Annotated in this window: 53 protein-coding genes and 1 riboswitch (2 of these 54 cut by a window edge); of the genes, 17 read left to right on the plus strand and 36 right to left on the minus strand. The window is 65.4% G+C overall.

The window, feature by feature from the left end:
* The 5 genes from mctP to ACE10W_RS26545 form a co-directional block, all read right to left on the minus strand.
* Positions 1-881 carry the 5' portion of a monocarboxylate uptake permease MctP gene (gene mctP, locus ACE10W_RS26525; protein WP_182872150.1) on the minus strand. It extends 610 nt beyond the left edge of the window, so 881 of the gene's 1,491 nt are visible here — the first part of the coding sequence; it begins with the start codon at positions 879-881; its stop codon lies beyond the left edge, outside the window.
* Complete coding sequence (locus ACE10W_RS26530) at positions 871-1,047, minus strand: DUF3311 domain-containing protein (protein ID WP_011088632.1); 177 nt, start codon at positions 1,045-1,047, stop codon at positions 871-873. Before ACE10W_RS26530 ends, mctP begins: the two co-directional genes overlap by 11 nt.
* A gap of 224 nt (positions 1,048-1,271) precedes the next feature.
* Positions 1,272-2,150 carry an MlaD family protein gene (locus ACE10W_RS26535; RefSeq protein ID WP_011088633.1) on the minus strand — a complete coding sequence of 293 codons (879 nt, stop codon included), beginning with the start codon at positions 2,148-2,150 and terminating at the stop codon, positions 1,272-1,274.
* A 19-nt stretch (positions 2,151-2,169) separates the two neighbouring features.
* Positions 2,170-2,952 (minus strand): ABC transporter ATP-binding protein, encoded by a 783-nt coding sequence (locus ACE10W_RS26540; protein ID WP_028173242.1) that lies wholly within the window; start codon positions 2,950-2,952, stop codon positions 2,170-2,172.
* A 2-nt stretch (positions 2,953-2,954) separates the two neighbouring features.
* A complete protein-coding gene (locus ACE10W_RS26545) occupies positions 2,955-4,088 on the minus strand; it encodes an ABC transporter permease (RefSeq protein WP_028173241.1) in 1,134 nt (377 codons plus the stop codon).
* 134 nt (positions 4,089-4,222) lie between these two features.
* Here ACE10W_RS26545 and dgcA point away from each other — a divergent pair, with 134 nt between their 5' ends.
* Complete coding sequence (gene dgcA / locus ACE10W_RS26550) at positions 4,223-5,218, plus strand: N-acetyl-D-Glu racemase DgcA (protein ID WP_182872151.1); 996 nt, start codon at positions 4,223-4,225, stop codon at positions 5,216-5,218.
* On the opposite strand, the gene ACE10W_RS26555 is transcribed toward dgcA, so the two are convergent.
* The gene (locus tag ACE10W_RS26555) at positions 5,188-6,384 is read right to left on the minus strand and encodes a major facilitator superfamily domain-containing protein 6 (protein ID WP_182872152.1); all 1,197 of its coding nucleotides are present in this window, start codon (positions 6,382-6,384) and stop codon (positions 5,188-5,190) included. The two genes, dgcA and ACE10W_RS26555, sit on opposite strands and share 31 nt — an antisense overlap.
* A 75-nt stretch (positions 6,385-6,459) precedes the next feature.
* Here ACE10W_RS26555 and ACE10W_RS26560 point away from each other — a divergent pair, with 75 nt between their 5' ends.
* The 3 genes from ACE10W_RS26560 (at position 6,460) to ACE10W_RS26570 (ending at position 9,752) form a co-directional block, all read left to right on the plus strand.
* Entirely contained in the window at positions 6,460-7,866 is a 1,407-nt protein-coding gene (locus ACE10W_RS26560) for a hypothetical protein (protein ID WP_375762060.1), read from the plus strand.
* Between the two features lie 372 nt (positions 7,867-8,238).
* Complete coding sequence (locus tag ACE10W_RS26565) at positions 8,239-9,369, plus strand: hypothetical protein (RefSeq protein ID WP_182868916.1); 1,131 nt, start codon at positions 8,239-8,241, stop codon at positions 9,367-9,369.
* A gap of 26 nt (positions 9,370-9,395) precedes the next feature.
* Positions 9,396-9,752, plus strand: a complete 357-nt coding sequence (locus tag ACE10W_RS26570; protein WP_182869875.1) for an ADP-ribosylation/crystallin J1 — start codon at positions 9,396-9,398, stop codon at positions 9,750-9,752.
* Positions 9,753-9,767: 15 nt separating this feature from the next.
* On the opposite strand, the gene ACE10W_RS26575 is transcribed toward ACE10W_RS26570, so the two are convergent.
* Together ACE10W_RS26575 and ACE10W_RS26580 are read right to left on the minus strand one after the other, a co-directional pair.
* On the minus strand, positions 9,768-10,127 hold the full coding sequence (locus ACE10W_RS26575; protein WP_039185965.1) for a hypothetical protein: 360 nt from the start codon (positions 10,125-10,127) through the stop codon (positions 9,768-9,770).
* Between the two features lie 148 nt (positions 10,128-10,275).
* A complete protein-coding gene (locus tag ACE10W_RS26580; RefSeq protein WP_182868918.1) occupies positions 10,276-10,719 on the minus strand; it encodes an RbsD/FucU family protein in 444 nt (147 codons plus the stop codon).
* Between the two features lie 187 nt (positions 10,720-10,906).
* On the opposite strand from ACE10W_RS26580, the gene ACE10W_RS26585 reads away from it, so the two are divergent.
* Positions 10,907-12,715 carry a caspase family protein gene (locus ACE10W_RS26585; protein ID WP_182868921.1) on the plus strand — a complete coding sequence of 603 codons (1,809 nt, stop codon included), beginning with the start codon at positions 10,907-10,909 and terminating at the stop codon, positions 12,713-12,715.
* A 494-nt stretch (positions 12,716-13,209) separates the two neighbouring features.
* Complete coding sequence (locus ACE10W_RS26590) at positions 13,210-13,341, plus strand: hypothetical protein (protein WP_375762061.1); 132 nt, start codon at positions 13,210-13,212, stop codon at positions 13,339-13,341.
* Between the two features lie 15 nt (positions 13,342-13,356).
* On the opposite strand, the gene ACE10W_RS26595 is transcribed toward ACE10W_RS26590, so the two are convergent.
* The 4 genes from ACE10W_RS26595 to thiD all read right to left on the minus strand — a co-directional run bounded on the left by ACE10W_RS26595 (position 13,357) and on the right by thiD (position 17,306).
* A complete protein-coding gene (locus ACE10W_RS26595; protein WP_060908229.1) occupies positions 13,357-14,340 on the minus strand; it encodes a threonine/serine dehydratase in 984 nt (327 codons plus the stop codon).
* Positions 14,341-14,403: 63 nt separating this feature from the next.
* Positions 14,404-15,477: a glycosyltransferase family 1 protein gene (locus tag ACE10W_RS26600; RefSeq protein ID WP_060908230.1), complete on the minus strand. Its 1,074-nt coding sequence runs from the start codon at positions 15,475-15,477 to the stop codon at positions 14,404-14,406.
* Positions 15,477-16,289 carry a UDP-2,3-diacylglucosamine diphosphatase gene (locus tag ACE10W_RS26605; RefSeq protein ID WP_011088645.1) on the minus strand — a complete coding sequence of 271 codons (813 nt, stop codon included), beginning with the start codon at positions 16,287-16,289 and terminating at the stop codon, positions 15,477-15,479. Before ACE10W_RS26605 ends, ACE10W_RS26600 begins: the two co-directional genes overlap by 1 nt.
* A gap of 216 nt (positions 16,290-16,505) precedes the next feature.
* Positions 16,506-17,306, minus strand: coding sequence for a bifunctional hydroxymethylpyrimidine kinase/phosphomethylpyrimidine kinase (thiD, locus tag ACE10W_RS26610; protein WP_182868923.1), 801 nt, complete (start codon positions 17,304-17,306; stop codon positions 16,506-16,508).
* Between the two features lie 311 nt (positions 17,307-17,617).
* On the opposite strand from thiD, the gene ACE10W_RS26615 reads away from it, so the two are divergent.
* Complete coding sequence (locus tag ACE10W_RS26615; RefSeq protein WP_244651813.1) at positions 17,618-19,597, plus strand: PAS domain-containing sensor histidine kinase; 1,980 nt, start codon at positions 17,618-17,620, stop codon at positions 19,595-19,597.
* Between the two features lie 124 nt (positions 19,598-19,721).
* Positions 19,722-19,967 (plus strand): Lrp/AsnC family transcriptional regulator, encoded by a 246-nt coding sequence (locus tag ACE10W_RS26620; RefSeq protein ID WP_014493934.1) that lies wholly within the window; start codon positions 19,722-19,724, stop codon positions 19,965-19,967.
* A gap of 3 nt (positions 19,968-19,970) precedes the next feature.
* On the opposite strand, the gene ACE10W_RS26625 is transcribed toward ACE10W_RS26620, so the two are convergent.
* Positions 19,971-20,894 (minus strand): cytochrome c, encoded by a 924-nt coding sequence (locus ACE10W_RS26625; RefSeq protein ID WP_182868927.1) that lies wholly within the window; start codon positions 20,892-20,894, stop codon positions 19,971-19,973.
* 154 nt (positions 20,895-21,048) lie between these two features.
* Between ACE10W_RS26625 and ACE10W_RS26630 the strand changes: the two genes are divergently transcribed.
* Positions 21,049-21,468, plus strand: coding sequence for a CHRD domain-containing protein (locus tag ACE10W_RS26630; protein ID WP_011088650.1), 420 nt, complete (start codon positions 21,049-21,051; stop codon positions 21,466-21,468).
* A gap of 76 nt (positions 21,469-21,544) precedes the next feature.
* Here the strand turns inward: ACE10W_RS26630 and ACE10W_RS26635 are convergent, their stop codons facing one another.
* Positions 21,545-21,796: a hypothetical protein gene (locus ACE10W_RS26635; protein WP_375762062.1), complete on the minus strand. Its 252-nt coding sequence runs from the start codon at positions 21,794-21,796 to the stop codon at positions 21,545-21,547.
* Between ACE10W_RS26635 and ACE10W_RS26640 the strand changes: the two genes are divergently transcribed.
* Positions 21,779-22,009 carry a VF_A0006 family four-cysteine protein gene (locus ACE10W_RS26640; protein ID WP_231166541.1) on the plus strand — a complete coding sequence of 77 codons (231 nt, stop codon included), beginning with the start codon at positions 21,779-21,781 and terminating at the stop codon, positions 22,007-22,009. The genes ACE10W_RS26635 and ACE10W_RS26640 overlap by 18 nt on opposite strands.
* 9 nt (positions 22,010-22,018) lie before the next feature.
* Here the strand turns inward: ACE10W_RS26640 and ACE10W_RS26645 are convergent, their stop codons facing one another.
* From ACE10W_RS26645 to ACE10W_RS26695, 11 genes are all read right to left on the minus strand, one after another.
* Positions 22,019-23,302: a cystathionine gamma-synthase family protein gene (locus ACE10W_RS26645; protein ID WP_011088652.1), complete on the minus strand. Its 1,284-nt coding sequence runs from the start codon at positions 23,300-23,302 to the stop codon at positions 22,019-22,021.
* Positions 23,303-23,450: 148 nt separating this feature from the next.
* Positions 23,451-24,740: a serine hydroxymethyltransferase gene (gene glyA / locus ACE10W_RS26650; protein ID WP_182868929.1), complete on the minus strand. Its 1,290-nt coding sequence runs from the start codon at positions 24,738-24,740 to the stop codon at positions 23,451-23,453.
* Between the two features lie 34 nt (positions 24,741-24,774).
* Positions 24,775-24,861: riboswitch (ZMP/ZTP riboswitch) on the minus strand.
* A 195-nt stretch (positions 24,862-25,056) separates the two neighbouring features.
* Positions 25,057-25,506: a cytochrome c gene (locus ACE10W_RS26655; protein WP_028173227.1), complete on the minus strand. Its 450-nt coding sequence runs from the start codon at positions 25,504-25,506 to the stop codon at positions 25,057-25,059.
* A 125-nt stretch (positions 25,507-25,631) separates the two neighbouring features.
* Positions 25,632-27,941 (minus strand): xanthine dehydrogenase family protein molybdopterin-binding subunit, encoded by a 2,310-nt coding sequence (locus ACE10W_RS26660; protein WP_110116663.1) that lies wholly within the window; start codon positions 27,939-27,941, stop codon positions 25,632-25,634.
* Between the two features lie 229 nt (positions 27,942-28,170).
* Entirely contained in the window at positions 28,171-28,695 is a 525-nt protein-coding gene (locus tag ACE10W_RS26665) for a GNAT family N-acetyltransferase (protein WP_097532238.1), read from the minus strand.
* Between the two features lie 58 nt (positions 28,696-28,753).
* Positions 28,754-29,029, minus strand: a complete 276-nt coding sequence (locus ACE10W_RS26670) for a DUF1127 domain-containing protein (RefSeq protein WP_028173225.1) — start codon at positions 29,027-29,029, stop codon at positions 28,754-28,756.
* Positions 29,030-29,292: 263 nt separating this feature from the next.
* Complete coding sequence (gene murJ / locus ACE10W_RS26675; RefSeq protein WP_375762063.1) at positions 29,293-30,822, minus strand: murein biosynthesis integral membrane protein MurJ; 1,530 nt, start codon at positions 30,820-30,822, stop codon at positions 29,293-29,295.
* Between the two features lie 187 nt (positions 30,823-31,009).
* Positions 31,010-32,161: a DegT/DnrJ/EryC1/StrS family aminotransferase gene (locus ACE10W_RS26680; RefSeq protein WP_375762064.1), complete on the minus strand. Its 1,152-nt coding sequence runs from the start codon at positions 32,159-32,161 to the stop codon at positions 31,010-31,012.
* A gap of 51 nt (positions 32,162-32,212) precedes the next feature.
* The gene (locus ACE10W_RS26685; protein WP_028173222.1) at positions 32,213-33,217 is read right to left on the minus strand and encodes a Gfo/Idh/MocA family protein; all 1,005 of its coding nucleotides are present in this window, start codon (positions 33,215-33,217) and stop codon (positions 32,213-32,215) included.
* A 185-nt stretch (positions 33,218-33,402) separates the two neighbouring features.
* Positions 33,403-34,815 carry a mannose-1-phosphate guanylyltransferase/mannose-6-phosphate isomerase gene (locus ACE10W_RS26690; protein WP_375762065.1) on the minus strand — a complete coding sequence of 471 codons (1,413 nt, stop codon included), beginning with the start codon at positions 34,813-34,815 and terminating at the stop codon, positions 33,403-33,405.
* 7 nt (positions 34,816-34,822) lie between these two features.
* The gene (locus tag ACE10W_RS26695; protein ID WP_028173220.1) at positions 34,823-35,812 is read right to left on the minus strand and encodes an SDR family NAD(P)-dependent oxidoreductase; all 990 of its coding nucleotides are present in this window, start codon (positions 35,810-35,812) and stop codon (positions 34,823-34,825) included.
* Between the two features lie 221 nt (positions 35,813-36,033).
* Between ACE10W_RS26695 and ACE10W_RS26700 the strand changes: the two genes are divergently transcribed.
* Together ACE10W_RS26700 and ACE10W_RS26705 are read left to right on the plus strand one after the other, a co-directional pair.
* Positions 36,034-36,993, plus strand: coding sequence for a lysylphosphatidylglycerol synthase transmembrane domain-containing protein (locus tag ACE10W_RS26700; RefSeq protein WP_011088662.1), 960 nt, complete (start codon positions 36,034-36,036; stop codon positions 36,991-36,993).
* Complete coding sequence (locus tag ACE10W_RS26705) at positions 36,990-38,009, plus strand: glycosyltransferase family 4 protein (RefSeq protein WP_375762066.1); 1,020 nt, start codon at positions 36,990-36,992, stop codon at positions 38,007-38,009. Before ACE10W_RS26700 ends, ACE10W_RS26705 begins: the two co-directional genes overlap by 4 nt.
* On the opposite strand, the gene ACE10W_RS26710 is transcribed toward ACE10W_RS26705, so the two are convergent.
* From ACE10W_RS26710 to rfaD, 6 genes are all read right to left on the minus strand, one after another.
* Entirely contained in the window at positions 37,997-38,944 is a 948-nt protein-coding gene (locus ACE10W_RS26710) for an NAD-dependent epimerase/dehydratase family protein (RefSeq protein ID WP_011088664.1), read from the minus strand. The genes ACE10W_RS26705 and ACE10W_RS26710 overlap by 13 nt on opposite strands.
* Positions 38,941-40,161 (minus strand): glycosyltransferase family 4 protein, encoded by a 1,221-nt coding sequence (locus tag ACE10W_RS26715; RefSeq protein WP_375762067.1) that lies wholly within the window; start codon positions 40,159-40,161, stop codon positions 38,941-38,943. The genes ACE10W_RS26710 and ACE10W_RS26715 overlap by 4 nt, the downstream gene beginning before the upstream one ends.
* A gap of 2 nt (positions 40,162-40,163) precedes the next feature.
* Entirely contained in the window at positions 40,164-42,074 is a 1,911-nt protein-coding gene (locus ACE10W_RS26720) for an SDR family NAD(P)-dependent oxidoreductase (RefSeq protein WP_375762068.1), read from the minus strand.
* Between the two features lie 106 nt (positions 42,075-42,180).
* A complete protein-coding gene (locus tag ACE10W_RS26725; RefSeq protein ID WP_375762069.1) occupies positions 42,181-43,464 on the minus strand; it encodes an O-antigen ligase family protein in 1,284 nt (427 codons plus the stop codon).
* Positions 43,461-44,945, minus strand: a complete 1,485-nt coding sequence (gene rfaE1, locus ACE10W_RS26730; protein ID WP_375762070.1) for a D-glycero-beta-D-manno-heptose-7-phosphate kinase — start codon at positions 44,943-44,945, stop codon at positions 43,461-43,463. The genes ACE10W_RS26725 and rfaE1 overlap by 4 nt, the downstream gene beginning before the upstream one ends.
* A 12-nt stretch (positions 44,946-44,957) precedes the next feature.
* Positions 44,958-45,938, minus strand: a complete 981-nt coding sequence (rfaD, locus tag ACE10W_RS26735) for an ADP-glyceromanno-heptose 6-epimerase (RefSeq protein ID WP_375762071.1) — start codon at positions 45,936-45,938, stop codon at positions 44,958-44,960.
* A gap of 159 nt (positions 45,939-46,097) precedes the next feature.
* Between rfaD and waaF the strand changes: the two genes are divergently transcribed.
* Positions 46,098-47,168 carry a lipopolysaccharide heptosyltransferase II gene (gene waaF, locus ACE10W_RS26740; RefSeq protein ID WP_375762072.1) on the plus strand — a complete coding sequence of 357 codons (1,071 nt, stop codon included), beginning with the start codon at positions 46,098-46,100 and terminating at the stop codon, positions 47,166-47,168.
* A 178-nt stretch (positions 47,169-47,346) separates the two neighbouring features.
* Here waaF and ACE10W_RS26745 read toward each other — a convergent pair whose 3' ends face one another.
* Positions 47,347-48,384: a glycosyltransferase family 4 protein gene (locus ACE10W_RS26745; protein WP_375762073.1), complete on the minus strand. Its 1,038-nt coding sequence runs from the start codon at positions 48,382-48,384 to the stop codon at positions 47,347-47,349.
* A gap of 127 nt (positions 48,385-48,511) precedes the next feature.
* Between ACE10W_RS26745 and galE the strand changes: the two genes are divergently transcribed.
* The 3 genes from galE (at position 48,512) to ACE10W_RS26760 (ending at position 52,182) form a co-directional block, all read left to right on the plus strand.
* Positions 48,512-49,525: a UDP-glucose 4-epimerase GalE gene (gene galE, locus ACE10W_RS26750; RefSeq protein ID WP_028173210.1), complete on the plus strand. Its 1,014-nt coding sequence runs from the start codon at positions 48,512-48,514 to the stop codon at positions 49,523-49,525.
* A gap of 118 nt (positions 49,526-49,643) precedes the next feature.
* On the plus strand, positions 49,644-51,446 hold the full coding sequence (locus ACE10W_RS26755) for an ABC transporter ATP-binding protein (protein ID WP_375762074.1): 1,803 nt from the start codon (positions 49,644-49,646) through the stop codon (positions 51,444-51,446).
* Positions 51,447-51,480: 34 nt separating this feature from the next.
* On the plus strand, positions 51,481-52,182 hold the full coding sequence (locus tag ACE10W_RS26760) for a fumarylacetoacetate hydrolase family protein (RefSeq protein ID WP_375762075.1): 702 nt from the start codon (positions 51,481-51,483) through the stop codon (positions 52,180-52,182).
* 65 nt (positions 52,183-52,247) lie between these two features.
* Here the strand turns inward: ACE10W_RS26760 and ACE10W_RS26765 are convergent, their stop codons facing one another.
* The 4 genes from ACE10W_RS26765 to ACE10W_RS26780 form a co-directional block, all read right to left on the minus strand.
* Positions 52,248-52,706 (minus strand): YybH family protein, encoded by a 459-nt coding sequence (locus ACE10W_RS26765; RefSeq protein ID WP_375762076.1) that lies wholly within the window; start codon positions 52,704-52,706, stop codon positions 52,248-52,250.
* 12 nt (positions 52,707-52,718) lie between these two features.
* The gene (locus tag ACE10W_RS26770; protein WP_304564271.1) at positions 52,719-53,648 is read right to left on the minus strand and encodes an aspartyl/asparaginyl beta-hydroxylase domain-containing protein; all 930 of its coding nucleotides are present in this window, start codon (positions 53,646-53,648) and stop codon (positions 52,719-52,721) included.
* Positions 53,649-53,793: 145 nt separating this feature from the next.
* Positions 53,794-53,949: a hypothetical protein gene (locus ACE10W_RS26775; RefSeq protein WP_165448167.1), complete on the minus strand. Its 156-nt coding sequence runs from the start codon at positions 53,947-53,949 to the stop codon at positions 53,794-53,796.
* Between the two features lie 145 nt (positions 53,950-54,094).
* Positions 54,095-55,018, minus strand: coding sequence for a LysR family transcriptional regulator (locus tag ACE10W_RS26780; RefSeq protein WP_028173205.1), 924 nt, complete (start codon positions 55,016-55,018; stop codon positions 54,095-54,097).
* 213 nt (positions 55,019-55,231) lie between these two features.
* Here ACE10W_RS26780 and ACE10W_RS26785 point away from each other — a divergent pair, with 213 nt between their 5' ends.
* Positions 55,232-55,429, plus strand: the 5' end (the start) of a protein-coding gene (locus ACE10W_RS26785) for an SDR family NAD(P)-dependent oxidoreductase (protein WP_011088678.1). It continues 513 nt past the right edge of the window; only the first 198 of its 711 coding nucleotides appear in the window; the start codon lies at positions 55,232-55,234; its stop codon lies off the right edge, out of view.

Genomic DNA, 55,429 nt, shown 5'->3' on the forward strand with positions numbered 1-55,429 from the left:
CCCAGCAACGCAAGCAGGCCGAGCAGCAGCGTATAGGCCGGCAGCAGCATCGCATTCTTGCGAATGGTGTTGCCGCCGGACGAGGCAAAGATGCCGGTCAGCGTGTGCGGGTACATGAAGGCGGCGAGCGCCGAGCCGAGCGCCAGCGAGGCGTAGGGCACGACCTGTGCCGGTGACAGCAGGATGCCGCCCGAGCCCTTGGCGGCGAATGCCGCATCCGCCGCGGTGAAGATCGCGCCGTAGCCGCCGAGCTTCGACGGCACGATCGCGATCGCGGCGATCACCACGATGTAGATCATGATGTCCTTGACGAAGGCGATCAGCGCCGGCGCGCGCAGGCCCGACGAATAGGTGTAGAGCGCCAGCACCAGGAAGGCGAGGACGAGCGGCACCTCGCCGCTCAGCCCCAGCGCCTTGATCGCCACCTCCATGCCGATGAGCTGGAGTGCGATGTAAGGCATCGTCGCAAGCACGCCCGTCGCCGCAACGGCGAGCTCGAGCCCGCGCGAGCCGTAAGCACCGCGAACCACGTCGCCTGCGGTGACGTAGCCGCGCTCCTTGGCGACCTTCCACAACACCGGCATCACCGCGAATACGAAGGGATAGACGATGATGGTGTAGGGAAGCGCGAAAAAGCCGTAGGCGCCGACCGCATAGACCAGAGCCGGAACGGCGATCACCGTGTAGGCGGTGTAGAAGTCGCCGCCGACCAGGAACCAGGTGATCCAGGTCCCGAACTTGCGGCCGCCGAGGCCCCACTCGTCGAGATGGGCGAGCGTCTCCGGCTTGCGCCAGCGCGCTGCGACGAAGCCCATGCCGGTGACGAGGACGAACAGTGCGAGGAAAACGGCGAACGCCGCGCTATCGACATTAGTCAGCACGACGCACGCTCCTGTAGACGATGTAGGTGAGCAGCGAGGTCAGCGGCACCCAGGCGAGCTGGTACCAGTAGAAGAACGGGAAGCCGAACAGCTGGGGCTCTCGGATATTGTAGAACGGCACGATCATCAGGCCGACGAACGGCAACAACAGCAATAGGCGTACCACGCGCTCTCCTCCCCTGTGAGTGAAACGACGCGCGTCCTTGGCGCGCGACTTGAGCGCGATATAGCTGACATCGCCGCTGGCCCCGCCCCCTACCTTGGCTCGGCCAGACCCCCATACTTTCGTATCTCACCGGACTCTCGCCGTCCTGAGCGGCGCGCACGCCGCGGTCATCGCGCGACGCCGATGCGTGTCGCGCGTGAGACGAATGATGGACGGAGGGACCGCTACTGCCGCTTGCGCTCGCTCGCCGCCGGCTTCGGCGGCTCGGCTGGCGGTGGGGCGGCTGCCGGCGCGCTGTTGCTGGCGCCGAACAGCACGCGGGTCGGGTTGCGGTCGAAATTGTTCACGGCGCGGCTGATGTCGCCGAGAGTGCGGCGGCCGTCCGAGATCAGCAATCCGGAGCGCTTGTCGAAATCATCGGCGAGTTCGCGGATCGACTTCACCGCCTGGAACAGCTCGCCGCCGTCCTTGCCGCCGGCGAGCGTGTTGAGGCCGAGCATGAGGTTGTCGGCCTTGAGCATCACGCCGTCGACCTTGGCCATCACGCCGTCGATCTTCTCGGAGTTGCGCGCCAGCGAGTTGGTGAAGGTCTCGAGGTTCTTCAGCGAGTTCTTCACCGATTCCTGATTGTCGGCGACGATCTTGTTGATGTTCTGGAGCGTGCCGCGGATCGCTTCGGTGACGTCCTGGAGCTTGTTGGGATCGGCGGTCAGCGACGGGATGCCGTCCTCGTCGAGCGGCGGCGGGGGCGCTGCCTCCTCGCCGCCCTTGAGCGAGATTGCGGCGACGCCCGTCAGGCCCTGGAATTCGAGGCCGACCAGGGTGTCCTTGCGGATCGGGGCGTTGTTCTCGACCATGGCGAGTGCGACAACCCGCCGCGGGTTGTCGAGCTTCACCGAGACCACTTCACCCACCCGGATACCGTTGAAATTGACACTGCCGCCGTTGCGCAGGCCCGCCGCCGGGCCTTCGAACACCACGCGCAGGGGACTGCGCTGCTTGGTGGTGTGCAGCGACTGGAACCACAGCACGAAGCCGATCGCCGCGGCAATCACTGCCAGCGTGAACGATCCGATCAGTACGTAATTCGCCCGCGTTTCCATCAGGTACTCCGGCTACCACTCAGCCCATGACCGCGCGGGCGCGCTTGCCATGGAAATATTGCCTCAGCCAGGGATGCTGCGAGGCCTGCATGTCGGCGATCGACCCTGCCGCAATGATCTTACCGTTCCCTAAAACGGCGATGCGGTCGCAAGCGGTGTAAAGGCTGTCGAGGTCGTGCGTTACCATGAAAACGGTCAGGCCCAAAGTGCGCTGGAGCGTCCTGACCAGCTCGTCGAAGTCGCCGGCGCCGATCGGGTCGAGGCCCGAGGTCGGCTCGTCGAGGAAAACGAGGTCCGGATCGAGCGAAAGCGCGCGTGCGAGCGCCACGCGCTTGATCATGCCGCCCGAGAGCTCCGACGGGAAGCGCTCGGCGACCTCGGGCTTCAGGCCCACCATGGTCAGCTTGGCCATGGTGATCTCGTCCATCAGCCGCTGCGAGACACGCAAGTATTCGCGCATCGGGAACTGGATGTTCTGCCGCACGGTGAGCGAGGAGAACAGCGCGCCCTGCTGGAACAGCACGCCCCAGCGCCGCTCGACGTTGCGGCGCTGCGAGGTGTTGGAGGAATCGAGGTCGACGCCGAATACCTCGATGGAGCCTGCCACCTTCGGCACGAGGCCGATGATGGTGCGCGTCAGCACCGACTTGCCCGCGCCCGATGGGCCGACGAAGCCGAGGATCTCACCGCGCTTGACGTCGAGGTTGAGGCCGTCGAGCACGCGCGTCGCGCCGAACTGCACGGTGATGTCGCGGACGCGGATGATGGGATTTTGGATCCCGTTTTGGGTTTCCTGGGCCATCGTCACATCCCGATCGAGGCGAAGAAGATGGCGAACACGCCGTCCATGACGATGACGAAGAAGATGCCCTTCACCACCGACGCGGTGGTGTGCTGTCCCAGCGATTCCGCGCTGCCCTGCACGGCGAGCCCTTCGACGCAGGCGACGATGCCGATCACGGCGGCCATGACCGGCGCCTTGACGATGCCGACGATGAAATGGTCGATCGAGATGGCATCGCGCAGCCGAAGCAGGAAGGCTTCGGGATCGACGCCGCCATAGAGCCAGGCGACGAGCCCGCCACCATAGAGCGCGGCCATGGCGCCGAGGAAGGCGAGGATCGGCAGCGCCAGCACCAGGGCCAGCATGCGCGGCAGCACCAGCACCTCGATCGGGTCGAAGCCCATGGTGCGCAGCGCGTCGATCTCCTCGCGCATCTTCATCGAGCCGAGCTCGGCGGTGTAGGCGCTGCCCGAGCGGCCCGCGACCATGATGGCGACCAGGAGCACGCCGATCTCGCGCAGCACCAGCACGCCGAGCATGTCGACGACGAAGATGTCGGCGCCGAACCTGCGGAAATGGAAGATGCCCTGCTGGGCGATGATGCAGCCGATCAGGAAGGTGATCAGCACGATGATCGGCACCGCGCGCCAGCAGACCTGCTCCATGTGGTGCACGGTCGAGGTCAGGCGGAACGAGCGCGGATGGATCAGCACGCGGCCGCCCGCCGCGAGCACCGCGCCGAGCATGTCGATCAGGCCCGCAACCGTTCCGGCGACACCGGCCACGGCCCGACCGATCTGCTCCAGCATGCCGGTGATGGTGATCGTGCCGGCGTCGACCACCGGCGTCGCCCTGACCCGCCGGACCTCGTCGACGAGGCTCGAATAATTGGCGGAAAGGCCCGCGATCTGCGCCTCGACCGCTCCTTGCGTCAGGCTGCGGCGCAGCCGCTCGATCAGCCACGCACCGAACGTGTCGAGCTTGGCGACCTCGGAGACGTCGATGAAGATGCTCTGGGGGCTGCCGGCCAACTTCTCGGCATCCGCCACCATCCGCTCCAGGACCGGCGCGAAGCTCGCGGTCCAGGTTCCGGTGGCGCAGAGTGCCAGCGCATTGCCCTTCGCAATCCGTTCCAGCTTCGGATCGCTGCTCAAGATGTCCGCTCCCGTGCCGGGGCGGATGAAATCAGATAGTTGCGCACGCGCCCTTACCCGGAGAAGGTATCCCCAACTGGTTAATGTTAGTTGCTAGAGGTAACTAGCAGGTTCAGATTTCGCCAGAGTTCAAAATGACTTCCAGCAAAGTTCCGGCACTTCGGGCGCGAATCGAGCGCTTTCCCATCGCCGGCAGTTTCACCATCAGCCGGGGCGCCAAGACCGAGGCCGTGACCGTTGTGGCCGAAGTGAGCCAGAACGGCCTCACCGGCCGCGGCGAATGCGTGCCCTATCCCCGCTATGGCGAGACCCCCGAGGCAACCCTGGCCGCCGTCCAGGCCATGCAGGCAGCCGTGGCAGGCGGTATCACCCGGCAGGCGCTGCAAGCCGCCATGCCGCCGGGCGCCGCCCGCAACGCGCTGGATTGCGCCCTGATCGACCTCGAGGCCAAGGCGGCGGGCCTGCGGGCCTGGAGCCTGCTGGGCCGCCCGATCCCGGGCGAGCGTACCACCGCCTACACGATCTCGCTGGGCACCCCTGAAGCCATGGCCGCGGCAACCGCGAAAGCGGCGCACCGGCCGCTGCTCAAGATCAAGCTCGGCGGCGACGGCGACGACGCCCGCATCGCAGCGGTGCGCAAGGCCGCCCCCGAATCCGAGCTGATCGTGGATGCCAACGAGTCCTGGACCGAGGCCAATCTGGAGCACAATCTCGCCGCCTGCGACGCCGTCGGCGTCACCCTGGTCGAGCAGCCGCTGCCGGCCGGAAAGGACGACGCGCTGGCGCGGATCAGGCGGCCGCTCGTGGTCTGCGCCGACGAGAGCGTGCACGACCGCAGCTCCCTCGCTCCCCTGCGCGAGCGCTACGACGCCGTGAACATCAAGCTCGACAAGACCGGCGGCCTCACCGAGGCGCTTGCGATGGCGGATGCGGCGCAGTCGCTCGGCTTCGAGATCATGATCGGCTGCATGGTCGCAACCTCGCTGTCGATGGCCCCCGCGATGCTGGTGACGCCGCAGGCGCGCTTCGTCGATCTCGACGGCCCGCTGCTGCTGGCGCGCGACCGCGATCACGGCCTGCGCTATGACGACAGCCTGGTCTATCCGCCCTCCCCCTCGCTGTGGGGATGAGCCTTGAGCCGGTGTCGCGCCGACCAGATGACAAGCGCGCCGGCCGCGGCCATCGCGGCCATCACGTAATACAGGCCCTCGCCGATGCGGGCGTAGATCGCGCCTGACGCGATCGAGGTGGTTGCGCCCAGCAACCCGTTGCAGGCGGCGTAGTAGCCCTGCCCCCGCGCGATCTGATGCGAGGGCACGCGCTGCACCAGCAGATTCATGGTGCCGACCATGGTCATGCCGAAGGAGAGGCCGTGGCCGAGTTGCACGATCGCGAGCAGCGCCAGCGACGGCTCGCTGGCAGTAACGATCCAGCGCACCACGGCGCTCAGTCCCCCGATCGCCATCAGCGAGGACGGATGCAGCGAGAAGCGCGGCGACAGCGCGAACACGACGATCTCGGCGATCACACCCAGCGTCCACAGCCCCGCGATCGTCAGCCCGCCGTGACCATGGAGCTGCCAGGTGATGGCCGAGAACGTGTAAAAGGCGATATGGCTGCTCTGGATCAGCGCCGCCGAGGCGATCACGGCCCAGAAGCCGCCATCGTGCAGCAGCGCCTTGCCGGCATGCGTCTCCGTCGTCCTCCGCCTGAGATCGTCGAGCGGCTGAAGCCGCAGGCTGGCGAGAACCGCAACGACGGCCCACGCGACGATCACCCAGATCAGGTCGCGCGCCGCGATGCTGTCGACGAGATAGCCGCAGGCGAGCGAGCCGGCGGCGAACGCCGCCGAGCCCCACAACCGCAAGGGTCCGTAATCGAGTCCGTAACGGGCGACACCGCGCAGCGCATAGGCATCGGTCAGCGGCATCGTCGGCGTCCACATCATGCAGGTCAGCGCGTAGATCAGGAACAGCGCCAGCGGCTGCTGCTGCAGGCCGACGGCCGCAAATCCGATCGCGGTCGCCAGCACCGACACCATGATGCCGGCGCGAATGGCATGTCGCTTTTCGGCGAAGGCCGCGACCTGCGGCAGCGTGGTGAAGCGCGTGATCGCCGGCAGCGCGTTGATGAGGCCGATCCAGGCCGCGTCGATACCGATCGCCTTCAGCCACACCGGGAAGAAGGGCATATGCGTGCCCAGGACCGCGAAGAAGGCCGAGTAGAACAGGGCAAGGCTCACGGCGAATCGCCGCTTCACGGCGGCTTGCGTGGGGATTTGTGATTCGCCTGCCATCAAACCAATTGCGATTCGGTCGATATCGTGGTGATCGTTACAGTAACGCGCGGTGATTTGCGCGACGAGATTGTCATGGCCAACGAAGCATTCGCCCTCTCGCCCATGTCTGCCCGCGCGGCCGAGCCGAACGAGCAGGATTACGACGCGATCCGCGAAGCCTTCATGGAGACCGCGCGCGGCCGCTGGTTCCTCGGCGAATATGCCAAGCGCAACCGCAATGCCGACACGAGCATGGTGCTCGATGCGGTCGCCAAAATCGAAGAAACCCTTGCGGCACAGCGACAACCCGTCGTCGAGGACCGCCTGCCCGAGGCGCTGGTCGAGATCCGCCGCGCCATCCGCGAGGCCGAGACGATCGCGATCGCGGCGTTCGACCCCGCGGCGATCGAGGCGAGCCTTGCCCCGATCCCGCGCGGCGTGCGCATCATCAAGGAGATCTCCTGGCGCTGGCGCGAGATCGGCGCCGACGGGCGAATCTGCGACCTCATTGATTCGCAGCTCGCCTCGATCGAGGCCGCCTGCGGACAGGTTTCGACCCTCGATCCCCGCACCGAGCTCAAGGCCGCATTCGATCTGCTGAGGGATCGGGTCGAGCAGCTCGATGCCGACGGCGACGCAACGCCGCAGGCGACGGCAGCGCGTTCCTCGGCAGCTCCGGTGCAGGAAGCACAGCCGTCCGTCGCAGAAGCTTCGCCTCTCGAGGCCGCGCCCGCCGCGATGGCGAGCGAAACCGCCGTGGCTTTTGCGGAGCCGTCGCAGGACATCACGGTGGCTGCCGAGCCCGAAGCCGCCGCTGAGACGGCCGGCGACGCTGAAGCGTTCGCAATTGCCGAGCAGGCAATGGATGCCGCCGTCGAGCCGGAGATTGCAGCCGAAAGCCCGATCGCGCTCGAAGATGCCGCCCCGGAAGACGCCGCTTTCGAAGAGCCCGCGTTCGCGGAAGTCGCCGACGAGTTTTCACTCGACGCCGCCGCGGAAGCCGAGGACGAAGCCGTGCTCGCAGCCATCGCGCTGGAGATGGCCGCGCCCGATCCGGATTTCGACGAGATCATCGAGCCGGTCGAGATGGCAGCGGCCATTCCCGAGCCGATGACCGCGGAGGTCGCCGCGCCAATTGCTGCCGTGCTTCCGGAGCCGGCCGCGCCGGAACCCGCCGCCGCGCCGATCGTGGAGGCGCACGCGGAAGAAGCGCCGATCGCGATGGAATCACTGGCGCGCCTCACCAATGCCATCGCGGAAGCCGCCGCCGAGGTGATGGAGCAGCCGGCCCCGGCCATGGCGGCCACGGCTTCATTCGCGGCCGCGCCGACCGCGCCGCTGCCGATGCCCTCGCCCATGTCGGCGTCCTTGTCCGAGACCTCGCTCGGCGCCACCATCCTCGCCAGCGGCATCCTGCAAAAACCCCGCGCGACCGCCAACGACCCGCTCGCGCCGATCCGCCGCATGACCCAGGCCGAGAAGATCGCGTTCTTCTCGTAAGGGGGCAGGAGCGTCCTCCCGTGTCCCGGACAAGCGAAGCGCCGATCCGGGACCCAGGCTAGAACCTCGGCTGTAACCTGGGCCCCGGCTCAGCAGCGCACCGTCAAAGAGACGCTGCGCTGCGTCCGGGGCACGAGAGGGAATGCTGCGCACACTCTCTCCGCCCAGTCATTGCGAGGGCAGCGAAGCAATCCAGTGTGCCGCCGCGAAAGATTCTGGATTGCTTCGCTGCGCTCGCAATGACGCTACGGCCCCGATGCAGCCGGGCTGTCGTCCGGCGCACCCTTGCCGCAACCACCTCGTCCTATGGTTGAACTTGCTCGCAAGCACAGACTCTGACTTTCTGCCAAGAAAGAAAAGGAGACGCGATCGATGGCAGAGAATTCAGGGGTCTTCCTGTTGCAGGGAGAAGACTCCTTGGTGCCGATGCAGCCCGGCCATTTTGCTGCCGAGGATCATTTCCAGCGCCTTCTGGCGCGCTTCCCCGAGCTCCTTGTCGGAGATCAGATCGATCCGCAGAATCCAAGACGATGGATATTGGTCAAGCGGGAGCAGGCGATATCGACCGGCGAGATGGGGTCTCCGACATGGGCCGTCGACCTTGTCTTTCTCGACCAGGATGGCATTCCCACCCTCGTCGAGATTAAGCGCAAGGAGGACAGCCGCCTCAGACGCGGAGTCGTGGGCCAGATGCTCGACTACGCCGCCAATTGCGGAACCTACTGGACCGCGGAAGCACTTCAGGCCGGCTTCGAGAACTCCTGCCAGGACACAGGCCAGTCACACGAAGAGGTGCTCGCCGGCCTGTTGGAGCCCGGCACCACGCCACCCGAATTCTGGGAGCAGGTCAGAACCAACCTGAAGGCAACGAACATCCGTCTGTTGTTCGTCGCGGACGCGATCCCGATCGAGCTTCGCCGGGTGGTCGCGTTCCTCAACGAGCAAATGGATGCTGTCGAAGTCCTGGCCGTCGAACTCCGGCAGTTCGTCGGCGGCGACCTCAAGACAATCGTACCGACCGTCTATGGCCATCGATCCATTTCCCCAAAGCGCGCGACTGCGCTGCAGAGATGGAACGAAGCGTCTCTCTTCGCGCAATTCGAGCAGACTGTCGATGAAAAGGAATTGGCGGTTGCGCGCGCCATCTACGAGTGGATGTTAAAGGGCGGCAGGAAGGTCATTTTTGGAAACGGCAGGGACTACGGTTCGGTCTATCCTGTCTTCAAGCCGAACGGAGTCTCGATTAACCCGGCCGTTCTGTCGACTTACGACGGGCTCCGGCTGCAATTCGGAGCACTGGACAATAAACCGGTGTTCGGATTGATCCCAGCGCGCCAAGCCTTGATGCAGCAGTTCAATGCCATCGAGGGCGTTGCCCTCAAGGACAGCGATCTGACGAAATATCCATCCATACCGCTTCGCACCATCGCCGCAGACCCGGAGGGAGAAACCAAAGTGCTGAACGCCTTGAGATGGATGGAAAAGCAGATCGAGCAGGCGTGAGAACAAACATCCTCCGTGCATCGATGATGGCAAAGGCAACCGAAAGCACCCTCACCCTCTGGCGTCCCGTGGGCCCGAAGGAGCTCGAGCTGATCGAGCAGTCCGGCATGCGCGCGTTCCCGCCGCGCCTGCCGGACCAGCCGATCTTCTATCCGGTGCTGACCGAGGACTATGCCGTCAAGATCGCGCGGGACTGGAATGTCCCGGCGAGCGGCTCGGGCTTCGTGACGCGCTTTGAAGTCAGGCGCGACTTCATCGCGAAGTACGACGTGCAGGAGGCTGGTGGCCGCTCGCATCTGGAGTACTGGATTCCGGCTGAGGACCTCGACGCGTTCAACGCCGCAATCGTCGGATTGATCGAGGTGGTCAGGCGTCTCCCCTGACCACTGCGCGGTCCATCACCCGCAATTCCACACCGCGCCGATCGGTGTCCGCGTCCAGCACGGGCCAAAGCTGCCGCCATTGTAGCGGCCGCCGCCGAAGCCGGGGCGGCCGAAATAATGCCACTCGCCGTCCCAGCGATAATATTGGGGAACCGGATCGATGTACCAGTGGCGCCGGTCGTTGCGCGCAAGGCGGCGCATCGCGTCCTTCTGCTTGTAGAGCGGAATGCTGTTGCTCAGCGGCTGGCGATAGCCCGGCAGGAAGCCGTAGCCGTGCCAGACCGGCTTGGGGCGCTTTTGAGCGGGCTCGGCGGGCGCGACGGCCGGCAGCAGAGACAGGATGACAGCAACGAATAGACACATAAGGCGCGACATGGATCGACCATAGACAGCCGGTTGCGAGATGACCATTCAAATTCGAGTGCAGAACTGTTTGCAGCCATGCGCAGGATATCGCAGACGGGAATTGCGTCACACCCTGCGTGAGAAGCGGCGATCTTGTTGATCGAACGCAAGGCGTCCGCTAACTGATCACGCCCTTGCGGATCAGGAAGCATCCATAGCCCCTGCTGTCCCCGACCTGCACGACGCCAAAGCCCGCCGCCGCCGCGCGATAGAAATCCGGACGCGCCAGCTTGCCGGGAGCGACAGTGCGGCCGGCGGCGCGCTCGATTTCCGCGAGCACCGCGCGCTGCACGTCGGGCACGCGATCGGGATCGTCCACCGGCATCATCACGCGCACCGGATCGGGATCGAAATCGTCGAGCGGGTAGACCGACATGATGGCGCGGGCGGCAGTCTCCATGCGCATGCCCGGCAGCTGGATCAGGCGCCGCGAGGATGTCGCAGCGGCGATACGCGTTGCCGGATGATTGGCGTCGACGAAAACGAGGTCGTCGCCATGGCCCATCGAGGCCAGGAGCCAGAGCAGATCGGGCGTCAGGATCGGATCGATCGATTTCAGCATGTGACGGCATTTCCCCTAAAGGCTTGTCTTTCGCCGGCGAAACCGGCCATTCACCATAGCAGGTTCCAAGCGTGATTCAGATCACGCTGCCACCCATGGTGACAGGGATCACGGACCCCGGGCTCGAACGCGGCCAGGCTTCCTCGCAACCAATCTCGCATCGAGATCAGTGCCAGAGGAGCACGCCATGTTCCGCCTAAAGCCTTTCCTGATGACTGCAGGCCTCCTGGGAAGCCTGCTCGGCTTTGCCTGCGGCCCGGTGTCCGCGCAAGTCGCCCCGGTCGAGCCGGCCCCCACCGCGCTGCAAGGCCCGGAGCAGCGGGTGGCGCTGGTGATCGGCAATTCGAACTACCAGAACGCGCCGCAGCTCCAAAACCCCGACAACGACGCCGAGTCGATGGCGAAGTTCCTGAATTCGGCCGGCTTCGAGGTGGTCGCCGCGACCGACCTCACGCAGAACGACATGCTCCGCGTGGTGCAGGACTTTTCCGCCAAAGTCTCCGCGCGCGGTCCGAACACGGTGGCGATGGTCTATTACGCCGGTCACGGCGTGCAGCTCGCCGGCGAGAACTATCTCGTTCCCGTCGACGCCAGGGTCTCGAGCCCGACCGAGCTCGTCAACAATTCGGTGCGTCTGGTCGACGTGATGTCGACGCTGGAGACGATCCCGAGCCGCATGCGCATCGTCATCCTCGATGCCTGCCGCAACAACCCCTTCCCCTCCGTGAACGATGCCGGCCGCGGCTTGGCAATCGTCGATGCGCCGAACGGCTCGATCGTGGGTTACTCGACCGCGCCGGGCGCCGAGGCGCTCGACGGCACCGGCGGCCACAGTCCCTACACCCAGGCCTTCCTGAGCGTCGCGCGCGAGCCCAACGTGCCGATCGAGCAGCTCTTCAAGCGCGTGCGCCTCGCAGTGAACCAGACCACCAGCGGCGCGCAGATCCCGTGGGAGAGTTCCTCGCTGACGTCGGACTTCACCTTCTTCGGCGACACCGCTGTCGCCGCCAACCGTGCGCCGGTGAATGCGCCCGTCGTGCAGATGGCCTCCAACCTGCCGAACCGTTCGACGCGCCAGGCCTATGACTACGTCGTCTCGGAGGGACGGCCGGAGTACTATCAGGAGTTCATCCAGATGTACCCGCACGACCCGCTGTGCGATCACATCCGCTGGCTGCTCAACAACCTCCTGCTCACGCAGGCCTGGCACAAGGCGGTGCTCGCGAACTCGCCGCTCGGCTACCAGACCTTCTACGACAGCTATGGCAACAGCCCCTACGCCGTGTCCGCGCTGAAGCTCGCAGCCCAGCCGAAGCTGGTCCCCTTGATGCAGGCGACGAAGTTCCTGGCGCCGCAGAACATTGCGCCGACCTTCAAGATCGGCAATCTCGGCCAGCCCAAATACTTGCCGCTGCAGCAGGGCAATGGCGGTGGTCAGATGAATGGAAATCTGCCGGTCGTGCAGAAGCCCGTGGACGGCAACGTCATCGGCAAGCTCGGCAATGGCGGCCAGATCGTCAACCTGCCGGCCGGCAACAACCAGCCGAGCCAGCCGAACGGCACGCCCTCGCAGACCCCGGGCAAGATCGTCACCCTGCCTGCGCCGACCAACACCACCAACAACAATGGCGGCATCGGCAAGATCGTGACGCTGCCCGCGACCAACAACACGCCGAACGCCGGCAATGGCACCCCCGGCAAGATCGTGAGCATGCCGGTGAATGTCGGCAAGGCCGGTTCAACTGTCGAGACCAAGCCTGTCAATGTTCAGACGCAGAACAACCCGAGCCGCGTCAACAACGGCAACACCGGCATCGTGAAGCTCAACAACAACCCGGTGAACAAGGTGCAGGTCCAGAACACCCAGCAGAACAACCACCCGCAGTTCAATGCGACCAACCGCATGGTCAACAACGGCGGCAACAACTTCCGGCAGTCGATGAACCAGGCGCCCGCCATGGGCGGCGGCAACAATCACCGCGGCTTCATGCACTGATCGCGGCAAGCGAAACGACAAAAGGGCAGAGCGGAAACGCTCTGCCCCTTTGTCATGTTCGCGGCACGAACTCTACGGGCTGGCTAGACGCGCACCGCTGCGATAGTCAAAAAGGTACACCGACTGATTGAAATCGATAACCTCGATGCCACTAGCTAGGCACCTGAACCCTTCGGAGAAAGTGTCTGCGCCTGTCGCACTCCAATCTCTTCGCCCGTCAGGGAAAGACGAGAAATCTGCAGCTCACCGTGGGATATGAGAGCTTCGTGAGCGCAATCCCAATAGACGCCGAAGCACGTCGCCGGATCAACGCGTCGTGACCATTCCCTCGAACCTGTCGCAAGGTCTAAGCAGACGACTTGATCACCCACCGCGAGATATAGATGGCGGTCCACTTCGATGGCAGAGTGTTGATGGACGCCAGAACACCCTCCACTGGCGCCAAAGACCGCGGACCACTTCCCGTCCGCGCGGACTCCGTGAACGGAGTTTAGATGAGCGTTATCAAGACGGATTTCCGTACCGTACTTTCGCAGATTGTCCGCGGAGCCAAACGAATACGTCGGCTCATCGACGATCTCTACCTGGCCCTCGCGGGTTTCAAGGACGATGCTACGTCGCAGTAGCAGACTCTCCAAAAATCAAGCCACCAGCTCGGCAAACAAATCCGCATCGACGTTGCCGCCGGAGAGCACGATGACGACGTTCTTGCCGGCGACGTCGAGACGTCCCGCAAGCAGTGCGGCAAGGCCGACCGCCCCGCCCGGCTCCACCACCAGCTTCAGCTCGCGATAGGCGAACGCGACCGCCGCACCGACTTCCTTGTCGGATGCGGTGACGCCGCGCGCGAGCAGCTTGCTGTTGATCGCAAACGTCATCTCGCCGGGGATCAGCGCCATCAGCGCGTCGCAGATGGTGCGGCCCGCCGGCCCATGCGGCTCGCGATGGCCGGCGGTCAGCGAAAGGCCGTGATCGTCGAACGCCTCCGGCTCGGCAACCACGATCTGCGCCAGCGGATATCGCGCCTTGATCGCGGTCGCGACGCCGGCGATCAGGCCGCCGCCGGAGGCCGGTGCCACCACGATGTCGGGGCTGAGGCCCAGCGCTGCCATGTCGTCCGCGATCTCGCGGCCGGCGGTGCCTTGGCCAGCGATCACGAAGGGATCGTCATACGGCCTGACCAGCGTCGCGCCGCGCTTCTCGGCGATGCCGCGCGAGATCGCCTCGCGGTCGTCGCGGTCGCGGTCGTACAGCACGACCTCGGCGCCGTAGGATTTAGTGCGCTCGCGCTTGGACAGCGGCGCGTCCGCGGGCATCACGATGGTCGCCTGCATGTCGAGGATCTTGGCCGCCGCCGCCACGCCCTGGGCGTGGTTGCCGGAAGAGAATGCCACGACGCCGCCGGCGCGCTTGTCCTGCGGGATCGAGGCGACCTTGTTGAAGGCGCCGCGGAACTTGAAGGAGCCGGTGCGCTGGAGCATCTCCGGCTTCAGGAACACTTTTGCGCCGACGCGCTCGTTGAGCACGGGAAAGGACAACAGCGGGGTGCGGATGGCGAAGGGTGCGATCACCCGCGCTGCGGCATCGATATCGGCAGGGCCGATCGGAAGGGGCTGTTCGGTCATGGCCGACCTTATCGCGGCGGATGACGCCCGGGCAAGACACCTCCGCGCGAGGGTTTTTCTTCTTCAGGCGACGAAGCGTGGCTGCTCCGCCCCGTTCCGGCCCGGCAGCACCGCACCGACCGCCCTTATGCTGTCGATAAAGGCCCTCGCCGAGGCCTCCCAGGTGTAATTGGCGGCGAATTCGACGCAGGCCTGCCGGGAGATGTCGAGCGCGGCAAAGCATGCATTGCGCAGGTCATGATCCAGCGCCCCGACCGGTGCATCGCCGATCACGTCGCGGGGGCCCTTCACCGGGAAGGCCGCGACCGGCAGGCCGCTTGCGAGCGCTTCCAGCAGGACCAGGCCGAACGTGTCGGTCTTGCTGGGGAACACGAAGACGTCGGCGGCCGCGTAGATTTCCGCCAGCGCCTCGCCGTGCTTCTCGCCGAGGAAGATCGCGTCGGGATAGGCCTCTTCGAGCGAAGCCCGCGCCGGGCCGTCGCCGACGACCACCTTGGTGCCGGGCAGCTTGAGGTCGAGGAACGCCTCGAGATTCTTCTCCACCGCGACGCGGCCGACCGAGAGGAACACCGGAGCCGGCAGGCAGAGATCGATCGCGCGGGGATGGAACAAGTGCGTGTCGACACCGCGCGGCCACAGCACGACATTGTCAAAGCCGCGCTCGGTCAGCTCGCGGGCGAGCGCCGGGGTCGCCGCCATCACGGCGCGGCTGGGCGCATGGAAGCGACGCAGCGCCCGCCAGATCAGCGAGCCCGGAACCGGCACACGGGCGCGGACATATTCAGGGAAGCGGGTGTGGAAGCTGGTCGTGAACGGCAGCTTGCGCTGGCGGCAATAGCGGCGGACCATCAGGCCGATCGGCCCTTCGGTCGCGATATGGATGCTGTCGGGACGGGCTTCCGCGATCAGCTTCGCGATTCGCGCCGGGCGCGGCATCGCGAGCCGCACGTCGCGATAGCTCGGCATCGCGAAGGTGCGGAACGACTGCGGCGTCAGGAAATTGAACTCGACGCCAAGACCTTCAATGCTAAGACCTTCAACGCTAAGCCCTTTGGCGGCGTCAGCAAGCTTGGTCAGCGTCCGAACCACACCGTTGACTTGCGGGTGCCAGGCGTCGGTCGCGACCAGGATGCGCATCAGGCGGCCCTTGCTGCGACCTGCGGGACGGCCGCCGGCTTTTGCGCCTGATCCGCCCAGGTGATGATCTCGAAATGGCCGTCGTCGTGCTCGACCAGCGCGGTGCAGCTCTCCACCCAGTCGCCGCAGTTCATGTAGCGGATGCCGGCCTCGTCGCGGATCACGGCATAGTGGATGTGGCCGCAGATCACGCCGTCGGCGTCGTGACGGCGCGCTTCGGCGGCAAGCGCCTGCTCGAACGCGCCGATATAGTTGACGGCGTTCTTGACCTTCTGCTTGGCCCATTGCGACAGCGACCAATAGGGCACCTTGAACATGCGCCGGAAGAAGTTGACGAAGCGATTCATCTGGATCGCGAAGTCGTAGGCCTTGTCGCCGAGATGGGCGAGCCAGCGCGCGTTCTGCACCACGAGGTCGAAGATGTCGCCGTGGATGACGAGATAGCGCTTGCCGTCCACGCCGGTGTGGACGGTGTTCTCGACCACGTCGATGCCGCCGAAATGCGTGCCGTAATAGTTGCGCAGGAACTCGTCGTGATTGCCGGGGATGTAGATCACCTTGGCGCCCTTGCGCGCCTTGCGCAAAAGCTTCTGCACGAGGTCGTTATGCGATTGCGGCCAGTGCCAGCTCGATTTCAGCGCCCAGCCGTCGACGATGTCGCCGACGAGATAGATCGTCTCGGCGTCATGGTAGCGCAGGAAGTCCAACAGAAGGTCGGCTTGTGAACCGCGGGCTCCGAGATGAACGTCGGAGATGAACAAGGTGCGAAAGCGCCTTTCAGGGCTTTCGTCACTCACATCGTAGCTTCCCATGCGACAGCCTGTAACAATATCCCGTGACAGGGGGATGACCGATTGAACCTTTGAGGCACCCTCAGATACGAATCAAACCTCGCCTCGCCCTCCCCGCGAATATCAGTCGCATGCGACAATCAGGCGACACGAAGCGGCCATGGCTGTCCGCAAAAGCCCGGTCCCCGTCGCCTTGTTGGTTAACGGCCGGGGCCGGCGCGCAGCTCGAAGCCGGCGTCAGTAAAATTTGTGAAAATGATGGATCGGCCCGTGGCCGTGGCCGACGCCGAAGCGGTCGGCAGCAGCAATCGCGGCGCTGATCCAGGCCTTGGCGTTGCGCACCGCCTGCTCGAGAGTCTCGCCCTTGGCGAGACCCGCCGCCACGGCGGAGGACAGCGAACAGCCGGTGCCATGGGTGTTCTTGGTCGCGACGCGGGGCGCGGCGAGCGCGATCGTGCTTTCGGACGTGACGAGATAGTCGATGCTCTCGGCGCCCTCGCCGTGTCCGCCCTTGATCAGGACCGCACGGCAGCCGAGCGCCAGCAACCGGCGCCCCTGGCCTTCGATCCCGGCCTCGCTGGCCGCGGCGGGCTCGCCGAGGAGAGCTGCCGCCTCCGGCAGGTTCGGCGTGATCACCGAGGCCAGCGGCGTCAGTCGCATGCGCAGGGCTTCCACGGCTTCGGACGCCAGCAGGCGGTCGCCCGATGTCGCGACCATCACGGGATCGAGCACCACATGGCGCGGCTTCCAGTGCGCCAGCGCGGCTGCGATCGCATCGATGCTGGCGGCCTGGGCCACCATGCCGATCTTCACCGCGCCGACGTCGAGATCGGAGAACACCGCATCGATCTGCGCGGTGACGAAATCAGCCGGCACCGCATGAATGCCGGTGACGCCGCGCGTGTTCTGCGCCGTCAGCGCCGTGATCGCGGAGGCGCCGTAGACGCCGAGCGCCGCGAAGGTCTTCAGATCCGCCTGGATGCCGGCGCCGCCGCTTGAATCGGAACCGGCAATGGTGAGAGCCACGGGCGTCGTCATCGCCGGATACATTGGTTTGAGAGGGACACCGCCATGCCTTGTCCTAGCGTGCCGCGGATGCGCCAGCAAGCCGGGCCGGCCGCGGGCGCCGCGACGAGCTAACCTATGCCGGTCCGGCCCCGGCGAATCAGCCGGATAAGGGCCCGGCCCGCCTTGTCGTCCCGCGAGTGTGCACATCCCGCGAAAATATGCCCTCGGCATAGCCCGGCCTTGGCGCCCATCCCGGTGAGTGAGACGTTTATTGGCGGATTCGTCCAGCGATGCCATGTTGCGGGCCGGCCTCGGCCGCGATCCTCTCGGGAAGCAATCACATGTTGGCCTACCTCGAACGTATCCTCGACTCCTCGATGCTCTCCCCGCACGGCATCTGCCTGCTCTGGGAGCCCGAGCTGATATGGCTGCATGTCGTTTCGGATGCCTGCATTGCGCTTGCGTATTTCTCAATCCCGTTTGCACTCGCGATCCTCGTCACCAAGCGGCGCGACCTCGAATTCGGGTGGGTCTTCTGGGCGTTCGCCGTCTTCATCATGGCCTGCGGCCTGACGCATGTGCTGTCGATCTACACGCTCTGGGTGCCCGTCTACGGCGTCGAGGGCATCGTCAAGGCGCTCACCGCCGTGGCGTCGGTCATCACCGCGGGAGCGCTCTGGCCGCTTCTGCCGAAGATCCTGACCATCCCCTCGCCGTTCGAGCTCCGGCAGGTCCAGGCCGCGCTCGAGGAGGAGGAGAGCAAGAACCGGGATGCGGCCCAGCTCCTCGGCCAGGTTCGTGAAGCCCAGCGCGCGCTGCGCGAGAGCATGACACGCCTCACCGCCGTGGTCGAGACCGCGGTCGACGGCGTCATCCTGTTCGACGCGCAAGCCCGCATTCTCCTGTTCAATCCCGCCTGCGAACGGTTGTTCGGCTATCGCGCCGACGAGGTCATGAATCTCGACATCGGTATGCTGATGTCCAATGAGGAGAGGCCCTCATCCACGGGTCATACGCTGCGCATCGCAACCGGGGAAGCCGCCGGTGTGCGCAAGGACGGATCGACCTTTCCGATGGATCTGTCGGTGGGCCAGGCGTGGCAGGACGGCGAGCTGATCTACGTCGGCATCGTCCACGACCTGACCACGCGCAAATTGACCGAGCAGCAGCTCCAGCAGGCGCAGAAGATGGAGACGGTCGGCCAGCTCTCCGGCGGCATCGCCCACGACTTCAACAATCTGCTCACCGTCATCATCGGCAACGCGGAGTTTCTCAGCGAGCAGCTCAGGGCCCGTCCCGACCTCAGGCGCTTCGCCGACGACATCTGCCAGTCGGGCGAACGCGGCGCGGAGCTGACGCAGCGGCTGCTGGCGTTCAGCCGGCGCCAATTGCTGCAACCCCGCGCGATCGAGTGCCGCGAGCTCTTGACCTCCATGCACAAGCTGCTCAAGCGCACCTTGCGCGAAAACATCGAGATCACGACGGCGTTCGGCGCCGGCTCCATCCTCGCCTTCGCCGACCGCGCCCAGCTCGAATCCGCCGTGCTCAATCTCGCGCTCAACGCGCAGGACGCCATGCCGGCGGGCGGGCATCTCACCCTCAGCACCGAGCTCACCGCGATCGACGAGCACTATCGCGTCCAGCATCCGGAGGTGGAGTCCGGCAGCTACGCCCTGATCTCGATCACCGATGACGGCGAGGGCATGACGCCTGACGTCATCGAGCGCGCCTTCGAGCCGTTCTTCACCACCAAGGAGGTCGGCAAGGGCTCGGGCCTCGGCCTCAGCATGGTCTACGGCTTCGCCAAGCAATCAGGCGGACACGTCTCGATCTACAGCGAGCCGGGCCTCGGCACGACGGTCCGCATCTACCTGCCGCATGCCGGCGGCGAGCAGTCGCTCGCCGACATCGAGGCGCGCGAGGAGGCTGCGCCCCGGGGCCACGAAACGATCCTGGTCGCCGAGGACGATCCGTTCGTCCGCTCCTCCGTCACGCTGCGCGTGGAGGCGCTGGGATATCGCGTGGTCGCGGCCGTCAACGGCAAGGAGGCCTTGCAGCAGCTTCGCACCAACCCGGCCATCGACCTGTTGTTCACCGACATCGTGATGCCCGGCGGAATGAGCGGCTGGGAGCTCGCCGACCAGGCCCGGCGCATCCGGCCCGGACTCCCGGTCGTGTTCTCCTCCGGCTATGCCCTGGAGACCTTGGTCGAGCAGGGCCGCGCGCACGCGCAATCGATCGTCCTGACCAAGCCCTATCGCAATGCCGAGCTGGCCCGGCGGCTGAGGGAGGCGTTTGCTGGCGCGCCCCTGCCCTCCTAGAGGGCCTTGTAGAGGGGCTTGGCCAGGACCAATCCTTCGGGCAGCCGCGAGGCGGCAAGTTCGCTTGCCAAGCCCCCCCGGTTTTGGCCTATTAGCTGCCAGATATGCCTTCGGAGTGACTGCAATGGTTCCCTTTTTCGTCCAGATCAAATGCAAGCTCGGCCAGTCCTACACGGTCGCCAATGCGCTCGCCGAAGCCGAGATCGCCTCCGAGATCTACTCCACGGCCGGCCATTACGACCTGCTGGTGAAGTTCTACGTCGACAAGGACACCGACATCGGCCACTTCATTAACGAAAAGGTCCAGGTGCTGCCCGGCATCCAGGACACGCTCACCATCATCACCTTCAAGGCGTTCGGCGCGAGCTAGCCTCTAACCAGCATCCTTGCGTTTCGGGCGCGGCGGTCCGTCCACCGGCGGCAGCGACTTGAGGTAATCCGCCATCGCCGCAATGTCCTCATCCGACAATTGCGAGGTGTTCTTGATCACGCGCGCCATCGCGCCGCCGGCGCTGTCGCCCTCGGGCAATTCGCCGGTCTTCAGGAAATTGGCGATATCCTTCACGCTCCATTCGCCAATGCCCTTTTGCGTGATGTTCGGCACCCACCCCTCGCCTTCCGGATTGGGCCCGCCGGCGAAACGCTGCGCGGTGATGATGCCGCCGAGCAGATTGCGCGGGCTGTGACACTCCGCGCAATGGCCGAAGCCGTTGACGAGATAGGCGCCGCGATTCCATTGCGGCGGGTGCGACGCGTCCACGACGAACGGCCCGCTCTGCATGAACACCAATTTCCAGATGCCGACATTGCGGCGGATGTTGAAGGGAAACGGCAAGTCGTGGTCGCGCACCCTGCCGGACACCGGCGGCAGCGTCTTCAGATAGGCGAAGAGATCGCGAACGTCCTCCACCTTAGCCAGATGATAGGACGTGTAGGGAAATGCCGGGAAGTAGTGCTGGCCCTCGGGCGACACGCCGCGCATCACGGCGCTGACGAATTCGGTCTCGCTCCAGCGCCCGATGCCGTCGGCGGCATCGGGGGAAATGTTGGGCACGTAGAACGTGCCGAATGGCGAGCCGAGCGCCAGGCCCCCGCCGAGCCGCAAGCGGTCGGGCTGGTTGGGCACGGCATGGCAGGAGGAGCATCCGCCGGCATTGAAGATCTCCTGCCCGTTGGCAAGATCCGGCGCCCGGGATGGCAACGGCACGGCCGATGCGGCCGGCGCCGTCAACCACCAATAGACGCCGAAGCCTGCAACGGCAGCGATCAGCATGACAAGAATTGTTCGTCGCAGCATCGAGGTATCCCATGGAGATCGGCCGAACTTACGGATTCGCCGGTGGCCGCTCCAGCCACGAATAATTTAGATGGTTTGAGCTTGATCCGGGAATAAACTCCTGCGCGCACTGTTTGCAAGTTGACCGCAATCAGACGTCAACAGGGAGAGACCCATGAACAAAGCAATTTTTGCCACGCTGGCACTCGGAGCTGCCGTCGCGTTCGCCGCCCCGGCCAGCGCGGAGAAACTGAAGGCGACGCTGGACGGCAAGTCCGAGGTGCCCGCCACCACCACCAGCGGCACCGGAACGGCCGATCTCGACTATGACGCCGCCAGCAAGAAGCTCTCCTGGAAGGTGACCTATTCCGGCCTCTCCGGCCCCGCCACCGCCGCTCATTTCCACGGGCCCGCCGAGGCCGGCAAGAACGCCGGCGTAGCGATCGCGATCCCGAATGCGACGTCGAGCCCGGTCGAGGGCTCTGCGACGCTGACCGACGCGCAGGCCGCCGATCTGCTGGCCGGCAAGCTCTACGTCAACATCCACACGGCGGCGAATCCGGGCGGCGAGATCCGCGGCCAGGTGACGAAGTAAGCGAAAACGCGGCTTCGTCGCGGAAAGGCCGGACGCAAGGAGGGGGCGTCCGGCCTTTTCGATTCGGGCTAGGACCTTAACGTGCGAGAATGTCCGAACCTCGTGCCTTGCCAGCCTCGCGCGTTCCGCCGTAAACTTCGGCCTCACCAATTTCCAGAGTAGCACCGTGCGGCTCGTTTCCAGCGTTCTCGATCGGCCCGGCGACGCCGGCATCAGAAGATCGGCGCGGGCGCCGTGGCACGTTGTGCCAGGCCTCGTCGCCGCCGGAGCGCTTCTTTGCTTCTTCGGACCGGTGCTCGCGCAGAGCGACATGGAAAAGCAGGCTCAATGCGAGCTGTCCGCAATCCGCGATACACGATCGCCCCTTGCCGTGCAGTACATCCGCTCCGCCTGCAACTGGCTCGTCGTCAACGGCGATTCCCTGTTGAACGCATCCAGCAAGGGCTATTACGTCTGCCTCGTGCGGCAGCTCTCGGGCGCGCAGAGCAACGAGGCTGCCGCGGCGATCATGTCGGCATGCCGCGCGTCCAATCCGCTTTGATCCCCCCGCTCAAGCCGCATTCAGCGCCTGCGCGAGGTCCGCGATCAGATCCGACGGGTTCTCGATGCCGATCGACAACCGGATCGTGGAATCGAGCACGCCGATCTTCTGGCGGATGTCGGCGGGAACGCCGGAATGGGTCATCGTCGCCGGCAGGCTGGCCAGCGACTCCGTGCCGCCGAGGCTCACCGCCAGCTTGAGGATTTGCAGCGCGTTGAGGAATTTGACCGCGGCCTCCTTGCCGCCGGCGATGTCGAACGAGAATGTCGATCCCGCCCCCAGGCACTGCCTCGCAAACACACGCCCCGCCGGCGATGCCTCCTCGTGATGACCGAGATAGTGGACCTTGGCCACCTTGGGATGATCGCGCAAATAAGCCGCCACGAGGCGCGCATTCGCATCGGCTTTTTCCATGCGCAGGCTCAGCGTCTCGAGCGAGCGGTTGATCATCCAGCAGGAATGCGGATCGAGCTGGGTGCCGATGGCTCCGCGCAGCGCCTTGATGCCCTTCATGATCGCCTTCGCGCCGAGCGCGGCGCCCGCGATCAGGTCGGAGTGACCGCCGACATATTTGGTCAGCGAGTACAGCGAAAGGTCCGCGCCGTGCTCGATCGGCCGCTGAAACACCGGCCCGAGCAGCGTATTGTCGCAGGCGATGATCGGCGTATGCCCCTGGGCCTTTCCGATCGCGTCGGCGATGCGGCGGATCATCGCGACGTCGACGAGGCCATTGGTCGGGTTGGCCGGGGTCTCGATCAGGATCATCGAAACCCGGCCCTTGCCCATCGCCTCCTCCGAGGCCTGCTTGACCGCCGCCTCGTCGATGCCGTCGGCAAAGCCGACGGCGCCGATCGACAGGCGGGCAAGCGTGTTGGTCAGCAGGGTTTCCGTCCCGCCATAGAGCGGCTGGGAGTGCAGGATGACGTCGCCGGGGCGCACGAAGGCGAGGATCGTGGTTGCGATGGCCGCCATGCCGGAGGAGAACAGCGCACAGCTCTCGGTGCGCTCATAGACCGCGAGCCTGTCCTCGACGATCTCGCTGTTGGGGTGGTTGAAGCGCGAATAGACCAGGCCCGCGCCCATCCCCTCCGGCGGCTCGCGCCGGCCGGCGACGAAATCGAAGAAGTCCTGCCCGTCCTCGGCGGTCCTGAACACGAAGGTCGAGGTCAGGAACACCGGCGGCTTGATGGCGCCTTCCGACAGCTGCGGATCATAGCCATAGGTCAGCATCAGCGTTTCCGGATGCAGCATATGGTTGCCGATGTGGGTCTTCGACGGAAAGGGTTTTACCATGGCCAGTCTCGCTGTTGACTAGGATCCGCGCCGCGCGTTGGAACTCCAAACATCGTGAGGCAATCGGGAGCGAGATGCGCCGGCATCCAGCAGGTCGAATCAACGCCGCGGCGGCTCGACCGAAGATAACCACTCTCACAACGATCCGTCAGGTCTTGGCAACAGAATTAGCTCTGGACATCACGCCTGGAACAGGAAAAGCCCGGCACATCTCGACGCACTCTGACCTGAGGCGCGCGACGACCGCATCGTTGCCGTTCGCCTGCAGAGCCGCCGCAATGAACTCGCCGATACGACGCATTTCGGGCTCTCCCATGCCACGCGTGGTCGCCGCCGGTGTCCCAAGGCGAATACCGCTCGGCCTGAGCGGCGGGCGCGGATCGTCCGGAATCACTTGCTTGTTTGTGGTGATGGCTATGGCATCAAGCACATCCTCGGCTGCCCGCCCGTCCAGTCCGACGGACGCTGCCGTATCGACGACCATCATGTGATTGTCCGTTCCGTCCGTGACCAGCTTCATCCCGCGCTCCATCAGCGCGCCGGCAAGAACCTTCGCGTTGCGCAAGACCTGCCGCGCGTAGACCTGGAAATCCGAGGTCGCCGCCTTCTTGAGCGTCACGGCAATCCCGGCCACGACGTTCATGTGAGGTCCGCCCTGCAAACCGGGAAATACGGAAGCATCGATCCGACCGGCATTTTCTTTCCGGCATAGGATGATCCCGCCCCGGGGGCCGCGCAGTGTCTTGTGGGATGTCGTCGTCATGACGTCGAAGCCGGCATCAAGCGGATTGCGCATGACATTCGCGGCAACCAATCCGCCATAGTGGCTCACGTCAGCCATCGTGAGCGCGCCAACTTCGTCGGCAATACTCTTGAATGCCGCATAGTCCAGGTCGCGCGGATAGGAGCTGTAACCGCACAACACCATCTTCGGACGCGCTTCACGCGCAATCGCGCGCAATTCGTCGAAATCTATCGCGCCGCCGTTTGACGGGGCCGTCTTGTAGCGAATGAAGTTGAACAAACGCCCCATGTGGGACACCGGCGCGCCGTGGGTGAGATGACCGCCATGGGACAGGTCCATGGCGAGAATGGTGTCGCCGGGCTCCAACAGGCCGAGATAGACGGCCTGATTCATCGGTGATCCGGAAAGAGGCTGAACGTTGGCGTGCTCGGCACGAAAAAGCGAGCAAGCGCGCTCGCGTGCGAGGCGCTCGATTTCGTCCGTATACTGCTGGCCGCCGTAGTATCTGCGTCCCGGATATCCCTCGGAATATTTATTTGTGAAGACCGATCCGAGCAGCTCAAGCACCTCCGGGTAGGTGTAATTCTCGGACGGAATCAGTTCGACGCCGTCCTGTTGGCGGCGCTCTTCCCCCGCAAGGGCGGCGGCGATCTCTTGATCGTTGATGGACAGTTCGTTGCGAAACGACGGCATGCTCGGGCTCCTCAACACGCTGTTTTTCCAGCAGATTGGTTGCCCAGGCGATCGGCGTTTCGAACCCTTCGCGCTTCACCGTGGTCGATTCCACGTTAGCTCGCCAGTCGCGCGATAGGACGAATGAGCACGGAGACTCTTCGTAAAGTAAAGCTTAGCCGACCTGCGGACCTGCAGCAACTACCGGTTCCCGCAGGCCGTGCCGGTTGAGGCAACGCTCGGAGCCGCATGAGCGAAGCGACATGCGGGGTCACCTTCCCGGATATCGCTGCGCTCATCCGGGCTTCGAGGTCGAGCGTGGAAAAAAGTGAGGTGGCTACTTCAACTTCAGCCGATACGTCTCGTGGCAGTCGGTGCAACGATCGTTGATCGCGGTATAGGCGGCCTTGAGGCTCGCGACGTCGGTGATCTTGCCCTTGACCTGCGCGATCGCCTTCTGCACCGGCGGGATCTTGGAGTCGAAATCGGCCTTGTTCTTCCAGACCTTCGGCGAGGCCCCATAGGTCGCGTTCACCACGTCCTGCTTGGGATTGACCTCGAAGGTCTTGGCGATCTTGGCGACGTCGGTCTCGAGATTGGCGATCGCCTCGTCGGCGGCCTTCTGGTCGTAGGGGATATCGCCCTTGGTCATCTTCAGGATGACCGTATAGAGGCTCTTGGCCTGCGAGCGCATCAGATTATCCTGTTGAACCGCGACCTCCTGCTGCGCCATCACGGCGCCCGCGCCCAATAGCAGGGTCGTCACGACAATCATCGTCCGTTTCATTGGTTAGTTTCTCCGACTCGCAGATGCCTTGGGATTGGACCCGCCACCCGCTTCACGGGAGTCGCGATCCATCCATGGATAGAACCCCGCGCGGGGCGTTTATTCCCGCGCGGCAGGATTGTGGCTTACAGGCTGTGACGGCGACGGTGCTCGCTGATGGCGATCCACACCCGTTCCGGGGTCGCCGGCATGTCGATGTGGTCGATCTTGTACTCGCGCCAGAGCCCGTCGACGATGGCGTTGACGACGGCCGGACAGGAGCCGATCGCGCCGGCCTCGCCCGCCCCCTTCACGCCCATGGGATTGGTCTTGCATGGAACGTTGGCGGTCTCGAACACGAAGTCCGGACCATCAGCCGCCCGCGGCAGCGCGTAGTCCATGAAGGTCGCGGTGATCAGCTGGCCGTCACCGGCCCCGTAGACCACCTGCTCCATCAAGGCCTGGCCGATGCCCTGCATGGCGCCGCCATGCACCTGCCCGGCGAGCAGCAGCGGGTTGAGCGTCTTGCCGAAATCGTCGACGATCACGTAGTTGACGATCTTGATGATGCCGGTCGCCGGATCGATCTCGACCTCCGCGACATGGGTGCCGTTGGGATAGGTGCCGTCGGCGCTGGCGAAGGTGGCGCTGCCGTTCAGCTTCGACGGATCGGCGCCCGGCCGCTTGGCGAGATCGGCGAACGAGATCGAACGGTCGGTGCCGGCGATGCGCAACACGCCCTCCGATATCTCGAGGTCGCCGGCGCTGGCTTCCAGCGCCTGTGCCGCGATCTCCTTCAGCTTTTGCCCGAGCTCGCGCGTGGCGCGCTCGACGCTGACGCCGCCTGACGGGATCGAAGCCGAGCCGCCGGTGCCGAGACCGGTCGCGATCTCGTCGGTATCGCCCTGACGGACGTGGACGCGCTCCGGCGCCACGCCGAACTGCTCGGCGACGATCTGCGCATAGGCGGTCTGGTGCCCCTGTCCGCTCGACTGCGTGCCGATCAGGACAGTGACGTCGCCATTGGGATCGAGGCGGACGTTGGCCGTCTCCTCACCCATCACGCCGCAAATCTCGACATAGCTCGCAAGGCCGATGCCGCGAATGAGCCCCTGCTTTTTGGCCGCCTTGGCGCGCTTGGGAAACTCCTTCCACTCGGCGATCTCCATGGCGCGCTTCAGATGCGCGGCGAAGTCGCCGGAATCATAGACCTTGCCCGTGGCCGTCTTGTACGGCAGCGCCTTTGGCTGGATGAAGTTCTTGCGGCGGATGGCGTCCGGCGTCATGTCGAGTTTTCGCGCGCACGCGTCCACGAGGCGCTCGATCACATAGGCCGCCTCGGGCCGGCCCGCGCCGCGATAGGCATCGACCGGCACGCTGTGGGTGAAGATGGTGCGCACCCGGCAGTGGAAGGCCTGGATGTCGTAGAGGCCCGGCAGCATGCCGGCGCCGCCATGCGGGATATAGGGCCCGAAGGTCGACAGATACGCGCCCATGTCGCCCATCAGGTCGCAATCCATCGCGAGGAACTTGCCGTCTTCAGTCAGCGCCATCTTCGCGGTGGTGACGTTGTCGCGGCCCTGCGCGTCGCCCATGAAATGCTCGGAGCGGTCGGCTGCCCATTTCACCGCCTTCTTCAGTTGCCGCGCGGCAACCGCCATCAGGGCGTATTCGCGATACGGAAACAGTTTTGTGCCGAAGCCGCCGCCGACGTCGGGGCAGATCACCCGCATCTTCTCGGTCGGGATGTTCAGCACGTTCTGGCAGAGGATGTCGCGCAGGCGATGGCTGCCCTGGCTGCCGACCGTCAGCGTCAGATGGTCGCGCTTGGCGTCATATTCGCAGACCGCCGCGCGCGTCTCCATGAAGCTTGCGACCACGCGCGGATTGACGATGGCGATCTCGGCGACCGCATGCGCCTTGGCAAAGGCGGCTTCGGTCGCGGCTTTGTCACCAATCGAAACATCGAACAGCACGTTGCCGGCCTTGTCCGGCCAGACCTGCGGCGCGCCCTTCTTCACGGCGTTGACGACGCCGGTCACCGCCGGCAGCGGGCTCCATTTGACCTCGATCGCCTCGATCGCGTCGCGGGCCTGGTCGATGGTCTCGGCGACCACGAAGGCGATGGAATCGCCGACATGGCGCACTTCATCCTTCGCGAGGATCGGGTATGGCGGGCCGGTGAAGGGATCGGTCTCGAGATTGAACAGGCAGGGCAGATTGCCGAGATCCCCAACGTCGGCGGCGGTCAGGATCAGCGCGACGCCGGGCAGCGTACGGGCGCGGCTCGCATCAATGGTGTACTTAGCATGCGCGTGCGGCGAGCGCAGCATCAAGCAGCGGAGCGCAGCCTGCGGCGCGTAATCGTCGGTATAGCGGCCCTTGCCGCGGATGAGCGCGTCATCCTCCTTGCGCAGCACACTTTGGCCAACGCCGAACTTGATGGGAGCAGCCATTTTTTATCCCGTTCTCATGGTTGTTTTGCCGGCATATTGCCGTGGAAAAAGTGGCAAGGCAAATGGCTTTAGGCGTGAACGTTGATCGCAGGCCGGGAAAAGCACCGTTCATCCGTCAACGGAATTTGCTTGGAAAGGCTGAAGTCCGCTCATTTCCCGTGGGTCCGAGGATTCGGCGCTCCGTCGCTACGCCCGGTTTCCAGCCCAACCAGGCCACGCCAAATCGAATTCAGCGGATGAATTTCTTCATCATAAGGTACTGGTCGTACGTGATATCCCCGATGCGGATGGCGCCAGGATCGGTGCCGTAGACTTCGAACCCGTTCCGCTTGTAGGTCTTGATTGCAGCGGTTGCTGTTAACAAGACGGCAAGATGCACCTGTTCGACACGTGCCTCGGCATGGGCAAGAATCTCTTTGATGAGCCGATCTCCGACACCTTTCCCTTGATCGTCTTCTCTTACATAGACCGTGAAGATTTGACCCCGGTGCTGCGATCTCTTGTAGGGTGAGACATGGAGGCCCGCGATGCCGATCAAGCTCCCGGATTCAAACGCGCCAAGAATAGTGCCACTGAGCCAATGGCGATAAGCCATCAGCATCGCTTCACCGCCTTCGTCCTCTTCAGGAGAACCAAACGTTTGAGGGTACTTCTGAAGCGCCTCCGCGCGAATTTCGCGAAAGAGATCCAGATCATCGACAGTCAATCGCCGGACTTCTACGTCCGCCTGAGCAACAGCAACATGTGACGTCATGATCGCCACCTTTCTATTGTAATGGCGCGGGATCGCATAAGCAGAGATTTATGGTCAGTTACATCACACCACGGCCCCACAGGCCCGTCGTGCCATCTCTAAGCCTGTCTATTGCGCGTTCTGGCGTGAGGTAGTCGATCTCGCCACGTGTCAAGCCGATATCCATCAATTCCCTGTCACTCAGGTCCTGCAAGGAGACGCGCGGGCTCTGACGCCGATCCCGAAATGCAAGCCAATATCGCTTGAGCAAGCTCAAGACGGTGGAGAGGTCGAGGCGAAGCCGCGCAGCATCACCCCCCGTCTCGGAGGTGATGTTAGTCTGTTGCGGTGGCATGGGACGCTCCTGCTGTTGTGCCGGCAGGGAGCGTGGCCAAACAAAAGGCCCCGTCCGATGCCGGCGGGGCCTGGTGGAAAGATGTCGTCGTCGAATTCCTAGCGCGCGACTCCTCCCACGGCCCAGCCGAAGCGGGTCACGTGCATCGAGTTGATGTTGCGCACTGATTTGATCATGAGGCGACCGTACCACAGCAATCGTGCAAAATCAAGGGATGTGCGGAGGTCACTTACACCCTGGAGGCGAGTGCTACGCTCCGGCGCCTAGCCGCGCACCAGCGCGATCAGCCAGCGGCGGCCGAACAGAACGAGGATCGCGAGCGCATAGACGATCGTGCCCCCGACGGCCAGCAGGACCAGAGCCAATTCGTCCCGGAAGGCGTGCACGGAGGCAAGAGCGGCCGGGCTGAGGCGCGCAATCAGCAAGAAGGCCGCAGCGAGGATCAATCCTGTCAGCAGGAACTTCGCGAGCGACAGTAGCCAGGCGCGGTCCGGCACAAGAAAGCCGCGCCGTACCGCGAAGAAGAGCACCAGCAAGAGATTGGTCCAGACGCCGACGGCGGTCGCCAGCGCGAGGCCGATCTGGGCGAGCGATCCCATCAAGGCGAGCTTCAGCGCGACGTTGACGGCGATGCCGGTCAGCGACGCCCGCACCGGCGTCGCGGTGTCCTTGCGCGCGTAGAAGGTCGCGACCGCGCTGCGGATCAGCACGAAGGGGATCAGGCCGATGGCGTAGGCGGCAAGCGTGCTGCCTGCGGCAACCGCATCGGCCTTCGAGAACGCGCCGCGGGCGAACAGCGCGCGCATGATCTCGTCGGGCACGGTGAGGAAGGCCGCGACGAACGGGATCGAGAACAGCAGCGTGAAGTCGAACGCGCGGCGTTGCGCCTTCATCGCGCCATCCTGGTCGTTGGCGGTGATGCGCCGCGACATCTCCGGCAGCAGCACCGTGCCGATGGCGATGCCGATGACGCCGATCGGCAGCTGGTTGAGACGGTCGGCATAATACAGCGCCGACAGCGCGCCCGCGGGCAGGAAGGTCGCGATGATGGTGTCGGCAAACAGCGCGACCTGCGTGCCCATCGAGCCCAGCGTCGCAGGCCCCAGCGCCTTGAAGAAGCCGCGCACGTCTTCGTCGAGCCTCAAGGGCGCAAAGCGCGGCAGGCCGCCATGGCGGGCGAGATCACCCGCCAGCAGGAAATATTGCAGGAAGCCCGAGATCAGGACGCCCCAGGCCGCGGCGTGGCCCGCGGTCGGAAACCAGACGGCAACTGCCAGCGTCATCATCATCGCGACGTTGAGGAAGATCGACGCGGCCGCGGCGCTGGCAAAGCGCTGCATCACGTTGAGCATGCCGCCATAGAGCGTCACCAGCGTGATCAGGAGCAGATAGGGAAAGGTGATCCGGGTCAGCTCGATCGCGAGCTTGCGCTGCTCGGCGTCCTCACTGAAGCCGGGCGCCAAAATGCTCATGGCCTGCGGCATGAACAGCCAGGCGGCGATCAGCAGCACCACCTGCGAGGCCAAGAGCAGCGTGAAGATGCGGTCGGCGAACAGTTTGGCCGCCCCCTCCCCGCGCTCGCCATGGACATGCGCATAGGCCGGCACCCAGGCGGCGTTGAACGCGCCCTCGGCGAAGATCGCGCGGAAATGGTTGGGCAACCGCAGCGCCACGAAAAAGGCGTCGGCCACCGGGCCGGCGCCGAGGATCGCCGCGAGCATGATGTCGCGGGCAAACCCCGTCAGCCGCGAAAGCAGCGTGTAACCACCGACCGTGAAGATGCGTCCGAGCATGCGTCTGTTTTAGAGCATGGCGAGATCAGGTCTAGGTGCAAACCGCGAGGACGGTCTGCTCCCTCCCCCGCTCGCGGGGGAGGGTTGGGGAGAGGGTGTCTCAACAAGAAAGACTCCCCCAGAGGAGAGAACCCTCACCCGGCGCTTCGCGCCGACCTCTCCCGCGAGCGGGAGAGGTGAACCAAGATCAACCCGCAATCGCCCCGCGCACGGCGGCGATGATTCGCTCCTGATCGGCTTCGGTCAGGTAGGCGTGCATCGGCAGGCTGATGACGTCCTGCGACAGGCTCTCGCAACCCGGCAACCCGCCCTCGGCGACCGGATACTGCTTGTAGGCGGTCTGCTGATGCATCGACTTGCCGTAATAGATCGCGGTCGGCACGCCCTGGGCCTTCAGCGCCGCGGCAAAGCCGTCACGGTCGGTCCCCTCGGGCAGGCGGATGGTGTACTGCGCCCAGACCGAGGTGTTACCGGGGCTAAGGCGCGGCACGGTGACCACGTTGCTGAGCCCGCGCTCATAGCGCTCGGCAACCCGGTTGCGGGCAGCGATCTCGTCGTCAAAAATCTTCAGCTTCTCGATCAGGACCGCAGCCTGCATGGTGTCGAGCCGGCCGGTGAGGCCAAGACGGACGTTGTCGTATTTGTCGACGCCCTGCCCGTGCACGCGGATGCTGCGCAGCGTCGCCGCGAGTTCGTCGTCATCGGTGAAGATCGCGCCGCCATCGCCAAAGCAGCCGAGCGGTTTTGCCGGGAAGAAGCTGGTGGCGGTAGCAAGCGCCAGGGTGCCGAGCTTGCGGCCCTTGTAGCTCGCGCCAAACCCCTGGGCGGCGTCGTCGAGCACGAACAAGCCTTCGGCCTTTGCGATCTCGGCGATGGCGTCGTGATCGGCGGGCTGGCCGAACAGGTCGACCGGAATGACCGCTGCCGGCTTGAGGCCGGCCTTGCGGGCGGACGCGATGCCGCGCTTGAGCGATTCCGGGCTCATGTTGAAGGTCGCCTCGTCCACGTCGACATAGACCGGCGTCGCGCCGGTCCGCGCCACCGGCGAGGCGGTCGCGATGAAGGTGAAGGACGGACACAGCACGGCATCGCCGGGCCCGACATTCTTCGCCATCATCACCATCAGGATCGCGTCGGTGCCGCTGGCGCAGCCGATGACGTGCTTGGCGCCGCAATAGGCCGCGAGCTGCTTCTCGAGCTCGGCGACCTCAGGGCCGTTGACGAACTGGCAATGGTCGAGCACGCGCTTGACGGCCGCATCGAGCGAGGCGCCGAGCCGGCGGCGCTGCGAGCCGACGTCGACGAAGGGAATGGGTTCGGACCGCAGATGCTGGTTCATGGCGCCTTGCTGATTGTCTTGCGAAGTTTGGGAAGCCGACATGGATGGAGATCAGCCGGCGACGCGGCGCGGACCCTTGCGGGCGGGCGACGTCGCGGCGGGACGCGACGGCGTCTCCAGGCACTGCGTGGCGATCTCGAGGCTGGCAACGCCCTCATCGCCCGTGACCGCCGGCGTCTCGCCGTGGCGTACGGCCTTGAGGAACGCGATCAGCTCGGCGCGCAGCGGCTCGTCATGGCCGACAGGCAGATGCCGCATCGAGTAGCTGCCGTCGGGCTTGAAGCCGAAGCACTCGGTGACCTGGCGCGTCAACAGATCGCCCATCACGTATTTGCCGCGGGTCGCGACCGTGACGCTGCGTGCCTTGAACGGCGTCAGCCAGTTGGTGTTGATGTGGGCGAGCACGCCGTTGGCGGTGCGGAACTGGAGCAGCGCGATGTCCTCGCGCTCGGCGACCGCGCTCGACAATTGCGGCTGCACCTCGACGATGTCGGATTCGGTGAACCAGCGGATCAGGTCGATGTCGTGCACGGCGAGGTCGATGACGACGCCGACATTGGACATGCGCGGCGGGAACGGACCGACGCGGGTGATCGCAATCGAGAGGATGTCCTCGCCCGCGATCGCCTGCTTGACCGCGGCGACCGCCGGATTGAAGCGCTCGACATGGCCGACCATCAGCGTGACGCCAGCCTTTTGCGCGGCGGCGACGATCTCACGGCCTTCGGCGACCGTGGAGGCGATCGGCTTCTCGACCAGCACGTGGATGTTCTTGGCGATGCAGGCGAGCGCGACCTCGTGATGCAGATGGGTGGGCGCTGCGATGGTGACGGCATCGACGCCGGCGGCCAGGAGCTGGTCGAGCGTCTCGAAGCCCTGGCAGTTGGCAAGCTCGGTGGTGCGCGTCAGGTGCGTCGGCGAGGGATCGACCACGCCGACGAGGGTGACGCCGGGAAGACCCGCGAGCACGCGCGCATGGTTGCTGCCCATCACGCCCGCGCCGACGACACCGACGCGCAAGCCTGCTTTGGCAGGCGCTGACCCTTTGGAACTCATCTGAGCAAACCCCGATTCAACCGCAAATCCCCGGGCCGCTTCTAGCACGGGCGCCACATTTGTGGCGAATGCAGAGCTTCCGGCCCGGACACGATTTGATTCAAAAAGTTACACGTTCCTGGGGCCTTAAGCCGCTGAAAGATACTGCTCTTTCGGCCCGGGTCGCGTGATTCGGAGCCTGCTGGTTACGACCTTTGATAGTCGTCTTCAATCCGGATGATGTCGTCTTCCCCGAGATAGCTGCCGGTCTGGACCTCGATGAGTTCCAGCATGATTTTACCGGGATTCTCCATCCGGTGCACTGCGCCCATCGGGATGTAGATCGACTCGTTCTCGTGCACCGTCTTCACGGTCTCGTTGACGGTGACCCGGGCGGCGCCACGCACCACGATCCAGTGCTCGGCACGGTGATGGTGCTTCTGCAGCGACAGCCGCCCGCCGGGCTTGACCACGATGCGCTTGACCTGATGGCGCTCGCCGTTGTCCACCGATTGATAGCTGCCCCAGGGCCGGTGCACCTTGAGATGCTCCTCGGTGACCTTCGGCGCGACCGCCTTGAGCTTGGTCACCAGGCGCTTCAGGCCGTTGGCATCCTTCTGGCGCGAGACCAGGACCGCATCGGCGGTCGCGACCACGACGAGATCGTCGACGCCTTCGAGCGCGACCAGCGCGGAATCGGTGGTGACGTTGCAGTTGCGCGAATCCTCGAACACGGCGGCGCCGTGCGCGGCGTTGCCCTGCGCGTCCTTCTCCGACAACTCCCACACCGCGTGCCAGGAGCCGACGTCGGACCAGCCGCAGGACACCGGCACGACGGCCGCGCGCGAGGTCTTCTCCATCACCGCGTAGTCGATCGAGATCGCCTTCGCCGAACCGAACGCCTCGGGCTCCAGCGTCACGAAGCCGAGATCGCGGCCGGCATTAGTGACCGCATTGGAGACCGCCTCCACGCTGGCCGCATCGACCTTGCGGTATTCGTCGAGCAGGACGGTCGCCGGGAACATGAAGTTGCCGCTGTTCCAGAGATAGCTGGAATTGACGTAGTCGGCCGCCTTCACCGCGTCCGGCTTCTCGACGAAGCGCGCGACTGCGTGCACCTCACCGGAGATCACCTCGCCCAGGCTGATATAGCCGTATTCGGTCGCCGGCCGCTCCGGCTTGACGCCGAAGGTGACGATGCGCCCGGCGCTCGCGGCGGTGAGGCCTTCGCGGCAGGCCGCGACGAAGGCGGCCTTGTCCTGCACCACGTGGTCGGCGGCGAGCGCGAGCACAATCGCTTCATTGGCGCGGTTCTGCGCGAACACCGCGCCGGCGGCGATCGCAGGGCCGGAGTCGCGGCGCATCGGCTCGAGGATCACGTCGGCCTCGATGCCGATCTCGGCGAGCTGCTCCAGCACCATGAAGCGATAGGACGCATTGGTGATGACGATCGGACGATCGAACAGCGAGGCGTCCGAGATGCGCAGCAGCGTGTCCTGGAAGGTCGAGCGCGAACCGAACAGCGGCAGGAACTGCTTGGGGCGCACCTCGCGCGAGGCCGGCCACAGCCGCGTGCCGGCACCGCCGCACATGATCAGGGGGATAATGCGTTTGTCCATCGTCATCTCAAACCTTGAAGTAGTCCCGATACCAGGTGACAAAATTACGAACCCCGTGCTCGATCGGCGTTGACGGTGCAAAGCCGGTGTCGCGCATCAGGTCCTCGACATCCGCGAACGTTTCCAAAACGTCTCCCGGCTGCATCGGCAGCAATTCTTTGATCGCCGTCCGACCCAGCTCCTGCTCCAGAAGTCCGACGACATGCATCAGCTCCTCGGGGCGGTGGTTACCGACATTGTAGACCTTAGACGGCGCATTTGCGGCAGCCGGGTCATCGGCGGGCACCCGATCGATCAGCTTGGACACGACACGGGTTACGTCGTCAATATAGGTGAAGTCGCGTCGCATCCTGCCATGGTTAAAGAGCCGGATCGGCGTCCCCGCCATGATCGCGTTCACGAACAGAAACATGGCCATATCGGGCCGTCCCCACGGGCCGTATATGGTAAAGAATCGCAAGGCCGTGACCGGCAGCCGGTAGAGATGGCTGTAGGACTGCGCCATCACTTCGTTGGCCTTCTTGGTCGCGGCGTAGAAGCTCACCGGATGATCGGTCCGGTCCTGCACGGCAAATGGCAGTTTTGTGTTGGCGCCGTAAACGGAGGATGACGAGGCGTAGACCAGATGACGACAGCCGTTGTTGCGGCAGCCCTCCAGCACGTTGAGAAAGCCCTGGAGATTGGAATCGGCGTAAGCCTGCGGATGCTCGATCGAGTAGCGCACGCCGGCCTGGGCGGCCAGATGCACGACCTTGGCAAACGCGTGTTGTCCAAACAACGCCGCAATGGTCTCGCGGTCGGCCAGATCGGCCTTGACGAACGAGAAGCGGGAATCGCTGCGCAACAGCTCGAGCCGCGCCTGCTTCAGCGCCGGGTCGTAATAGCTGTTGAGATTGTCGAGCCCGATCACGGGCCGACCTTCGGCGAGCAGCTGCCGGGCGACGTGAAAGCCGATGAAGCCGGCGGCACCCGTGACCAAAATCGCCTGATCCATCATCCTGTTCCCAAGGGATCCCTAGCTCGATCACCTGCGGCGCTTCTTTAGCCGCCTCATCGAGGGGGTCGCAATAGCCCCGCCGCCCGCCATGACGGGTCGCGATAACCGCTCATGATAACCGCTATTGCAAGATCGGCGCCAAGACCATACCAAAGCGGCCTAATTCGGCGCCTCGCGTCGGGTTGCCTCAAATCTTCGCAAACCCTGTTCATGCGGGCGAGATGCGCCGAATCCTGCTGTCGACGGCCAAGATCCTGATTTCCGCAGCGCTGCTCTACCTGGCGCTGCGCAAGGTCGATCTGTCCGAACTTTTGTCGCGCTTCACCGTAACCAGCCTGTTCTGGATCGGCATCGCGATCGCCGTAACGTTCCTGCAAATCTTCGTCGGCGTGCTGCGCTGGCGTCAGATCAGCGCCGAATGCGGTGCGCCGCTCGAGCTCGGCCGGGCCATGCGCTACAACGTGATCGGATCCTTCTTCAACCAGACCCTGCCATCCGCGATCGGCGGCGATGCGGTCCGGCTGTGGCTGGTCGCGCGCGCCGGCGCCGGATGGCGAGCGGCCACCTACTCCATCTTCGTCGATCGCGCGATCGGCCTCGTCGCGCTCGCGATCCTCATCGTCGCGAGCCTGCCGTGGAGCTACACCCTCATCACCGATCCGCACGGACGCTCGGCATTGCTGCTCGTCGACCTTGCCGCGCTCGCGGGCGGCCTCGGCTTCCTGGTCTTCGGCGCGCTGAAATGGCAATGGCTGAAGAGGTGGTGGGCCACCCACCACATCCACGCCTGCGCGGTGATCGCGAACCGCGTGATCTTCAGCCGCAGGCGCGGACCGATCGTTGCGATCCTGTCGCTGACCGTGCATGGGCTCGCCGCCGTCGTCGCCTGGTGCGTCGTGCAGTCGATCGCCGCTCCGGTCCGCTTCAGCGACGTCTTCCTGCTCGTGCCGCCGGTGATGCTGATCACGATGATGCCGATCTCGATCGCCGGCTGGGGCCTGCGTGAAGCCACGATGGGCCTGGCGTTCGGCTTCGCGGGACTTGCCGCAAGCGAGGGCGTCAACGTCTCGCTGCTGTTCGGCGCCGTGTATTTCATCGTCGGCGCGATCGGCGGCCTGGTCTGGATCCTCAGCGCGGAGAAAGCCGCGCAAGGGTCGGCTCCGATCGGAGTGCCGGAGTGAACCCGGCCGCCGATACGCTCGCCGCCGTCCCCTCGCTGCTTGCCGTTGCGATCGCCGCGCTGGTATCGGCCGTCATCACCTGGACCAGCCGTCCCCTGCTCCAGCGCTACGCACTGGCGCGGCCGAACGCGCGGTCCTCGCATCGCGTTCCGACTCCGCAGGGCGCGGGCATCGCGGTGATATCAGCGACGCTGCTGGTCGCATCGGCCTGGGCAGCCTGGGCAAATGTCGCGATCCCGCCGGCGCTGATCGCTGCGACGGTCCTGATCGCCGTGGTGGGATTTGCCGACGACATCGTCTCGCTGCCGGTGCTGGTTCGGCTCGTGCTGCAAGCCGCCGCCGTCGGAGCCGTCGTGTTCACCGCGCCCGAAACGGCGCGCATCGTCCCGGCGCTGCCGCTCGCGCTGGAGCGCGGCCTCGTCCTGCTCGCCGGAATCTGGTTCGTGAACCTCGTCAATTTCATGGACGGGCTCGACCTGATGACGGTCGTGGAAGTGGTGCCGATCACCGCGGCGCTGCTGCTGCTGGGATGGCTCGGCGACCTGTCCTGGCCCGCCGCCCTGCTCGCCACCACCCTGTGCGGCGCCACGCTCGGCTTTGCGCCGTTCAATCGTCCCGTCGCCAAGGTGTTTCTCGGCGATGTCGGCAGCCTGCCGATCGGCCTTCTGCTCGGCTGGTGCCTGCTGGAGCTCGCCTGGCACGGGCAGCCGGTCGCGGCGCTGCTGCTGCCGGCCTATTACCTCGCGGATGCCACCATCACGCTGTTTCGCCGCATCGCCCGCCGCGAACAATTCTGGTCGGCGCACCGCTCGCACTTTTACCAGCGCGCGACCGACCATGGCTTCAAGGTCCGGCGGGTGGTCGGCGAGGTGTTCGCGCTCAATCTCGTGCTGGCACTGCTGGCGATCCTCACCGTTCGCGCCGGTTCGATCACGGTCACGATCGCCTGCCTGCTCGCAGGCGCGATCGCCGTCGGCGTCGTCCTGCGGCGCTTCTCCCGCCCTCAGGCGTCCTGAACCGACAGCGCGAGCTGCAAGCCCTCGTCGAGGGAGACCTGCGGCTCCCAGCCGGTTGCGATCGCCTTGGAGATGTCGAGCTCGAGCGAGCCGATCAGGCTGTCGTGCGTATCCTGCCGTCCGATCACGCGGAGGAGCGTGCCGAGCAGGTCCGGCGGCATGCCGAACAGCCGCGGGCTCTTGCCGGACGCTTTCGCCAAGCGCTCGATGAATTCGGGCGTCGAGACCTGCTCCTTGTCCGCCACCAGGAAGATCTCGAAATTGCTGGCGGGGTCGGGATGGGCGAGCCGGCGCAGGATGAACGACGACAGGTTCTGCACGGCCAGGAAGGCGCGGTGATTGTGGATCGCGGCAAAGGGCAGCGGCAGCCCGAGGCTCACCGCGCGCGTCAGCAGCGCGAAATTGCCCTTGGCGCCCGCGCCATAGACCAGCGGCGGCCTGATCACCGAGATGTTGATGGCGCTGTCGCGCGCCAGCGTCCTCAAGCCCGCCTCGGCCGCGGCCTTGGACATGCCGTAGAGGCCGCGCGGCGTCAGGATGTCCTTCTCGCTGAACGGTGCGCGGCCCTCATTGCTGCGGCCGTGCACGAGAACGGTGCTGACGAAGATGAACTGGCGCACGCCGGCCGTCGCCGCCGAGTGCGCCAGATGCAGCGTGCCGGCGATGTTGACGTTGCGGTAGAGCTGGACCGCGTGCTCCTCGTGCTTATGGTGCACGCGCGCGGCGAGATGGACGACCGCGTCGACCCCTTCGAGCGCGGCCTGCCAGTCGGTCTCCGGACCGATCGTTTCGATCACGACCTCGTCGTCGGCACCGGTCGGTCTGCGCACGGCGCGGCGGACCGACCACCCCTGGCGTGCGAGGGCGGGCACGACATGACCGCCGACGAAGCCGCTCGCTCCCGTGACCAGCACGACCGGTTTGCGTTCGCTCATCGCTGCTCCGAAAGGTCCGGGTTGCGCAACAATTCGTCGGCGAGGGCGGCATAGGCGTTCATCGCGGTGGCGCGGTCGAACTTCGATGCCGCCTTCACCGCGCGCTCCGCCATGGCACCGTCGCCGGAACGCGACGCCGCGCGGATCGCCTCGGCGAGCTGGTCGGCGCGGCCCGGCGTCACGACCCAGCCGAGCCCGTTGTCCACCACCGTCAACGCGGCCTCGGCCTCCGGCTCGGACACCAGCACCACGGGACGGCCGACCGCCAGCAGATTGTAGAACCGGCTCGGCACCGACACCCCCGCAACGTCCTTCCGGTACGGAATGATCCAGAGATTGGCAGCCGCCAGGAACGCCTCGAGCTCGGCATCCTCGACCCGCGCCACGAAGGAGACATTGGGCAGGTTCGCGGCCGCCTGCAACTGCTTCAGCCGCGCAAAGCCGATGCCCCAGCCGGAGAGCAGGAAGTGAATATCCGCCTCGCCCTTCAGGAGGCGCGCCGCCTCGAACACGATCTCCGGATCATGGGTGAAGCCGAGATTGCCCGACAGGCCGACGACGAAACGCGCGGGAATCGCCTTGCGGAACGGATTGTCCGGCGACAGCGGCCGCGGCCCGGGCGCGATCGTCGCCCAGTTCGGGATGAAGCGGATCTTGTTCCGCCTCATGCCGGCATAGCTCAGCAGCGGCCGCTCCGCATCGCGGCCGATGGTGATGACGGCATTGAGCGCGCGGAACATCAGGTTGTTGGCGAAGCGCATCGTCCGCGTCACCATCGAACCGGGCTTCAGCAGGCCCGCCATCACCAGCACGTCGGGGAAGAGGTCGTGCATGATCAGCGCCGAGCGGGCGCCCTTGAGCCTTGCCGCTGCCGCCACCGCATAAGGCAGCATGAACGGTGCGGTGACGGTGAGCACGACGTCCCCTCGCCTCAGCTCCCGGACCAGTGCGAGGAACGTGCGCGACGCGAACAGCAGCTCGGAGGCGCCGCGCCGCACCAGCGCCGCCTTTCCCGCCATCCGGTTCCTGATCGCGACGACGCGCGGCCTGCCCGGGCCGGTCTGCGCGGCCGGAAGCGCGTCTGGTGAGCCCGACAGCACCACGACCTCGTGGCCTGCGGCAAGGCGGCAGGCGATCTCGGCCATGATCGCCGCGGTCGTGCTCGTATCCGGCGGATAATGCTGGCTCGCGACGACGATCTTGCCTTGAGACTGCATGGTCAGGCCGCGGTCGACCCGAATTCCGGAACTGCATCCTTCAGGATGGTCCTGATGGTGGCGCGATCGTCACGCGCGATCGCCTGCTCGAGCGCCGCAATCCACTTGCGCAGCGTCTGCATCGGCGGCTCGTTCGGCTGCGCGGCCATGATGCCGGCGACGCCGATCTCGCGGGTCGGCTCCTCGGAGGCGAACAGGATCTCGTGCAGGCGCTCGCCCGGCCGCATGCCCGTGAACACGATCTCGATGTCGTAGCCGGGTTGAAGGCCGGAGAGACGGATCATGCGCTCGGCGAGATCGACGATCTTCACCGGCTGGCCCATGTTAAGCACGTAGACCGAGACATCCGACCGCTGCGTTCCGAGCGCATGCGTCGCCGCCGTGATGACGAGATCGCAGGCCTCGCGGATGGTCATGAAGTAGCGGACCATGTCGGGATGCGTCACCGTCACGGGGCCGCCGGCCTCGATCTGGGCCTTGAACTTCGGCACCACCGAACCGTTCGACGCCAGCACATTGCCGAACCGGACCGAGATCAGCCGCATCGGCCTGGCGCCGCCGCTGCCTGCGGAGAGATCATGGTCGAGCGCCTGGCAGTACATCTCGGCGAAGCGCTTGGTCAGGCCGAGCATCGACACCGGCTCGATCGCCTTGTCGGTCGAAATCATCACCATGGCTTCGGCGCCGGCGCTCTCGGCGGCGTCGGCAACGTTGATCGAACCGAAGATGTTGGTCTTGACGCCCTCGCTCCAGTCGCGCTCCAGGATCGGCACGTGCTTGAGCGCGGCGGCATGGAACACGATGTCCGGCTTGAACTCGGCCATCAGGCGCATGATGCGCTCGCGGTCGCGGATGTCGGCGATGCGCCCTTCGACCGCAGCGGCCGAGCCCTGCGCGGCCAGCGCCTCTGTCACCGCGTAGAGCGCCGGCTCGGAATTTTCCACGATCAGCAGGCGCGCGGCGCCGAAGGCGACGACGCGCTCGCAGATCTCCGAACCGATCGAGCCGCCGCCGCCGGTGACGATCACCGCCTTGCCCCTGATCAGGGCCTCGAGCCGCGCATAGTCGATTGTCTCGCTCGGCCGCAGCAGCAGGTCCTCGACCGCGACGGCGGTGAGACGCGGCGTATCGCCGCTCTCCAGCGAGGGCATGCGGTTGACGATCACGCCCAACTTGCGCGCCCGCATCAGGATCGATTCCGGGTGCGCCTCCGGCTCGAAAGCCGACGGCGTCATGACGAGGCGCGCGATCGGCTTGTTGCGCTTGGCGAAGTCGGCGATGACGTCTTCGACATCGTCAATGTCGCCCAATACCGGCACGGTGCGGATGAGCTGGCCGCGATCCGAGCTCGACGGCGACAGTACGCCGACCGGCCAGATGCGCTTGATCGCCCCGCTCTCGATGCCGCGGAGCAGCACCTCGGCATCCGCGGCGCGGCCGATCAGCAGCGTCGGCGCGGCATCTTCGGTCCGGGCATGACGCCGCACCCGCGTATAGCGGAAGTAGCGGTAGGTCATGCGGAGCGCGCTGAGGAAGGAGATCTCGAGGAACCAGTAGAGGACGATCGTCACCTTGCCGACGAAGAAGGCGCCGCGAACGTTGGGAGCGACGAAGATGTAGTCGAGCACGAGCAGCGCAACCGTCAGCACGCTCGCGACGCGGATGATGTTCAGCGCGTCCGGCAGTGAGATGAAGCGCCATTTCGTCGTGGTCAGGTTGAAGACGAAAAACACGACCACGCTGAACGCGAGGAAGTAGGGCAGGATCTGAAACAGCAGCGGCAGGCGGTCGAAGAAGCCCTCGCCGCCCTCGAAGCGGACGTAGAAGGCGGCAAACAGCGCCACCGTGGTCGCCAGGAGGTCGTGGAGCGCGATCAGGAAATTGCGAAAGGTGAGATGCGAAAGACGCGTCATCCGCCGACCGATGAAAATCCAGTTAAGTGCAACCTGACTGCGCTGATAGCCCATCTCAGCAAGACTTACCAGCATAAGACTTGCCAGCACACGACTTACCAATCGCTCAGGAACCGGCCTCCCCCGGCATCGCCGACGTCCGCTGTGTCCGGATCACCATGCCGCCGGCGACGCCGACGCCGATGACGTACATCCAGCCCTCGTGGAAATCGAACAGATGGGAGTTGAACAGCGAGGTGAAGACGTTCTGGACCACGACCAGCAGGCCGACCCAGTTGGCGAGGCCATCGCCGCGAAACAGCAGCAGATGCACGATCCAGATCGCGTAGAGAACGGCGATGCCGATGACGCCCCATTGCACGGCCACATGCAGCGTCTGGTTATGCGGATTCGGAAACACCCTGACGCCCTGCACCCAAGAGGAGCCTTTGGAGGCCCTCTCGAACAGCCCCAGTGAAGAACCGGTACCGTGACCCGCGAACGGAGCCTGCTCGAAGAACTGTATCGAGTTCCGCCAGTATTCGAGTCGCTCACCCATCGATGTCGGAACGTTCTCCCGCGTATAGAGCCGATAGTCACTCGAAAACGTCTCTGCGGTCTTGCGCAGTTGCGGCGAGGCCTGCCAGGCGAGCGCTGCGCCGACGAGCAGAGCGATGGAGATGATCGCAATGCTGCGCCATCTGAGATGCAGCAGCGCGAATACGCCGACCATGATCGGAACGGTGATGAGCGCGGTGCGCGACACCACCACGAAGGCCATGTTGACGAAGAAGCTCAGCGCCAGCGCCGCGAGCAGCCCGGCGAACCAGTAGCGCTTCTGGCGCAACAGCAGCACGATCGGATAGGCAAGCGCCACCGCGCAAAGCGTGAATTCCTGGCTCTGGTCGATGTAGTTCTTGACGAAGATGCCGCGTTCAACGCGGTCGCTCTTCAGCGCGAGGTCCGGGTAGAAGGCCACGATCCACGACATCACCGACAACAGCGCGCAGGACACCAGGAAGGCGATGAACACCCAGTTTCCGCGCCGCGAGCGCTCGAAATGATAGAGCAGGACCGGAAGCACGAGCAGCTTGACGGTCGGATTGACGGCATAGAAGCGCGCGCCCCAGGTGGCGTCCGACCACAGCGTTCCCACCAGCGCGAGCAGGACCAGCGCGATCGGCGCAACGCAGATCGGGCGCTTGAGCGATTGCACGAACGCGCGGACGTCGAGGAACGGCACCATGCACAGCAGCATCAGGGCGTTGAAGATGCCCGCAAGCGACGTCGACCAGGGCAGCGAGGCCGCCGTGAGGATGGCGAACAGATCGACGGTCTCGCTCCAGGCCGCCGGGCTGCGCAGGCGCCGCCACAGCATCTGGCTCGCCGTCTCGCGGGCAAGTGCCGTCACTTGGCCCCTCCCCGCGCGCGATGCACCAGCGCCGTGGTGCTGAAACCCTGGAGGATGTCGACCAGCACGACCACCCCGCCGGCGGCCTCGACGACCTCATGGCCGACCACCTGCTCGCGGGTGTAGTCGCCGCCCTTCACCAGTGCAGCGGGCTTGATCCGGGTGATGAGGTCGATCGGCGTGTCCTCCTCGAAGATGACGACGAGATCGACCGCTTCGAGCGCGGCCAGCACCTCGGCACGGGCGCGCTCGTCCTGGACCGGACGGTCGGCGCCCTTCAGCCGCCGCACCGAGGCGTCGCTGTTGAGGCCAACGACCAGGCGGTCGCAGGCGCCGCGCGCCGCGGTCAGCACCTTGACGTGGCCGGGATGCAGGATGTCGAAGCAGCCATTGGTGAAACCGACCCGCAAGCCCTGCGTGCGCCATTCCGCGAGCTGCGCGTCGAGCGCCGCCGGCTCGAGCACGATCTTCTCCTCGGCCGCGAGATAGGCGTGCGGCAGGATCTTTCGCCGCAGCTCGGCCGTGCTCACAATGGCGGTGCCCAGCTTGCTGACGGCGACGGAAGCGGCGGCATTGGCCACGCGCAGCGCCGTGTCCCAGTCCGCGCCCGCCGCGAGCGAGACCGCGAGCGCGGCGGCGACGGTGTCACCGGCGCCGGAGACGTCGCGCACCTTCACCGGGACGGCCGGAACGTGAACGGCCGCGCCGTTGCGCGGCACCAGCGTCATGCCGTGCTCGCCTTGCGTGACCAGGATCGCCTCGCAATCGGCGAGCCGCATCACGTCCTCGCTGGCATCGACGATGCTCTGCGGCGTGTCGGCGCGGCTGCGGGTGGCCTCGGCAAACTCCTTGCGATTGGGCGTGAGCAGCATCGCGCCGCGATAGATCGCCCAGTTCAGGCTCTTGGGATCGACGATCACCGGCTTGCCGAGCTTTCGTGCGGCGTCGATGGTGTGGCGGATCACCCGCGCCGTCAGCACGCCCTTGGCGTAGTCGGACAGCAGCACGATGTCGGCGCGCGCGATCTGCGGCAGGATCGCCTCGATCAGCTTCGCCTCGACCTCGTCGGAAGCAGGCTGCGCCTGCTCCCAATCCGCGCGCAGCATATGGGTGGAGAAATGCTCGGAGACGAAGCGGACCTTTCGCGTGGTCGGCCGCGACGGATCGCACACCAGCACGCTTTCGATGGCAGCCTGGTCCGCAAGCGCGGCCGCGAGCCGCTTGCCCGCATCGTCCTCGCCGACGAGGCCGACGAAGATGCAGCGCGCACCGAGGGAGGCGACATTGCGCGCGACGTTGCCGGCGCCGCCGATATGGATCTCGCTGCGCTGGGCAACGATGACCGGCGTCGGCGCTTCCGGCGAAATCCGCGACACCTCGCCATAGACGAACTCGTCCAGCATGATGTCGCCGATGCAGAGCACCGTGCGGCCTGAGATCGTTTGCGCGAGGGCGTCGAAATCGAGAATGGGCGTCGGCATGATCCTGGAGCCTCAGCGGAAGCGGTCGGGCCGGTCGAGATAATCCCCGACATAGGCCTTCACCGCATCCTCGAGCGTCGTGAAGCCGCCGTTATAGCCGGCGCGGCAGAGGCGATCGACCTCGCTCTCGGTGAAGTATTGATAGCTGTTGCGGATCTGTTCGGGCATGTCGATATATTCGATGTTGGGCCTCGCCCCGAGCGCCGCATAGGCAGCCAGCATCAGATCCTTGAAGCTGCGCGCCTTGCCGGTGCCGACGTTGAACAGCCCGGACACCGAGGGCGTTGCCAGCAGCCACATGATGACGCGCACGACGTCGTCGACATAGATGAAATCGCGGCGCTGGTCGCCGTCGGCAATGCCTTCGCGATGCGACTTGAACAATTGCACGACGCGGCCCGCCTTGACGTCGCCGAAGCGCCGCGCCAGCACGCTCATCATCGAGCCCTTGTGGTACTCGTTGGGGCCGAACACGTTGAAGAATTTCAGGCCGGCCCATTGCGGCGGGAGCTTCTCGCCGCGCGCGACCCGTTCGGCGACGGCGAGATCGAACATGTGCTTGCTCCAGCCGTAGAGATTCATCGGCCGGAGTTTCTTCAACGCGGGCAGCGACGCATCGTCGTCAAAGCCTGCCTCGCCGTCGCCATAGGTGGCGGCCGAGGAGGCGTAGATCAGCGGCACCGCATTCGCCGTGCACCAGTCGAGCAGGCGCATGGAGAGGCGGAAATTGGTTTCGAACACGAGGTCGCCGTCGGTCGCGGTGGTCGCGGAAATCGCCCCGAGATGGATCACGGCGTCGAGCCTGCGGCCGTTCAGCCAGTCGGGCAGCTCGGCCGGGGGGACGATATCCACAAGCTGGCGCTTGGCGAGATTGCGCCACTTGCCGTCGGTGCCGAGGAAATCACAGACGGCGACGTCGCTGCGGCCGGCGTCGTTCAACGCAGCCACGACATTCGACCCGATAAAACCGGCTCCGCCGGTCACCAGCAACATTCCAACTACCCTGCCCGATGTTTGCGGCCCGATCCCTGCCGTAGCGCATCATTTGCCAAAGTGTAAGCATTTTGGGACCAGCGCTCTCCCGGCTTTACCTGCCGGCCCGGAGCGGCTAACCGAACCGCCAGATCAGCTCGCCTTCGGTCCTATTAACGAATGAACAGAGATTCGCAACTTAGTGGAAGCGCAGGTCGGAGCGACACAAGCCCGATCCTGATCGTTCCCTACATGTGGATCGGCGATTTCGTCCGAAATCACACCGTGGTGCGGGTCCTGAAAGAGCGCTGGCCGAACCGGCCGGTCGATCTCCTGACCACGTCCCTGTGCGCGCCACTGGTCGACTACATGCCCGGCGTGCGCGCTGGGATCGTCTGGGACCTGCCGCGCAGCCGGCTCGCCGTTGGCCGCCAGTTCGGCCTGGCAAAGCTCCTGCGCGAGCGGAACTACGGCACGGCCCTGGTGCTGCCCCGGACCTGGAAGGCGGCCATCGCGCCCGCGCTGGCCGGCATCCCCGAGCGGGTCGGCTTCGTCGGCGAGTTCCGGTTCGGCCTCCTCAACCGCTGGCGCTGGGGCGAGAAGAAACTGCCCCGCTTCATCGACAAGAACGCCGCCCTGGCCCAGCCCGACGGCGCGCCCCTGCCCCCGGAATGGCCGGTGCCGCAATTGCGGGTCCCGGCCGAGGACATCGTCCGTTGGCGGCAGGCCAATGGTCTCAGCGCCGGGGCAGCCGTGGCGCTTGCCCCCGGCTCGGTCGGCGTCTCAAAGCGCTGGACCTACTATCCGGAGGCCGCCCGCTTGCTGGTCGAGCGCGGGCTGGAGGTCTGGGTGGTCGGCGGCCCCGCGGAAAAGGGCCTCGCCCAGGAGATCGTCGCGGCCGGCGGCCGGGGGGTGAGAGACCTCACCGGCACGGACCTGCGCAACGGCGTGCTGGCCATGGCCGCGGCGGGCGTTGCCATCTCCAACGATTCCGGCCTGATGCACATCGCAGCCGCGCTCGGCACGCCCACCATGGGCATCTTCGGCCCGACCAGCCCCTACCTCTGGGCCCCCCTCAACGGCCTTGCCGCGACCGTGGTCCAGGACAAGAGCGTCCTGTCGTGCCAGCCCTGCCAGAGCACCATCTGCAAGATGAACGACCATCGCTGCATGCGCGATATCGCGGCGTCGGAGGTGGTGGCGATCGCGCAAAGGGTGCTGAGTGAGGCGAGCGCGCGCGTTACGACTTGAGGCCATTGGGGCTGCGCCGATGATGACATCCTGCCAGTGTCTTGCCCGACGAGTCAAATCGGCTTCGTAAAATCCGCAGCGCGGCGACCCCGCCGCCAAGCCATTGATTCTGCTGGCACCGACTACTGTGCATGGGGTTGTTTTCGCGGTTTTTGTTTGGGGACGCGACAGCGGCGGCTCAGAGCAGCGGCCGATAGACCTCGCCGATCCGCGCCGCTTCGGCATCGAGACTGAACTTTGCGAGCACCCGCGCCCGTCCGCGCTCGCCCATCGCAGTGGCCACCGTGACGTCCTGCATCAGCGGCTCGAGCGCCGCCGCGAGCGCATCGGCATCCCCCGTCGGGATCAGCACACCCGTCACGCCATCCTCCACCACGAGCTCGGCCGCACCGGCGCGCGCGGCGACCAGCGCGCTGCCGGCCGCCATCGCCTCGATCAGCGTGAGGCCAAAGCCCTCGTTGCGCGAGGTGAAGGCGTAGATCGTCAGCCGCTGGTACCAGCGCTGCACCGCTTCGATCGGCAGCTCGCCGGTGATGACGATGCGCGACTGCAGGTTGGCTGCCTCGATGCGCTTCCTCAGGTCGTTCGCGAAGGGCGTCTGCTCGGGCGTGACCTGACCGACGATGACGGCGGTGAAGGCAGGATAGCGCGGCAGCAGCCGGCACATCGCATCGACGAACACATCGGTGCCCTTCTGCGCGCGCACCCGGCCGAAGCAGCCGATCGCGTAGCGGCCCGGCAGCGCGGCTTCCGCGAAGGCAGCCGTGCGATCGGTCGGCGGCGCATAGACGTCGGTGTCGACGCCATGCGGGATCACGGTGGCCTTCACCTTCAGGAACGAGGCCGAGATGTCCGACGTCGCGATGATCGCGTCCATCCGGCGGATCAGCCATCGCGTGATCCAGCTGTGGTGCCGCTGCGCCGCCGAGGTGAAGACGAGTTTCAAGGGCCAGCCGAGCGCGCGCAGCACGACGCCGGCGATCATCTCGTTGTTGCGGCGCGCATGCCAGATCAGCGGCGTCTTGCGGCGCCATAGCTTGAGGAAATCGGCACCGCTCAGGCGCGCGATCCCCTCCGGCGCGTCGGAGCCGAACCACGCCGCGCGATACAGTCTTGCCAGCCGCGGCGCCACCATCCGGTTGGTCGCGGTGACCCCGGAATAGCGCCTGTGCAGATTTGGCACGATCACTTGCAGATCGTCCGGGGGATTCGCCACGTCACGCTCCGTTTAGCGGACCCCCTATACGCAACATTAAGCATAGTGACCAGTTCAGCCGCGCCGAAACCCCCTCTTCACCGCGCAAACGTTAACTTGGCGCGTTGCTCGAAGACGGGTGAGATCAATGACTGTTCTAGTCACCGGCGGCGCCGGCTATATCGGAAGTCACACGGTCCTGGCGCTGGCGGAAGCCGGCGAGGACGTCGTCGTGATCGACGATCTCTCCACCGGTTTCTCCGCCTATCTGCCGGAAGGCGTGCCGCTGTTCATTGGCGATGCAGGCGACGAGAACCTGCTCGAGGGTGTGATCGCCCAGCACAACATCGAGAGCATCATCCATTTCGCGGGCTCGGTGGTCGTGCCGGATTCGATGCGCGATCCGCTCGGCTACTACCGCAACAACTTCATGACCGCGCGCAACCTGCTCAACGTCGCGGTCAAGCGCGGCATTGGCCGTTTCATCTTCTCCTCGACCGCAGCGGTCTACGGCGATCCTGACCAGGTGCCGGTGCCCGAGCACGCGCCGACGCGGCCGCTGTCGCCCTACGGCTCGTCCAAGCTGATGACCGAGATCATGCTGCACGACGTCGCCGCCGCCTACGGCATGCAGTACGTGACCTTGCGTTATTTCAACGTCGCGGGCGCCGATCCGCAGGCCCGCATCGGCCTCGCCACCGTCGGTGCCACGCATCTGCTCAAGATCGCAGTCGAGGCCGCGACCGGCCAGCGCGCCAAGATCGACGTGTTCGGCACCGACTATCCGACCCCGGACGGCAGCTGCATCCGCGACTTCATCCACGTCACGGACCTGTCGCAGGCGCACCGCTCGGCGCTGGCTTACCTGCGCAATGGCGGCGCCTCGACGACGCTGAATTGCGGCTATGGCCGCGGCTATTCGGTGCTGGAGACCATCGACGCGGTGCGCCGGGTTTCGGGCCGCAGCTTCGCCGTGCAATACGCTCCGCGCCGGCCCGGCGACATCATGACCATGGTCGCCGACACCAGCCGCATCCGCGGCCTGCTCGACTGGAAGCCGCAATATGACGACCTCGAGACCATCGCAGCCCATGCGCTGGCCTGGGAGGACAAGCTGTACCGCGAGCGCCACGGCGAGCTCCGCCACGCCGTCTCGGCCTAGATTCCATCCGGACGCAAGCCCTTAATTGGGCTTGAAAAACCCCGCTTTAGCGGGCACAGAGGCCCTTCGATCCCTGACGCGCGGGCAGGCTTTGTCCTGCGCCGTCAATGGACTACGGATGGCCCAGTTTCCAAAGAAAATCACCGACGATCCCTATACGGCCGCGGTCCTGATTCGCCGCCTGGTCACGGAACAGGGGATCGTCTATTGGCGGCGTTACCTTACCGCCTTCGCGCTGATGGCGCTTGCCGCCGGATCGACCGCGGGCGCGACCTACGTGCTCGGCCAGGTCATCAACCAGGCCTATGTCGACAAGAACATCCCGGGCATCGCGATGTTCTCGGGCATCACGGTGATCCTGCTGTTCATCAAGGGCGTGGCGACCTACGGCCACATGGTGATCCTGACCAAGATCTCCAACGCGATCCTCGCCACCAACCAGCGCCAGCTGTTCGCCAAGCTGATGCGCGAGAGCATCGGTTTCTTCTCCGAGCGGCACTCCTCGGAATTCCTGGCGCGGCTGACGGCTGGCGCCAAGTCCATCACCGACGTGCTCAACATGCTGGTCAACGCCATCGGGCGTGACCTCTTGATGCTGCTCGCCATGATCGGCGTGATGGTGTGGCAGGACCCGCTGATGTCGTTCATCGGCCTCGTCGCGGTTCCGCCGGCGATGCTGGTGCTGCGCAAGTTGGTCAAGCGCATCAAGGGCCTCGCCTTCAACCAGTTCACCGGCACCGCCGACATCATGGAGACGATGCAGGAATCGCTGCAAGGCATCCGCACCGTCAAGGCCTTCACGCTCGAAGAGACCATGCAGAAGCGCATCGACGAGAACATCGCGATCGTCGAGCGCAACGCCAACAAGATGGCCCGCGTCGCCAACCGGTCGAATCCGCTGATGGAGATGCTCGGCGGCTTCGCGGTCGCCGGCTGTCTCCTTTACGGCGGCTACAGCGTGGTCGCGCTCAACGCCACGCCCGGCGCGTTCTTCTCCTTCATGACCGCCTTCCTGATGGCGACCGAGCCGGCCAAGCGGCTGGCGCGGCTCAACATCGACCTCAACAGCCAGCTCGTCGGCGCGCGCATGCTGCTGGAAGTCGTTGACAGCCCGGCGAGCGAGCATTCCGACGACGACAAGCCTGCGCTGAAGCTGTCCGACGCGCGGATCGAGCTGCGCGACGTCAGCTTTTCTTATCGCGCTGGCGAGACCGTCCTCAACCGCATGAGCTTCACCGCCGAGCCCGGCAAGGTCACCGCGCTGGTCGGCCCCTCCGGCGGCGGCAAGTCGACCGTGCTGGGGCTGCTGCTGCGCTTCTACGAGGTGACGCAGGGCGACATCGTCATCGACGGCCAGTCGATCGGCGCGGTCTCGCGCAAGTCGCTGCGGGCTCAGACCGCCTATGTCGGCCAGGACGTCTACCTGTTCCGCGACACCATCCGCAACAACATCGCCTTCGGCAAGCCGGGCGCGACCGAAGACCAGATCATCGACGCCGCGAAAGCGGCCTGCGCGCATGATTTCATCATGAGCTTCCCGCTCGGCTACGACACGCCGGTCGGCGAGCACGGCACGCAGCTTTCGGGCGGTCAGCGCCAGCGCATCGCGGTCGCGCGCGCGCTGGTCAAGAACGCACCGATCATCCTGCTGGACGAAGCCACCGCCGCGCTCGACTCCGAGTCCGAGAAGCAGGTGCAGGAGGCGATCGAGCATCTCTGCCAGAACCGCACCACCATCGTGATCGCGCACCGCCTGCACACCATCATGCATGCCGATGCGATCCTGGTGGTCGAGGGCGGCGAGATCGTCGAGCGGGGCCGGCACGACGAGTTGCTGCGCCGCTCGGGCCGCTACGCCTCGTTCTTCCGGTTGCAACATCACGACGCCGGCACTCTGGCGCCGGTCAGCGCAACCGCATAGAATTCCTTCACCCCAAGAGCAGCGAGACCGCTTCATGAACGCCGCCTCCTACGTCATCCCGCTTCCGCCCCAGGCTTCGCTTCCCGTCGTCGGTGAAAGCGGCCGCTATCCGGTGCGCCGCATCTGGTGCGTCGGCCGCAACTATCTCGAGCACATCCGCGAGATGGGCAATGACGAGCGCGCGCCGCCGTTCTTCTTCGCCAAGCACGCCGACATGCTGGTGCCCGATGGCGCCACCATCCCCTATCCGCCGCTGACCAAGGACCTGCATCACGAGGTCGAACTGATCGTCGCGATGAAGAGCGGCGGGCTGAACATTCCCGCCGACAAGGCGCTCGACCATGTCTACGGCTACGCCGTCGGCATCGACCTCACCCGCCGCGACCTCCAGATCGCCTCGCGCAAGAAGGAGCGTCCGTGGGAGATCGGCAAGTCATTCGACTATTCCGCGCCCTGCTCCGCCGTGCAGCCGGCCGCGAAGATCGGCCATCCCGCCAAGGGCAATATCTGGCTCACGGTCAACGGCAAGGAGGCGCAGAAGGGCGACCTCACCGAGCTGATCTGGAACGTGCCTGAAATCATCTGGCAGCTCTCGCAGCAGGTGAAGCTCGCCGCCGGCGACATCATCATGACGGGCACGCCGGCCGGCGTGTCCCAGCTCCAGCCCGGCGACAAGCTCGAATGCGGCGTCGACGACGTCGGCACCCTGAAGGTCTCGATCGGTCAGCCGGAATAGGCTGCACGACATCTCGAATCGAAAGGCCCCGGACATGTCCGGGGCCTTTTCTGTTCGGATCGCATCTACCGGGCCTTCACCGGCCGATTGGCGTGGCTCACCTGCGGCACACCGCGATTGAGCGACATGTGGGAATGCACGCACAGCCAGCCGTCGCCATCTCTTGAAAACACCATGGTGGCGCGGCCGGGACGTGGAAATGCGCTGCCGTCGGGATGATAGCCCGTGCTCGTCCACGGCGCGATCACGGTTGCCATCGCGCCGTCGGGGGATGCCAGAACCGAGGTCTGCTCGAGCACGAAACGGAAGTCGGCCGTCTTCGGCCAGACGTTGTCCCATTGCGTTGAGACCCATTGGTCGAGGCCCGGGATGACATCGTTGTGCGTGCCGAAAGCAAGCACCTCGGGATGAAACAGCGGCCTCGCCGAAGCGTAGTCGACCTCACGGACATAGCCCGCGAAGGTTTCCAGCCACTGGCGGAAGAATTGCACTATCTCGGTGTTCGCGGTCGGCAAGGGGACCATTCGCACCTCGGTTTACCGCAACGCCGACATCACGATCAGACCGAGGATCAGCGCCGTCAGCGAGTATTTCAGCGTGTAGTAGGCGTTGCGGTTCCACTCCTTGACCTTGCGGCTGGCGAGATGGATCTCGTAAAGCTTGCCGAACACCTTGTTGAGCACGCCGACGCTCTCGCCGTCGACGTTCTGGGTCGCCGACGCCTTGACGATGTGATGGCTGACCCAGCGGTTGATCGCGGTCATGAAGCCGAACTTCATCGGGCGCTCGACGTCGCAGAACAGGATGATGCGATTGACGTCGGTCGCGTTCTCCGCGCTGTGGATGAAGGTCTCGTCGAACATGAAGGCCTCGCCGTCGCGCCAGACGCATTCGACGCCGTCGACCAGGATGCGGCACTTGTTCGAGTTCGGCGTGACGAGGCCGAGGTGATAGCGCAGCGAGCCGGCAAAGGGATCGCGGTGCGCGCCCAGCCTGCCGCCGGGCGGCAGCATCGCGAACATCGCGCCGTGCACGCTCGGAATCGAATTGAGCAGCTCCACCGTCTTCGGGCACAGCGTGCGCGCCGACGGCAGGAAGTCGTCGTACCATTTCAGGTAAAACCGCTTCCAGCCGCTCTTGAAGAACGAGTAGAAGCCCCAGTCGTTGTTCTTGGCGGCTGCGCGGATGAAGCCTTCGTCGAACAGGCGCACGGCCTCGTCGCGGATGGTCTCCCAATTCTCGCTGAGCGGCTTGAGTTCGGGAAACTGCTCGACCGGGATCACCGGCTTGTTCGGCACCGCCGAGCCCGCATACATCAGCACATTGTAGGGGGCGAGATAGGTCGAGTGATCGCCAAGCTGGCGCGCGAAGCGCAGCCGTTGCTTGCCGCGGAAGTGAACGTAGATTGTCGATGCCGCGAGTACATACAGAATGACGAGTTGCGGCGCAAAAAGCTGTTTCAGCATTTCCCCAGTTCCCGAGTGACCCAGCCGGGGACGTGATCTACTCCGAGCCGGCCCGACCGGCAAGATATTCGCCGGTGGGTTGCAATCACGCTGGGGAGAGCGGGGGGACGGAACCTGGGGCTGAAGCCGGCCGAAACGAGCCGAATTACGCCCGCGCCAGTGCCTGGAGACCCTTGAAGGTCAGGCGCTTGGGGTCGGTGACGCCGGCGAGATAGAGCCTGCGGATGAACGCGATGACGGCGTCGCGGTCGCAATCGGTCAGCGCCACGACGGCGTCGACCGCGATCTTCTGGGCTTCCATTGGGCTCACCTCGGCCTTGCGAGTAACCCCGGCCGAGACAGGCTAGGACTCATCCGTTAAATCCGCGTTAACCGTCAGGGCAGCATCGCCGATTCAGCCGGGCAGCCGTATACGCAAAACAACGCATTGCCGGGCGCGCGGCGGCTCAGCGCGCATTGATGCTTTTCTTCAGCAGCGCGAACTGCTTCTTCAGCCGAGGCACGGCAAAGTCGGTGAACGCCCGCACCTTGGGCACTGAGAGCCGCCCCTGCGGGCAGATCAAATGCGCGGGCATCTCCGGATCCTGGTCGGCGGCCAGCACAATCTCGAGCTCGCCGCGCGCGACCTGCTCGGCGACCTGGTACGAATACATCCGCGCGACGCCGCGCCCGGCGACCGCGGACGCCACGGCCGCATAGGTGCTGTTGACGACGAGCCGCGGCGTGAATTGAACCGTGCGGGCTGCCGACGAGCCCGCCTGTGGCGCGAAGGTCCAGGAATTGGGCAGATGCGCCATCGCCACGATCTGATGCTTGGCGAGATCGCCGGGCTCGGTGATGCGCGGATGCTGCTTTAGATAGCGGGGAGCAGCCACCACGACACGGCTGATCTCGCCGATCCGCATCGCCACCATCGCCGAATCCGCGAGATGGCCAATGCGAAGCGCGATGTCGACGCCCTCCTCGATCAGGTTGACCGCGCGGTCGAACAGCAGGAGCTTTGCCGACACGGTCGGATAGGCGTCGAGAAACGCATCGAGGATCGGCCGCAGCACCATCTCCCCCGAGACCACCGGCGCCGTGATCGTGAGCAGGCCGCGGGGAGCCGCGCGCGGTCCGGCCGCGATGTCGTCGGCCTCCTCCAGCTCGGTGAGCACGCGGCGGCAGATCGCGACATAGCGCTCGCCTTCCTCGCTCAGCTTGATCGACCGCGTCGTCCGGTGCAGCAGCTCGGCGCCGACCCGCTCCTCCAGGAAGGCGATGGCGCGGCTGACCGCCGCCGGCGAGCGGCCGAGCTTGCGCCCGGCGGCGGCGAGGCTGCCCTCGTCCACCGCAAGGACGAACACCTTCATCGCATCCAGACGATCCATACGCTTCCCGCCGCACCATCAAATTCCGGTGACAAGCTAGGCGTTCGCCCGCGCCGCGACAACCGCCGCCGCGGCCGATCCGGCATTCGTTCGCGCCGCGTAACAGTGTCTGCCGGACAACGTGTATTCGCAGCCGGGCCGCCGCGGCGTACCTCAGCGCGCAGGCCAGCAGCCGCTGGCACAGGTTCTGAAACCCAACAACAGGAGTCCGTCATGGGTATCGAGCAGAAGGTCGCCATCATCACCGGTGCATCGCAGGGCATCGGCGCCGCCCTGGTCCAGGGTTTTCGCGATCGCAATTATCGCGTCGTCGCAACGGCGCGCTCCATCAAGCCGTCGGGCGACGACGACGTCCTCGCCGTTCCCGGCGACATCGCCGACCGGGCCACCGCCGAGCGCGTGGTTTCGCAA

This window comes from Bradyrhizobium sp. B025 (genome assembly GCF_042257955.1).
GTDB classification, from domain to species: domain Bacteria; phylum Pseudomonadota; class Alphaproteobacteria; order Rhizobiales; family Xanthobacteraceae; genus Bradyrhizobium; species Bradyrhizobium diazoefficiens.

Excerpts from the sequence above, each read along its gene's own strand:
- ACE10W_RS26535 (WP_011088633.1), bottom strand. The coding sequence starts at position 2,150 with ATGGAAACGCGGGCGAATTACGTACTGATCGGATCGTTCACGCTGGCA.
- ACE10W_RS26540 (WP_028173242.1), bottom strand. The coding sequence starts at position 2,952 with ATGGCCCAGGAAACCCAAAACGGGATCCAAAATCCCATCATCCGCGTC.
- dgcA (WP_182872151.1), top strand. The coding sequence starts at position 4,223 with ATGACTTCCAGCAAAGTTCCGGCACTTCGGGCGCGAATCGAGCGCTTT.
- ACE10W_RS26555 (WP_182872152.1), bottom strand. The coding sequence starts at position 6,384 with ATGGCAGGCGAATCACAAATCCCCACGCAAGCCGCCGTGAAGCGGCGA.
- ACE10W_RS26560 (WP_375762060.1), top strand. The coding sequence starts at position 6,460 with ATGGCCAACGAAGCATTCGCCCTCTCGCCCATGTCTGCCCGCGCGGCC.
- ACE10W_RS26565 (WP_182868916.1), top strand. The coding sequence starts at position 8,239 with ATGGCAGAGAATTCAGGGGTCTTCCTGTTGCAGGGAGAAGACTCCTTG.
- ACE10W_RS26570 (WP_182869875.1), top strand. The coding sequence starts at position 9,396 with ATGGCAAAGGCAACCGAAAGCACCCTCACCCTCTGGCGTCCCGTGGGC.
- ACE10W_RS26575 (WP_039185965.1), bottom strand. The coding sequence starts at position 10,127 with ATGTCGCGCCTTATGTGTCTATTCGTTGCTGTCATCCTGTCTCTGCTG.
- ACE10W_RS26580 (WP_182868918.1), bottom strand. The coding sequence starts at position 10,719 with ATGCTGAAATCGATCGATCCGATCCTGACGCCCGATCTGCTCTGGCTC.
- ACE10W_RS26585 (WP_182868921.1), top strand. The coding sequence starts at position 10,907 with ATGTTCCGCCTAAAGCCTTTCCTGATGACTGCAGGCCTCCTGGGAAGC.
- ACE10W_RS26590 (WP_375762061.1), top strand. The coding sequence starts at position 13,210 with ATGAGCGTTATCAAGACGGATTTCCGTACCGTACTTTCGCAGATTGTC.
- ACE10W_RS26595 (WP_060908229.1), bottom strand. The coding sequence starts at position 14,340 with ATGACCGAACAGCCCCTTCCGATCGGCCCTGCCGATATCGATGCCGCA.
- ACE10W_RS26600 (WP_060908230.1), bottom strand. The coding sequence starts at position 15,477 with ATGCGCATCCTGGTCGCGACCGACGCCTGGCACCCGCAAGTCAACGGT.
- ACE10W_RS26605 (WP_011088645.1), bottom strand. The coding sequence starts at position 16,289 with ATGGGAAGCTACGATGTGAGTGACGAAAGCCCTGAAAGGCGCTTTCGC.
- thiD (WP_182868923.1), bottom strand. The coding sequence starts at position 17,306 with ATGACGACGCCCGTGGCTCTCACCATTGCCGGTTCCGATTCAAGCGGC.
- ACE10W_RS26615 (WP_244651813.1), top strand. The coding sequence starts at position 17,618 with ATGTTGGCCTACCTCGAACGTATCCTCGACTCCTCGATGCTCTCCCCG.
- ACE10W_RS26620 (WP_014493934.1), top strand. The coding sequence starts at position 19,722 with ATGGTTCCCTTTTTCGTCCAGATCAAATGCAAGCTCGGCCAGTCCTAC.
- ACE10W_RS26625 (WP_182868927.1), bottom strand. The coding sequence starts at position 20,894 with ATGCTGCGACGAACAATTCTTGTCATGCTGATCGCTGCCGTTGCAGGC.
- ACE10W_RS26630 (WP_011088650.1), top strand. The coding sequence starts at position 21,049 with ATGAACAAAGCAATTTTTGCCACGCTGGCACTCGGAGCTGCCGTCGCG.
- ACE10W_RS26640 (WP_231166541.1), top strand. The coding sequence starts at position 21,779 with ATGGAAAAGCAGGCTCAATGCGAGCTGTCCGCAATCCGCGATACACGA.
- ACE10W_RS26645 (WP_011088652.1), bottom strand. The coding sequence starts at position 23,302 with ATGGTAAAACCCTTTCCGTCGAAGACCCACATCGGCAACCATATGCTG.
- glyA (WP_182868929.1), bottom strand. The coding sequence starts at position 24,740 with ATGCCGTCGTTTCGCAACGAACTGTCCATCAACGATCAAGAGATCGCC.
- ACE10W_RS26655 (WP_028173227.1), bottom strand. The coding sequence starts at position 25,506 with ATGAAACGGACGATGATTGTCGTGACGACCCTGCTATTGGGCGCGGGC.
- ACE10W_RS26660 (WP_110116663.1), bottom strand. The coding sequence starts at position 27,941 with ATGGCTGCTCCCATCAAGTTCGGCGTTGGCCAAAGTGTGCTGCGCAAG.
- ACE10W_RS26665 (WP_097532238.1), bottom strand. The coding sequence starts at position 28,695 with ATGACGTCACATGTTGCTGTTGCTCAGGCGGACGTAGAAGTCCGGCGA.
- ACE10W_RS26670 (WP_028173225.1), bottom strand. The coding sequence starts at position 29,029 with ATGCCACCGCAACAGACTAACATCACCTCCGAGACGGGGGGTGATGCT.
- murJ (WP_375762063.1), bottom strand. The coding sequence starts at position 30,822 with ATGCTCGGACGCATCTTCACGGTCGGTGGTTACACGCTGCTTTCGCGG.
- ACE10W_RS26680 (WP_375762064.1), bottom strand. The coding sequence starts at position 32,161 with ATGAACCAGCATCTGCGGTCCGAACCCATTCCCTTCGTCGACGTCGGC.
- ACE10W_RS26685 (WP_028173222.1), bottom strand. The coding sequence starts at position 33,217 with ATGAGTTCCAAAGGGTCAGCGCCTGCCAAAGCAGGCTTGCGCGTCGGT.
- ACE10W_RS26690 (WP_375762065.1), bottom strand. The coding sequence starts at position 34,815 with ATGGACAAACGCATTATCCCCCTGATCATGTGCGGCGGTGCCGGCACG.
- ACE10W_RS26695 (WP_028173220.1), bottom strand. The coding sequence starts at position 35,812 with ATGATGGATCAGGCGATTTTGGTCACGGGTGCCGCCGGCTTCATCGGC.
- ACE10W_RS26700 (WP_011088662.1), top strand. The coding sequence starts at position 36,034 with ATGCGCCGAATCCTGCTGTCGACGGCCAAGATCCTGATTTCCGCAGCG.
- ACE10W_RS26710 (WP_011088664.1), bottom strand. The coding sequence starts at position 38,944 with ATGAGCGAACGCAAACCGGTCGTGCTGGTCACGGGAGCGAGCGGCTTC.
- ACE10W_RS26715 (WP_375762067.1), bottom strand. The coding sequence starts at position 40,161 with ATGCAGTCTCAAGGCAAGATCGTCGTCGCGAGCCAGCATTATCCGCCG.
- ACE10W_RS26720 (WP_375762068.1), bottom strand. The coding sequence starts at position 42,074 with ATGACGCGTCTTTCGCATCTCACCTTTCGCAATTTCCTGATCGCGCTC.
- rfaE1 (WP_375762070.1), bottom strand. The coding sequence starts at position 44,945 with ATGCCGACGCCCATTCTCGATTTCGACGCCCTCGCGCAAACGATCTCA.
- rfaD (WP_375762071.1), bottom strand. The coding sequence starts at position 45,938 with ATGTTGCTGGTGACCGGCGGAGCCGGTTTTATCGGGTCGAATGTCGTG.
- waaF (WP_375762072.1), top strand. The coding sequence starts at position 46,098 with ATGAACAGAGATTCGCAACTTAGTGGAAGCGCAGGTCGGAGCGACACA.
- galE (WP_028173210.1), top strand. The coding sequence starts at position 48,512 with ATGACTGTTCTAGTCACCGGCGGCGCCGGCTATATCGGAAGTCACACG.
- ACE10W_RS26755 (WP_375762074.1), top strand. The coding sequence starts at position 49,644 with ATGGCCCAGTTTCCAAAGAAAATCACCGACGATCCCTATACGGCCGCG.
- ACE10W_RS26760 (WP_375762075.1), top strand. The coding sequence starts at position 51,481 with ATGAACGCCGCCTCCTACGTCATCCCGCTTCCGCCCCAGGCTTCGCTT.
- ACE10W_RS26765 (WP_375762076.1), bottom strand. The coding sequence starts at position 52,706 with ATGGTCCCCTTGCCGACCGCGAACACCGAGATAGTGCAATTCTTCCGC.
- ACE10W_RS26770 (WP_304564271.1), bottom strand. The coding sequence starts at position 53,648 with ATGCTGAAACAGCTTTTTGCGCCGCAACTCGTCATTCTGTATGTACTC.
- ACE10W_RS26775 (WP_165448167.1), bottom strand. The coding sequence starts at position 53,949 with ATGGAAGCCCAGAAGATCGCGGTCGACGCCGTCGTGGCGCTGACCGAT.
- ACE10W_RS26780 (WP_028173205.1), bottom strand. The coding sequence starts at position 55,018 with ATGGATCGTCTGGATGCGATGAAGGTGTTCGTCCTTGCGGTGGACGAG.